A 57671-nucleotide genomic window follows, 5' to 3' on the forward strand; every position below is an offset into this window, starting at 1 on the left:
AAAAAACATACTAGTCCCGAAGGGTTGTGGCTAAAATTATCTCAGCCTTCGTTATGAAACTCGAAAATAGTCTCGCTATTCTCTTCGTTTCCTGCCTTGCCTGCTCAATTTTAACCTACAACGCAAGCCATTTATGAAATGCCTACAGACCCCATTCCTTGATGATGCATTAATATGAGTTGAATATTGATTCACAAATATTATTTTTATTTGTCCGTCATAAGAAAAACTGTAATCAAAGCTTAACTTCTTTGAAATTTCAGGCAAAATATGCCAATTATTTTATTGGACATGATTGTGGCTGAAGAAGCAAATGCATTGAGTACCGTTGCACAAGACACGACTCAATTGATCCATTCTGCAGGCGAAAAAACTGCACAAACAGTGATTCAACATACTGAAAAATATAAAGACGCATACTCAACCATCGATAAATTTGTCGATGGTTTTTGGGAGCGTATGCCATATTTATGTATTGCGCTGATCGTCATCACTATTTTTTGGTTGCTGTCTAAGCTTTTTAAATTCTTTGTCCGTAGAACACTCGAAAACCGTACCTATACGCGCCAAAATTTAGTTCTAGTACTGAATCGTGTCGGCAGTACCGCAATTATCTTTTTTGGGTTTTTAATTGCCATGGTTATCGCAATTCCCGGCTTTACTCCTGCTCAACTGATGAGTGCTTTGGGGATTGGTTCGGTCGCAATTGGTTTTGCATTTAAAGATATTTTCCAAAATCTACTTTCTGGAATTTTGATTCTTTTGGGTGAACCGTTCAAGATTGGTGATGACATCATTGTCAACAATATGGAAGGTACTGTCGAAGACATTCAAATTCGTGCAACTTTTTTACGTTCTCCTGATGGGCGACGTATCGTGATTCCAAACGCAACTGTGTATACCAGCGCCGTGACGGTAAATACTGCTTACCAACGCCGTCGTTGTGAGTTTGTGGTTGGGATTGGTTATGAAGACGATGTACAGAAAGCCAAAGACATTATTCTTAAATTGCTTGATAAAGATCAACGTATTTTAAGCCAGCCGGGCTTTACTGTGAATGTTTCTGCTTTGGCGGATTTCTCTGTCAATTTAACCGTTCGTTGGTGGGTAGATACCACGCAAGTGGTTACAGCGGCTTCGATCAGTGAAATTCAAGAACGTGTGCTAGAAGCCTTTGCGGATAATAATATTTCGATTCCTTATCCTGTTCAGGAAGTCAAAGTCTACCGCGGTGATCCATCAGCAGATGACATCGAATCAGCTCGTGCTAAATAAGCGCCCCAATACATAAGGGATCGCGGTTTCAGTACGCAAAATACGGTTGCCTAAGCTCACTGCTTGGCAGCCGTTTTTTATCAGTAAATCCACCTCATAAGGTATAAAACCCCCTTCGGGTCCAATAATCACAGTACATGAATGATCGATAGCAAATGGCATTTTCTGTTCAGTATACGGATGTGCCACATAAGCAGGATTTTGTGGCGTAATGAAGCTAGGTAAGACATCTTCAACAAAGGGTTTAAAGCGTTTGTAAAGTTCAATTTGGGGTGCGATCGTGTCTCCCGCCTGCTCTAATCCCAAGGTGATGTAATGATCAATTTGCTGTAAAAAAGGGCTTTGCCAATAACTTTTATCGACTCGATAACTATGAATCAAAATTAATTTTTCGACCCCCAGTGTCACTGCATCCATAATTAAGCGGCGTAACACTTTGGGACGTGGTAATGCCACAATTAAAGTTACAGGCAATTTTGCAGGAACAGGCTCTTCTTGAATCGGTCGAAGTAAAATCGTATGTTCTGAAATATCAACAATTTCAGTTAAATAACGACTGGCACCCCGAACGCCAACCTTAAGCGTATCTCCAACTTTGGCAGCAAGATGCGTGTGCAAATGTTCAACTTGCCTTTTTGAACTGATTGTCCAAGTTTCAGCTTGTGTTTGACGAGGATCAAGAAGGACGATATTCATAAAAAATTCTGGTTCGTTTTATTTTTAGCTGATGGTGTTTATTCATCAGCTATGTATAAATTATAAATACTGATCAATCACTGCAATATGTTTGTTTAAAGAACCCTGATTACGCTTTAAAACATCAATCGCATGCTGGCTTAATTGCTGGGCAAAAGCTTGATCTTCCAAACAGCGCACCAACAACTGAACCACCTCATCAACAGTTTGCCCTACTTTTAATGCATCTGCCTGTAAGAACTCATCCACAATGGCTTGAAAATTAAAATAATGCGGTCCAATCACAGTGGGTACATCTAAAACCATAGCTTCTAAAATATTATGCCCACCACCAGGTTCATTTAACGACCCGCCAACAAAACATGCTTGACTCAATGCATACCACAGCCACATTTCACCCATACTGTCTGCCAAATAGACTTGGGTATTCGACTCGATTGCTTGCTCTAAACTACGGCGCTGTGTTGTTAAATTTAAACTTTGTGCAGCAGCAAAAACCTCATCAAAACGTTCAGGATGGCGCGGGACAACGATCAACAACCAATCTGGATATTGTTCTAAATAGGTTTTAAATGCGAGAAATAATTTTTCTTCTTCAGGTGCATGTGTACTGGCGATAGTAATGATTTTTCGATTTGCTAAGTTCCAGTCCTGCTGCAACTGTTGTGCTTTATGGATAAATTGTTCAGGTGCAGAAATATCAAATTTAATACTTCCAAGTACTTGTGTTTTATCTTGTGGCATACCCAGATCAATAAAGCGTTGCTGCGTTGCAATATCTTGCGCCAATAACTGATCTAATTTCTGTAGCATTGGACGGGTCAGACTTGGAACTTTGGCATAGCCTTTGGCAGATTTTTCCGAAAGCCGTGCATTCACTAAAATACAAGGCACTTTAAACTGTTTAGCTTGGTCAATAAGATTTGGCCATAGTTCAGTTTCAACCAAAATCAATAATTTGGGTTGGTATTTCTGATAAAAATCAGCAACTAAATAGCACTGATCAGCAGGCAAATATACTGCTTGAAATAATGCTTGATAAGGTATTTTTAAGAATAATGATTTGGCTCGCGCTTGCCCTGTTTTTGTCGTATTGGTGACTAAAACAGTATGACCTGCTTTTAAATAATGTTCGATTAAAGGCTGAGCCGCATTGGTTTCTCCGACTGAAACACAATGAAACCAAATGGCATGCTGATTCTTTACATCTTGAAAGGGACCAAACCGCTCAAGACATTCTTGTTGATATTCTGCGCTATCTTTCGCACGTTTTTTGATACGCCATTGATACAAAGGCTTAACGATTTTAAGTGCTGTGTTATACCAAAAAGGAGTAGCCAAACAGAATGTCTCAATATAGATGAATGGGCAAATATAACAGAGCCATATTCAGTTGTTAATGAATAATATTTAACGATTTGTTGTCAGTATGGTAGTCGACTTCATGCTAGAGCAAATCTGATCCATCAACCAGCAACAACAGTACTGGCAAAGCTTGGCTTCACAAGGATGAAAAACGCTTATTGGTTAAGAGGTAGTGTTATACGCCTTAATCAATGGCGATATCCATGCCATCGTACAATAGATATGCCTTGTAAGATTCAACGATACAAAAAGAAAAATGGTTAAATTTATCTGAGTTGTGGATGTGAATGAGTATTCCATTCACATCCAGAGAAAATACAGTCTTTGTTTTATCCCAAAGCAGGATAATCAATATAGCCTTCCGCAGTTTGTGAACCAATCATATTTTCAAACACCAATTCATTTAAAGGTGCGTCTTGAATCAGACGTTCATACAAATCAGGATTAGCAATATAAGCCTTACCAAAAGACACCGCATCTGCTTGACCTGATGCCAAGAGTTTGATGGCATCTTCACGGCTTAAACGCATATTGGCAATATAAGGCACACCATTTGAACGTTGTTTCATATATTCACTGATACTGTCATCGGCTAAATATTCACGTGTAAAGAAGAACGCAATTTTACGTTTACCTAATTGTTCCAAGACATAACCAAAGGTTTCACGTGGATCAGCATCCCCCATATCATGCTCATCGCCACGAGGCGCTAAATGTATGCCCACACGGCCTGCGCCCCATACTTCAATTAAAGCATCCATGACTTCAAGTAAAAGACGTGCACGGTTTTCAACAGAACCACCATATTCGTCTTCACGATGATTGGTTGAGCTTTGTAAGAACTGATCAATCAGATAGCCATTGGCAGCATGTAATTCAACACCATCAAAACCAGCCGCCTTGGCTTTAATTGCAGCCTGTTTAAACTGTTCAGTGATGGTGTGAATTTCAGAAATTTCCAAAGGGCGTGGCACAACATAGTCACGTTTTGGACGTAATAAGCTGACTTGTCCTGCTTGTTGTATTGCACTTGCAGATACAGGTGTTTCACCATCGAGTAAATCTGGATGTGAGACACGTCCCACATGCCATAACTGCGCCACAATCAAGCCACCTTGATCATGAACCGCTTGGGTTACAGACTTCCAACCTTCAACTTGTGCATCAGTAAATAGCCCTGGTGTATTTAAATAACCATTGGCCTGTTCAGAAATCACTGTTGCTTCAGTAATGATTAAACCCGCACTGGCACGCTGTGCATAGTGCTCAGCCATGATCGCCGTGGGTACCCGATCAGCGGTAGCACGGCTACGGGTTAAAGGCGCCATCACGACACGATTTTTTAAATGTAAATCGCCAAGTACAAGGGGAGAGTTAAGTTCAGCCATATTTGCCTCATCACTCGCTTTCTGATTGAAATCAGGCGTTAAAGCGAGTTTTGTAGATAATCAATATATTGCTGAATTAAAGCTTCATTACGCGAGAAATATGACCATTGACCATACTTCTCGGCCTGAATTAATCCTGACTGTTGCAAAACAGACAAATGATTTGACATCGTAGATTGAGAGACATTACCGAGCTTCTCGATATTCCCTGCACAAACACCACGACCAAAGCCACCGCACTGCTCTTCCGACAAATATTGTTGTGGCTTTTTGAGCCATTCCAAAATCTGTCGGCGAGTCGGATTCGCTAATGCTTTAGAAATTAAATCAATATCCATCTTAGACACATTCAATTCAGAGCAAAGCTCCATTCAGCATCTTTGCATCCAATATATCGCATTTTTTCGATTTTAATATCGATTTTTTTAGATATATTGCAAAAATACGGATAAAGCTTTGCTTTTGTTAAAAATTTAAATTAAAGACCTTGTTTCAAGCTGGCTTCAATAAATTTATCTAGATCGCCATCCAATACTGCACCCGTGTTCGAGTTCTCAACACCAGTACGCAAATCTTTAATACGAGAGTCATCCAGTACATATGAACGAATCTGACTGCCCCAGCCGATATCCGATTTTGAATCTTCAAGTGCTTGAGCAGCTTCATTACGCTTACTCATTTCCAGTTCATACAATTTTGCACGTAATTGTTTCCAAGCATGATCACGGTTTGCATGTTGTGAACGCTGGTTCTGGCATGCCACCACAATCCCAGTTGGTGCGTGAGTCAAACGTACTGCTGAATCGGTTTTGTTAATATGCTGACCGCCTGCACCAGATGCACGATATGTATCTGTACGCACGTCAGCAGGATTAATATCAATTTCAATATTATCGTCCACTTCAGGTGATACAAATACTGCCGAGAATGAGGTATGACGGCGATTACCTGAGTCAAATGGTGACTTACGCACTAAACGGTGTACACCCGATTCAGTACGTAACCAACCATAAGCATACTCGCCTTCAACACGGATTGTTGCAGATTTAATCCCTGCAACATCACCATCTGATTCTTCCATCAATTCTGCTTTAAAGCCATGACGTTCGATCCAACGCATATACATACGTAACAGCATTGAAGCCCAATCTTGTGCTTCTGTACCGCCTGAACCAGCTTGAATTTCCACATAACATGGATTTGGGTCCATTGGATTACTAAACATACGACGGAATTCAAGTTTTGCTAACTCTTCTTCCGCTGCAGTCAATTCCGACTGAACATCTGCCAATAAGCTTTCATCATCTGCTTCAACAGCAAGATCAAGCATGGCTTGTGCATCATCAAGCTGTGTCGCCAAGCCTTCTAAAACGTTGATCACGTTTTCAAGCTCGCCTTTTTCTTTTGCCATCGCCTGTGCACGGCTTTGATCATTCCAGATCGCTGGATCTTCTAACTCGCGGAGAACCTCTTCTAAACGCTCTTTCTTTAGATCGTAGTCAAAGATACCCCCGTAGTGTTAGACCACGGTCATTTAAGTCTTTTAGCTGAACTAGATAAGGATTAATTTCCACGAGTTTTAATCTCACATTTGACGTCTTTTTAATTCGAACGCATTCTACCACAGAGTGGAAAAAGTTGAGATATGGCATTTTTTAGACAACACAATTGACTACAGTGTAGTTTTTGTGAACAATGTTGTTGTTTTGTAACAAAGCTCTGACCTTACAACACCACAAAAAAATTTAGGATACTTATGAAACAATCTCTTTTATTTTTCGCTTTAACCGCAATCAGCTGTTCTAGTTTTGCCTACAATGTGCAATTTGATGCTGGGTTTAGATCTTTTGATCATGATAACAATTACATTGATCAAGACTATCAAGCCGATATTAAAGGCAAATACTACTTTGATCCTGTACAAATCAAAAACAACCCATTGAATGAGGCAGCATTTTTAGGCCGTAATAGCAATGTCTATGGTGGTTACGCTTATCGTACTATCGAAAGTCAGGACTACTTAACCTATGATCCTCTATCTACCAGCACATTTTATGAGCTTGCTCGAGCAAAAGATGAAAAAGATCTTCATTACTTTACAGGTGGCTTAGAATATTTTCATGAACAATTCTATCTCAATGGTGAGATTGGGCTTGGCATAGTCAAAATAAAAAGCAACATAGATTCAAATTATGGTTCAGTTCGTTATAAAAATGATTATAACGTCACCACTTATCGCGCATTGGTGGGCTATATGCCGATCAGCAATTTGCTCATTGCAGCAGGTGTCGATGGTTTCAGTGGTGATAAATATCTTGATGATGAAACGGATTTTGCCGCTAAAATTAAATATGTAATGCCAATTGGTCAAAATGGACATTATTTAAATCTTGAAGCGAATGGCGTGTTTGGCGATGAAAACAATGTTATCTTCGCTGCAGATTACTATTTGACCCGTGCTTTCAGTATCGGCAGTGCATATAGTTTAAAAGATGACGATGAAAGCAATAATAATTTCCTCTGGTTCCGTAGCAAATACTTTGTGAATGAAAATGTTGCTATTGGTGCCGAAGCAGGTTTTAGCAGTGGCATGAATCTTTTTAATGTGAATGGAACTTTCCGTTTTTAAGCACTTAGAAAGCCAAAAAACTTTGAGGCATTTCATTTCTGAAATGCCTTTTTTATTACAAATTATGTCCGTGCCTTACTCAAAGCGTACTAATATCCACACTATCTACACAATTTTAATAAAACAAAACATAAGTTTTATATATTTATTTTCAATAACTTAATTTAATATTGTTACATAAACTCACTAATATTACATTCCAGTTACTATAGCGTGGTTGACGATTTTTATATTTGCCCTAGACTGAAAATTGTAACTAAACATGTATAAATCAATCAATTCTTCATAGGGGCGAATTCCATGAAAAAATTAGCAATCGCATCTGCAATCTTTTCCGTAGCCGCTTTAACTGGCACTGCACATGCTTACCAAGCCGAAGTTGGTGGTTCATATACATATAATGATCCAGATAATTTTGATGCAACTCATAGCTTTGGTGTAGATGGTACTTATTATTTCAAACCAGTACAAACTCGTAATTCACCGCTTAATGAGGCTGCGTTCTTAGATCGCGCAAGTAATGTAAAAGCCAATGTAAATTATGCCAAAAATGATGGTGTAAAAGACAGCCAATATGGTGCGGGTCTTGAATACTATGTACCTAACTCAGACTTCTATGTAAGTGGTCGTGTAGGTCGTGATGAACTTGAAGTTGATAACACTAACATCGACAATAAAGTAACGACTTATGGCGCTGAAGTGGGTTATTTACCAGCTCCTGGTTTATTACTTGCACTTGGTGTGACAGGTTATGATGTTAAAAATGGTGATGACGGCGCAGACCCAACTGTACGTGCTAAATATGTAACCAAAGTAGGGCAATATGACGCTAACTTTGAAGCTTTTGGTGCATTCGGCGACTTGGATGAGTACAAAGTACGTGGTGACTTGTATTTAGATAAGACCTTAAGTGTAGGTGCTGACTACTACAACAATGATTTAACTGATCGTGATGAATGGGGTATTTCTGCGAAGAAATTCTTTAATCAAAACGTTAGCTTAGAAGGTCGTGTAGGTTTTGGTGATGACTACAACACTTACGGCGTTCGTGCAGGATACCGTTTCTAAGTTTAAATCCAATTAGCAATCGCTCTTTTGGAGCAAAAAAAGCCAGTCAGTTGACTGGCTTTTTTATCGATTTTTTAAAGCGTCAAATTCAACACTATTTTTTGCTAACTGATAACTTGAAAGCCACTCACTCATTCTATTTTTAATCACTAAAGCATATTTAGATGCAGTTGCTTCTGATAATCTTTTTCCTACTATTAAGATAAAAATTCTTAACCATTTCTACTTATTCTATTTTTAGACTATGCATGAAAAAAAGGACGCTCATGCGTCCTTTAATTTAGTCATTAATTTTTTCTAAACTACTGCTGCCGCGAGCACAGCTCTTGGCGTAATTCAGGCAAGAAGCTTCGCTTCTTAAAACCCTGCTGCCGCGGGCATAGCTCTTGGCGTAAATTTGGCTAAAAGCTATCGCTTCTTCTGCTGCCGCGGGCATAGCCCTTGGCGTAATTCAGGCAAGAAGCTTCGCTTCTTGAAATCCCTGAATTACTCCCATTCAATTGTTGCTGGTGGTTTAGAAGAAACGTCATACACCACACGAGAAACATCTTTAATTTCATTCATGATACGTGTTGAGATTTTATCCACCAACTCATATGGAAGATGGGCAAAACGAGCTGTCATAAAGTCAACCGTTTCCACGGCACGAAGTGCAATGACCCATGCATAACGACGGCCATCACCCACGACACCCACCGATTTTACTGGTTGGAATACTGCAAATGCTTGTGCAGTTTTATCATACCAACCACTTGCACGAAGCTCTTGCATAAAGATGTCATCAGCAAGACGAAGAATATCAGCATATTCTTTTTTCACTTCACCCAAGATACGCACGCCCAAACCTGGACCAGGGAATGGATGACGATAAAGCATTTCATGTGGTAAACCTAAAGTTGTACCTAAACGACGCACTTCATCTTTAAATAGGTCACGAATTGGCTCAACCAATTCAAATGCTAAATCTTCAGGTAAACCACCCACGTTATGGTGTGATTTAATAACATGCGCTTTACCATTTTTAGTTGCCGCAGACTCAATCACGTCAGGGTAAATCGTACCTTGGGCAAGGAAGTTTACGCCATCAAGCTTACGCGCTTCTTCAGCAAAAACTTCGATAAATTCACGGCCAATGATTTTACGTTTTTTCTCAGGATCAACTTCGCCTGCAAGTGCAGATAAGAAACGTTCTTCTGCATCAGCACGAATCACACGGATCCCCATGTTTTTCGCAAACATGTCCATCACTTGCTCACCTTCGTTTAAACGAAGTAAGCCATTGTCTACAAATACACAAGTCAGTTGGTCACCAATTGCTTTATGCAACAATGCTGCAACTACAGATGAGTCAACACCACCTGAAAGACCTAAAAGAACTTTTTGATCACCAATTTGTTCACGTAATTGTTCAACACGTAAATCAATAATGTTTTCAGAATTCCAAAGATTACGGCAACCACAAATGCTGTGAACGAAGTTAGACAGTAACTCTGCGCCTTTGGCAGTATGTGTCACTTCTGGGTGGAATTGCACCCCGTAGAAACGGCGCGTTTCATCACTCACGGCAGCAAATGGGCAGCTTGGTGTGCTTGCAGTCACTTTAAAACCTGCTGGAATCGCAGAAACTTTGTCACCGTGGCTCATCCAAACATTGAGTTTGTCATCACCATCATTTAAATCACTAAGCAATTGATCACGTACTAAAACGTCAACTGCTGCATAACCAAATTCATGTACAGTACCTGGCTCTACTTTACCGCCAAGTTGTTCTGACATGGTTTGCAGACCATAGCAGATCCCCAATACAGGTACACCCAAGTTGAATACAACTTCTGGCGCACGTGGACTACCTTCCTCATGCACACTTTCAGGACCACCAGATAAGATGATACCGTTCGGATTAAACGCGCGAATGTCTTCTTCAGACATATCAAAAGCATACATTTCAGAATATACACCAGCTTCACGTACACGGCGTGCAATAAGCTGGCTATATTGAGAACCGAAATCCAAGATAAGGATACGATCTTCAGTAATTTGAGTATTGGTAGTCATGAGTCAACAACTATGCAGGCAAACGAATATAAGCGCCATATTCTATCATTTTTATAAGCCGTACGCACTCCATTCAATCAAGTTCCTTAGCTTTGTAAAAAATCATTTTAAATAATCAGCTTATAGGTTCATTTTGGCTTTAATGATGCTCATCAGTTCATTGGGGGTCATACAACGATTTAAAAAATCTTCTAAGGAGCCTTCATGGATCACCTCTGTAAAAAACACCTCATGATCTGTGCCAAATAATGTTGGATTTTCAGGGTCTGGATCAGACAAGCAGATATAGGGTCTGTTGACAATTCGTCTATGTTTGCGACTAAGTGTGTTTTTTAGGCGATACTAGGCGCGAAATACGAAATTTAGTTATTCTAAATGAGTAGTTCGTAACAACGTAGCGGCAAAAAACACGCTAGTCCCGAAGGGTTGTGGCTAAAATTATCTCAGCCTTCGTTATGAAACTCGAAAATAGTCTCGCTATTCTCTTCGTTTCATGCCTTGCCTGCTCAATTTTAACCTACAACGCAAGCCATTTATGAAATGTCTACAGACCCTAGTATCGATCAGGGAAGCTATAACGATAAAACAACTGTAGAAAATCAGGTTTTGGATTTTGGGTCAGTTGAATCACTGCTTTAAGATCAATATCATCCTCTAAAAAATCACGGTTCCATTCATCAAAATCAGCTGTACCTGCTTGATATGGAGTAAAGCGCACAGCTTGCCAAAAGGTTTGCCCACGCCCTTCTTCTGTTAACTGGTAATACTCTTGAATCAACTGATTAAAAAATGCATCTGGATTTAGATCTAGCTCGGCTTGATGTTGATCAATATAATCACCCAAGCCATAAATCGGTTCTTGATCATCGGCTGCCGCCCAAGGTGTATCCTGAGGCCGTTCATATAAAACGGTATTAAAGGTAATAGCGCACAGATCATCAACCCATGACACACCTTTGACTTGATCAATATTACCGCCCAGTGCTTTTATTCTGTCTAGAATTTCTTTTTTCATTGTTAAAACTGAATTGAATATTTTTAGATAGCATAAACCAATTGATCCATTTGAATAAGGCTAAATGAACACACAAAAAAGCCAGATACAGATCTGGCTTTTCAAAGCTTTCATTAATGTTTAAATTATTTTTCTATTAGATGATCAAGACTCAATTTCCCAGCACCATGCAACATCAAGAAAAACAAACCACCTGCCATTGCGAAGTTTTTCATAAAGTTAATTGCATCTGCTTCACCACCATGAAATAGGAATGCAGTAATCAAACTAAATACGCCCAAACCAAATGCTGCAAAGCGTGCCTGAAAACCAAATAGCAATGCCAGACCACCACCGAACTCAACCAGAATGGTTAAAGGTAACATGGCACCTGGTACACCCATTGATTCCATATAACCGACAGTTGCGCTGTAAGCCGTGATTTTGCCCCAACCTGCAACAAGAAAGATATATGCCATAAGAATACGTGCAATCAATGCTATGCTCGCATTGGCGGTGGGTTGATTCACAATATTTTTAACAACAACATTTGGATTAAACATGGTGTGACCTAATTTGTATTTCGTTCTGAAGATGTATACATATTAATCACTAAACATTTCAAGTTAAATACTTAAAAACTAAACTCATCGTTGCAAATTAAGAACAATAATAAGTTTTAAAAAATTACTTTTTAATACTGACTTTCATAACTCACACTGCTAGGATTTGTGCACCAATTCGCATAGTTTCTGCCTTATGGATCTGATTGACTTTATTTTGCACGTAGACGAACACCTGTTTGAATTTATTAGAAATTATGGTATCTGGGTATATGGAATTTTATTCCTGATTATTTTTGTTGAAACAGGTCTCGTGGTGATGCCATTCCTGCCTGGGGATAGCTTACTTTTTGCTGCCGGCGCTTTAGCTGCTTCGACGGGCGCAATGGATCCTGTGGTTTTAATCATTCTGCTATTTATTGCGGCAGTGCTCGGCGATACCCTCAATTATCATATCGGGAAATATGTCGGACCTCGTGTTTTTGAAATTGATTCTAAGTTTATCAACAAACAACACTTGTTAAAAACCTCACAGTTTTTTGAAAAGCATGGTGGAAAAACTATTATCTTTGCCCGTTTTATCCCTTTTGCCCGTACTTTTGCACCCTTTGTTGCAGGTGCAGGAAGCATGAATTATAAATATTTCTTAACCTATAATGCAGTCGGTGCAATTTGCTGGGTTGGCTCGTTTATTACCTTGGGTTATTTATTCGGGAATATGCCAATTGTGAAAGATAATTTCACCCATTTGGTTTTCGGTATCATTATTCTCAGCGTGTTACCTGGTGTGATTGGTTATATACGTCATAAATTTTTTAATAAAAATAAAATGCCAAACAGTTAATAAACAGCATGTTTAAAAATGATAAAAAAGCCGATTTCTAAAATCGGCTTTTTTATGGGTAAAACCCGTTATTTTTTGACTTCCTGACGTTTAGGAACATAAGGACAATTTTTAAATTGAGCCGCCTGAGACAAGGCATCTTGCTCACCATACAGTCGGGAAAGCTCAGTATTTTTGGTATTTGAAGATTGTCCTAAGTTTACAGAAATACTTGGACCAATCCCCCAACCCCAGCCACCGCTGCCCCAACCACCACCAACACCTAATCCAACACCCACGCCTGTACGTTTCGCAGGTTGTACACCATTATTAATGTATTGCTGAATACGATTAAATTCTGTCGTCAATTGCAAACAGTTCATCGCCTGATACTGCGTAGGCGACACATAAGTGGGTTTAACCGTCGTCGTACAAGCAGATACGACAAGCGCCGTTAAGGCAACGACTGATAATTTAACAGAAGTCATTTTCAATGATTTCATCACGATCTCGAAATTATTTTTTATCAATCTCATTGAACAATGATTGATAGGCTTGAGTCAATTTATGATCTGTAGCCAAATGAATTAATGGCAGATTTTTATGATGCGATTCTTTCATTAATACAGAAGGTGGCAACATATTTTCTAAAACTGGTAAACCTTCATCTTTAAGCTGTTGGACCACTTCGCGTGGTAATTTTGCCTGAGCTTGATATTGATTGACCACAATGCCTTCGATTTCAAGTCGATCATTATGATCATCTTGAGTTTCAATGACATTTTGAATAAGCGTCTGTAATGCACGTTTTGAAAATACATCACAATCAAACGGAATCAGAACACGATCCGCTGAGATCAGTGCCGATAAGGTAAAAAAGTTAAATGCTGGCGGTGTATCAATATAAATACGCTCATATTGACTGGTTAAGGTCTGAATCGCATCACGTAACTTATAAATTTTATGCTTTGATTCTAACGCATGCTCTAACTCGCCTAAGCTCGGGCTGGCGGGTAATACATCCAAATCTTTAAAAGGTGAACGATGAATATATTGCTCAAAACCTTTATTTTTTGTTTTTAAAAGGCTACCTATAGCATTGCCAATCAATCCTTTTTGTTGATGATTCCCAAGTACATCATTAAAAAAGTTTTCAATATTCGGCTCTAATGCCGTTTTTTCAGCAGAATAGGTGGCGTCATCACCCAAAAGATATTGGCTAGAATTTGCTTGAGGATCTAAATCAATCACCAATGTTTTAAAACCTTGATACGCACTAATCGCAGCAAGATTCACCGTAATACTTGATTTTCCTACACCGCCTTTTTGGTTAAATACCACACGAGTTAGCATACAAGTTCCCTAAGCTATCATTATTTTTAAACTTGTATCTAGTTTAACCTAGACGCTATACAAGTGTGAAATTCATGTCTAACAATCAACTAAAAACTGGTTTAAGCACGACCAAAACTAAAGTTGCAAACAAAGCAATTCCACCAATCACTAAACCTGCTCTGCGTTGTGTTAAAAGAACGGTATCATCCTTTTTATAGGCTTTTATTTGTGAGGAAAGGAAAACCATAAACAAAATAATTTTCGCATAGAACCAAGGCTGCACTTTAAACTCATTCATAATCAATAAAGTTAGCCCTGTAAATATAACCACCGTGAGGGAAAGATGTTGCAAGGCAACAAAAGCCACCCGCCCTTTAGGATTCGGCTGCTGGTTGTGTGTTCCAATAAATAATGTTGAAGCGCGTAAAACAAAGACCAGGATTAATAACCCAACACTGGTCATATGAATGATTTTGATCAGTAAATGTGTATCCATTTTAATTACTCTGCACTTTATACTTTAGGTGCATGAGCGCAGTCTGGACTTGCTGGGGCTTGACCTTGCCACTCACTAGGAAGATAAGCATGGATGGCTAAGGCATGAATTTTTCCAGGGCTGAGTAAGGCCTTGGCTTCTGCGTACACTTTTTGGTGGCGTTGTACCAACCGTAACCCTGCAAATTGTTCACTGACAATGATCACTTTAAAATGCGACTCTTTTCCAGGAAAATACCCGCCATGACCAGCAGACTCATTGATCACTTCTAAATGTGATGGCTCAAGTTGATTTAAACTTTCAATTAATTGTTGTTCTAAACTCATACTGATTCCTTAGAGATCGATCAATGGGTGAATGACATAGTATAGCGGATTCTTTGAGCATCGCTGTGTGTTCAGCAAAGCTTTTGCTGTTCGATTTGATTTTTTTAAATTGAATTTTGAATTTTTTTCATAAAAATGTCTTTATTTTATGCAATTAGTGTTTTCCTTTGCAGAAAAATCTTGACCCTACCATCTGTTGATGTATTATACACCGCATGCGGGAATAGCTCAGTTGGTAGAGCATAACCTTGCCAAGGTTGGGGTCGGGAGTTCGAGTCTCCTTTCCCGCTCAAATTTTTTTATTCAGTTTTTTATTTAAAAAATTGGACAGACTCCGCGGGAATAGCTCAGTTGGTAGAGCATAACCTTGCCAAGGTTGGGGTCGGGAGTTCGAGTCTCCTTTCCCGCTCCAAAATTTTTTTATTCAGTTTTTTATTTAAAAAATTGGACAGACTCCGCGGGAATAGCTCAGTTGGTAGAGCATAACCTTGCCAAGGTTGGGGTCGGGAGTTCGAGTCTCCTTTCCCGCTCCAAATTTAAAAAGCCCTGATCGAAAGATTGGGGCTTTTTTTGCATTATTGGTTTATAAATCATCAAAATATACTTACACACTTTATGCTGTATTCACTCAATCAGTGTGTTGATCACAAAACTGCAAAAGCACAAAAAAACCAATCCGAAGATTGGTTTTTAAAATAATCATCATATGATGCAATTATCGCTCTCTTAACGCTTCTTTGGCTTTATTAAACGGTTTCAACAAATATTCAATAATTGTTTTTTGACCGGTACGAATATCTACCGTTGCCACCATACCTGGCGTTATTGAGAAAGATTTCCCTGCCTTATTGGTCAGCTTATCTTTATCGGTCCGAATATAGACTCGATAGTAGAACTGGTCTTGTTTAACTTCATCGCGGATGGTATCAGGAGAAATCACCGTTACTTTCCCTTCCAAGCCACCATAAATTGAATAATCATATGCCGTGATTTTTACCAATGCAGGTTGACCCGGATGAATAAACGCAATATCTCGTGGCGAAATACGCGCTTCAATCAATAACTGCTCATCAATCGGTACAATGGTCATCAATTTACCATTTTGTGGAATAACCCCACCAATGGTTGTCACCGCAATTTCTTTTACCACACCACGTACAGGCGCTTTAAAAGTAGAGCGTTTCACCGAATCATTACGACCAGCAACAACTTGCTGTAATGATTGGATATCGGCATTGGCTTTTGCCAATTCTTCACGTGACTTTACATAGTAGTCATTACGCTTGTCATTAATTTGATTTTCAAAATTATTGATATCTCGTTTTAAACGCAACACTTCAACCTCAGAAGCAGCACCTTTCGCCACCAAAGGTTGTGTCATTTGTAATTCATTTTGGACCAAAGACAATGCATGTTTTAAACCAGTAATTGATTCATCCAAATTTGCGCGACGCGAAGTATATAATGCACTTTCTTCTCTTACCAAAGCAGGAACAGCCAAAACCTCTTTTGGAAACTTGATTGAGGTACCATTCACCTCAGCCTCTAAACGTGCTGCCGTAGCCAGTGTCGCAAGTAATTTCATTTGGCTTTCACCGACTTGTGACTCGAATCGAGTAGGGTCTATTTGCGCAAGCGTCTGCCCTTTCTGGATAATATCGCCCTCTTTAACATCTAAGCTGGTCAACACACCACCATCTAAAGATTGAATCGTCTGTTCTTTGGATGACGGAACAACTTTACCTGTTCCTGTAGAAACTTCTTCCAATTTGAATAAGCAGGCCCAAATCAAGAAAGCCAGCAGACCGATGGCAACAATCCAAATAATAAATGTAGATTTGGGTAACGGTGGTTCTGAGAACTTTAACGCAGAGGGGTTGGTTGGACGCTGTAAAACATTGGATGCATGATCAACTTGAGCAGGTTCAGCCTCTTGCACTGTGATATTTTGGTCATTTTTTTCTGGGCTCATGTTGAACTCCCTCCTGCATTTGCTTGCTGTGCAGGATTTAGAATGGCATCACGCGGCCCATCTTTGATAATCTTCCCTTCATGTACAACGATAATACGATCAACAAGTTGCAAAACAGCAGGACGATGCGTCGCCACCACTAAGGTCCGATGACCTAGCCATTCTTTTAAATGCTGTATCAATACTTTTTCAGAAACATCATCAATCGAAGCAGTCGGTTCATCCAACAACACAATATTTGGATTTCGGAGCAATAATCGTGTGAGTAACAGTGCTTGTTTCTGCCCTCCAGAGAATCCCACACCCCCTTCAAGAATAAGATGATCTAGACCTTCCTTTTTTTGTTCCACGATTTCTAAAGCATTGGTGATTTGCAATGCACGGATAATTTCATCATTACTTGCCAATGGTGCACCCAAAGTTAAATTTTCACGGATGGTCCCAAAAAACAGATGCGCATTTTGATTCAGCAATGCCATATCACGGCGAATATCATCGGGATCAAGCAAAGATTGATCGACACCATCCAAACTGATCTTGCCTTGTACGGGCAATTGCATTCCTGAAAGTAATTGTAATAAGCTAGATTTCCCTGCTCCATTACGCCCAAGAATTGCAACTTTTTCACCTGCATGGATTTTTAACTGCGGAATGACTAAAGTTGGGCGTGGATCATCTTCAGTATATTTAAATACCACACCTTTAAAATCATAATCACCGGAGAGGACTTTACGTTGAATCAATTGTGCCCGATCAGGACGGTCTACTGGCTTTTGCATCAGCTCATCTAAACCATTTTTAGCCACTTTGGCTTGCTGCCAACGACCGAGTACACCTGTAACTTGTGAAATCGGTGCAAGCATACGTGAAGATAAAATTGAACACGCCACTAAAGCTCCTGTGGTCATATCGCCTTTCATCACCGCAAAACAACCCACTAAAACCACAATTGCATAAGTCAGTCCTTGAATTTTTTGTGTCCAAGCATTTAACCAACCCACAATTTTACGTTGCCGCATACTGACATCTGCAGACACTTCATTCATGTGATTCCATTGATTTTGAAATCTGGCTTCAGCACGTAATAACTTAATATCCTCAATACCTTGAACCGCTTCGACCAAAATCGCGTTGCGAATCGCAGACTCTCGCATCCCTTCAGTGGCCAAGTGCGCTAATTTTTTCTGCACCAAGAAGCCAGGAATAATCATCAATGGTACAACCAGTAACATCACCCAAAAGATGTTGCCCCCAATAATCCAGAAGATCGCTAAAAACAGGAAGAAAAACGGTAAGTCTGCAATTGCACTGATCGTTGTTGAGGTCACCAATTCACGAACGCCTTCAAGTTCACGAATCTGTGAAATAAACGAACCTGTTGAACGGGCGCGATCTTTATTTCGGATACGCAAAGCATGACCAAAGACGCGGTCTGAAATCTTGAGATCTGCACGCTTACCAATAATGTCTGACAAATAAACCCGTGCGATGCGCAACACAAACTCAAAAACAGCTGCAATCAACACCCCTCCTGCGAGCACCCACAAGGTTGGAATAGACTGAGATGGCACAACTCGGTCATAGACTTGCATAGAGAAAATAATGGTCGCCAATGCCAGAATATTGGCAATCATTGAAGCAACCATGATGTCGGTATAACGTTTCCAATCTTTTAAAACGATGTCCCAGAACCAGCTTTTTTCATAAGGTTTGATATATTCATCAACACGTGCATCCGGAATCGATGTTTCTGGTCGAAAAATATAAACGCGACTGGCATTGGCTTGAAGTTCATGCAAATTAAAAGTTTGTGAAAGACCTTGATCACCACTTAACTGTAAGCTTGCATTGCCCTCATTGTCGACTTTCTCGATAACCGCAACTTGACCATTGTTAAATTCAACAACAACGGGCAATCGCCATGGATTCAATACATCCGTGCTAAAGTCTGCTTTGCGAACATTTAAACCCACTTGACGGGTAATAATGGACAACATGTCGTCAATATTTGTGTACTTATTCCAATCCAGTTGCAGACGAATTTGTTCTTCAGCAGGTTGCATTCGATAATGCTGCGCAACCGTAATGATCGCTTGTAACCAGGGTTGATAATTTAATGTTTTTGTATTCATGGTTGAACTTCAAACCCCTGAATTTGAATGTTATTTAAATGATAAGCATTTCTACTTTTACCGGTTACCTTGATATACACCGCGATCGTGTCATAGATATCAAAGCGTGCCGCTTCCCTTTCTATTCTTGAACTTTGATAGGACTGTTCTGAACTTAATAAATCTAAGATCGAACGCTTGCCTAATTTATATTGTTCTTCATACAGCTCACGGGTTTTTGCTGTTGAGCGCTCCCGATCCAATAGAACCCAAATTTGCTTATCCGTGTTTTCAATACTTTCTCTTGCAATTTGTGTTTGATCCATAATATCTAGATAAGTTGCATTCAACTTTGCCCGTGCAGCTTGTTCAGCAAAATTTGCAGCTTTGACTTGAGATCCTAGTGCACCACCTTGATAAAAATTACTGGACATCTGCACGCCAACAGAACCATCGGTATCATTTTCTAAACCGGTATTTGGATTTTGACCATTCAATGCTTTGCTGACTGATCCCACCAATGAAATCGTTGGATAAGCACTCAATTGGGTTTGTTTTTTCTGACTCTGTGCAACATCAATCTCTGCTTTTGCTGCAATCATCGTAGGAATGGTATTCATTTCAGGATCATCATAAAGACCTGATTGTTTTACAAACTCATCAGGAATATTAAAATCCATTTGACTCACATCAAAACCCAATAATGTGCGTAATTTTTGTTCTTGTTGTTTTAAAAAATTTTGCTGAGTAATTAAGTAGGAACGTGCGTACTCAACATAGCTTTGTGCTTGTACTGGATCGGCATTGCTGCTAATTCCTGCATCTGCTCTTAAGCGTGCAATCTCATGTAAACGACTGACCCCATTAAATTGATCTTGCGCTATTTTGATAATATTGCGATAGCGTAGTAAGGATAAAATATCTCGTGCGGTTTGGGTCGAGATATCATCAATACTGATTAATACATTGGCTTGCTCAACTGCCAATTTATTTTGTTGCGTGGTGACACTGGATTTTACTTTACCAAAGTCATAAAGCAGTTGATTGGCTTCAACTGAATACAATTGGCGACCTTTATCATTGGATGTAAAATCACCTGTATTCATACCCGCTTTTAACTGTGGGTAATATTGCGCTTTTGCCACATCAATATTGGCATTTTGTCCTGCCAATGTCGAAATCGTTTGAGCAATATTGGGGTTTCTTTTTACTGCAATTTGAATCGCATCTTCAAGACTTAAGATTTTTGCCTGGTTTGAATACGTATTGGTTGTTTGTTTTTGCGCTTGTTCTAAATATAAATTATTGAGCGAAGCCTTTTGTCCAGTATATGGCTTTACAACAGGGAGTTGATTCTGATTGCCTATATGGGCATCGGGTTGATATTTAAAATCGGTCAAATCCTTGAGTTGGACGGTTCTAAATGACTGATCATCCTTGGGTTTTATAAACCCTGTCACACCTTCTTTGATATTTTTTAAGTAGCTTGTTTCTTGTGTATAACCATTGTTCTGCAATAGAACCAATAAACTCACAGCACTCAAACTTTTTAACAATATAGTGGGCTTTTTTGCTATTAACATTCGCGAATGGCACCTAGAAAAGCTTTTAATTATCGGTATTGAATTATTTTGAATTATTTCCCTACCTCATTTCTATTCTACACATTATAAAACCTAATCAAATGCTTATTTTTACTTTTTAAAGTTAAATTTCTTTAATAAAATATTTTAAATTCAAATACTAACAGTGAAAAAATGTGACTATTATCACATGAATTATAAAATTATACATAGATCATCTCAAAAGCTGTAAATCCACAATGTGCAAATTATCATGGATGATCCAATACATTATTAAAAATAAGCTTGGTGTAATCGAAACGTATTCAATTTTATTCTTCAAACTAAATTTACATCTTCCAATATAATTTCTTATACACTTTAAGGTTAAAATGATGTTTCACTACCAGCCAACCTTAAACAATATAAAGATGAACATGAATAAACTGACTTGTTTCAAAGCCTATGATATTCGAGGCAAACTTGGCACAGAGCTAAATGAAGAAATCGCTTATAAAGTAGGCCGTGCTTATGGTCAAATCTATCAACCCAAAACTGTTGTCATTGGTTGTGATGTCCGTTTAACCAGCGAAGACTTAAAACAAGCAACGATTCGTGGTTTAAATGATGCTGGCGTAGATGTTCTTGATCTTGGCATGACTGGAACAGAAGAAGTTTACTTCGGCGCTTTTCATCTCGATGTTCAGGGCGGTATTGAAATCACAGCAAGCCATAATCCGATGGATTACAATGGTATGAAATTGGTTCGTGAAAATGCTCGACCAATCAGTGCAGATACGGGACTAAAAGATATCCAATCGTTGGCTGAATCTGAACAGTTCATTGAAGTTGAGAAAAAGGGTACAACTCAAAAATATAATATCCTCCCTGAATTTATTGAACACCTACTCACCTATATTGATCCAAGCAAAATCCGCCCACTTAAACTGGTGATGAATGCAGGCAATGGTGCAGCGGGTCATGTTGTTGATGCAATCGAAGAAAAATTCAAAGCGCTCAATATCCCAGTAGAATTTATTAAAATCCATAATCATCCAGATGGTACTTTCCCAAATGGTATTCCTAATCCAATCTTGGTGGAAAATCGAGATAGCACCCGCAATGCAGTTTTAATACATCATGCGGATATGGGAATTGCGTGGGATGGTGACTTTGACCGTTGTTTCTTATTCGACGAAAAAGGGCAATTTATTGAAGGCTATTATATTGTTGGATTATTAGCCCAAGCCTTCTTATTAAAACAAGCGGGTGAAAAAATCGTACATGATCCTCGCCTAGTCTGGAATACACTGGATATCATTGAGCAATATCAAGGGATTGCTGTTCAATCTAAATCTGGACATGCTTTTATTAAAGATGTGATGCGTGAACACAATGCAGCTTATGGCGGGGAAATGAGTGCACATCACTATTTCCGTGATTTTGCTTACTGTGACAGCGGGATGATCCCTTGGTTATTGGCGATTTTAGTGGTATCAGAAACCCAACAATCGTTATCCTGCTTGGTCGAAGGGATGATTGAACGTTTCCCGTGTAGTGGTGAAATCAACTTTAAAGTTGAAGATACGCAAAAAACCATTCAAAAAATCTTCGATCATTTTGCCGATTTAAACCCTGCAATTGATCAAACAGACGGTGTTAGCCTTGATTTTGGTGCATGGCGTTTAAATGTCCGCGCATCAAATACCGAGCCATTATTACGCTTAAATATTGAAAGCCGTGCGGATAAAAATCCAAAACCAATACAAGACTATGTGGATGAGTTAACTCAGTTGATTCAGGGTTAGTTTTAAATGGCGATAAAAAATAGGCGCTTAATGCGCCTATTTTTTACTGTTAAATTTATGCTTGATAGCCTGTTGGATTTTGTTTTTGCCAATTCCAACTGTCTGCCAACATATCTTCCAAAGTATATTTTGGCGTCCAACCTAATTCTATATTAGCTCGCAATGCATTAGCATAAAAACTCGGCAAATCACCAGCTCGTCGGCTTACAAATTCTGAATTTATACTGATATTATTTATTTTTTCAAAAGTACTCTTAATTTGTAGTACTGAAATAGGCTGACCAGTCCCAATATTCCAAGCACGACACCCTTGGCTTTTTATTCTATTTTCAACAGCTAAAACATGTGCTTTTGCTAAATCGACAACATGAATAAAATCTCTTTCACATGTTCCATCTTGAGTTGGGTAATCATTTCCAAAAATAGAAAGCTTTTCTCTACGACCTACAGCGACTTGAGTCAAATAAGGCATAAGATTATTTGGAATACCTAATGGATCTTCGCCAATACGACCGCTCTTATGCGCACCAACAGGATTAAAATAACGCAATAGTGCAATCGACCAGTGCTTATCCGCAATTGATAGTTTTTCCAATAATTGCTCAACGATTAGCTTGGTATGACCATAATTATTATTCGGTAGACCTAGTTGCATATCCTCCTGATAAGGGGAAGAATTGCTTTCTCCGTAAACTGTTGCAGATGAACTAAAAACTAAATTAAAAACACCCGCTCTTTGCATCGCTTGTGCCAACTGAACTGATCCTGCAATATTATGATCAAAGTAAGTCAGTGGAATTTGTTGGCTTTCCCCCACTGCTTTTAAACCAGCAAAATGAATCACAGCATCGATTTTATTGTTTGAAAAAACTTGATCTAAATCACTTTGATAACGAATGTCACCTTGAACAAATTTTAGTGTTTTTCCAGTCAATTCTTGGACACGTTTTAATGATTCTTCTGAGCTATTTGATAGATTATCTAGAACAATAACCTCATGCCCAGCCTCAAGTAACTCCACACAGGTATGCGATCCGATATAACCTGCACCACCTGTTACTAAAATATTTGCCATAAATTTTTCCAGTATATCTACTCTTTACCCAGCAAGATCTTAATTAAACCTTGTGTTGAAGCATCCAGTTGAGACACGTCTTTTTCTTTACCATTGAGGATCGGGAGTAATTGATTGGCAATTTCTTTGCCTTTTTCAACGCCCCATTGATCAAATGGATTAATATTCCAAATAACCGATTGTACAAACACTTTATGTTCATACAATGCAATCAGCATCCCTAAACTATAAGGGCTTAGTTCTTGCAACAATAGCGTTGAGCTTGGTTGATTGCCTTCATACTGTTTATATACAGGTAAGTCTGATAATTCATTGGCATTTAATGCTGTGTTACCAAAAGCCAATAATCGCGACTGCGCCAAGCAATTGGATAAAGCCAAATGATGTTGTTCAATTAAGGATTCTGCACTTTCTGCATAGGTAAATTGATTCGAATTATAACGCTGTACTGGCGCAATAAAATCACAACTGACTGCATGGGTTCCTTGATGCAAGAGCTGATAAAAAGCATGTTGCGCATTTGGCCCCACTTCGCCCCAGACGATTGGGCAGGTGTTTAAATCAACTTTTTGATTATTTCTTTGAATCGACTTTCCATTCGATTCCATCTCAAGTTGCTGTAAATAAGAAGCAAAATATTTTAGACGACCATCATAAGGCAATACTGCATGGGTCTGAATATTTAAAAAATTATTATTCCATACTCCCAGTAACCCCATCAATACGGGAATATTTTGTGCAAATGAAGCTTTTTGGAAATGCTGATCAATCGCATAAGCGCCTGCGAGCAATTGTTTAAAGCCATCAACACCAATCTGCAATGCAATCGGTAAGCCAATACATGACCACAACGAGTAACGACCACCGACCCAATCCCAAAGTAAGAACTGGTTTTCTGGTGCAATTCCCCATTCTGTCATTTTCTCAGGTTTGGTTGAAACCCCAATAAAATGATGTTGGATCACACTGTTTTGCGTACCCAAATCTTTTTCTAACCACTGACGAACTGTTTGAGCATTGGATAAAGTATCAATGGTTCCAAAAGACTTGGACGAAATAATAAATAAGGTGGTTTCAGGGCGTAATTGGTGTAGTAAATCAGAAAGCTGACTACCATCCATAGTTGAAACAAAATGTACTTTTAATGGTTTAGCAGTACTGACTTTATAATCTGATAAAGCATGACTTACCATCAATGGTCCTAAATCAGAACCACCCACACCAATATTGACCACATCTTGAATCACTTCACCTGTCGAACCACGGCATTGTCCCGCATGAACTTTGTCAACAAGCTGATACATGCGATCTAATTGTTGATGTACCAATTCAGCCAGTTCAGGGTAATCTTGATCTTGTTTCGGTAAACGCAGTGCCCAATGCATTGCTGCTCGGTCTTCCGTATAATTGATCGATTCTTCGGTAAATAAACGTTTGATCCATTGTGTTAATTGTTTTAAATCTGCAAATTTAAACAAGGCATCGCATGCATTTTGGTCAATACGATGTTTACTATAATCAAAACTCAGTTGATTAAAATGTACTGAGAATTTATCAAAGCGCTGTGGATCTTGTTCAAATAAATCGGTTAAACGCAATTGCTGTTGTTCTACAGAAAGATTTTGCAAACTTACTAGATGCTGCTCTCTTTGGTTATTGTCTAATATAGAATTTGTCATACTCGCCCTACACCCTGATAAGTAAAACCTTGTGCTTTGACGAAATCTGGATCTAACATATTACGACCATCGAGAATCAAAGGATGGGCCATTTTCTGTAAAAGTTGTGAATAATCAGGACTCCAATATTGCTTCCAAGCCGTCAATAAACACAATGCATGTGCATTTTCTACGGCTTGATATTGATCATGACATAAAATCAAATCAGCGCGTTCGCCATAGAAATTGGCTACCCGCTCTAAAGCCTGAGGATCATGCAACTGTACAATTGCGCCTTGTGCCCAAAGTGCTGCAAGCATGGCATGAATTGGTGAATTCTCAATACTCGAGGTATTTTCTTTAAAAGAAGCTCCCCAAATCGCCACAACTTTACCTGTTAACTGCCCTTGATAGTAATTCCAGAGTTTTCTAAATAAAATTTCTTTTTGTTGTTCATTGATATTCCAAACCTGATCCAGCAATTGGCTTTTGATCCCTGAACCTGCCACTGTACCGGTTAAAGTTAAAATATCATGCGAGAAATTTTCACCACCAAAACCCACACCTGCAGATAAATATGATGCGCCAATTCGACTATCAGATGCTAATCCCTGTTTAACATTATGAATATCAATATTTAATTTTTCAGCGACTTGCGCCATATCATTCATATAACTGATGCGTGTTGCCAACATGCCTGAAATACTCAGCTTGGTAAATTCAGCATCTAAAAATGGCATAAACAAATATTGATGTTTTAACTGAAAAAAAGGTCTTAATAATTCTTTGATAATCTGTTGTGTCGCAGGTTGATCTACACCAACAATCACCTGCTTTAGATCGATAAAACTTTGAATCGCATTACCTTCTTGAATGGTGTCTGGCAAATATGCCCAATGATCAGCCACTAAAATTTGTTTTAGTTCTTCAGTACCTTGTAAACCGAATGTAGAACCATTGATCATCAGTCTTGGATGAATAATAGGAGAACGCTTTAATTCTTCAGCCAAGTGTTTGGCTTGATCAAATTCAGAAGGATTAAAACTAAATAAAAACACTTCACTTTGCAATTGAAGCTGTTTTAACCCAACCAATTGAATTGATTTATGCTTAATCTGTTTTTGAATGAGTTGATTTAAATCTTCATCTTGATAATGTACTGAGGATTGATGATCAGCGCCTACTTGGGGACACCAATACACGTGGTGCCCATATTCAGCAAACAAGCCAGCGAGTACGCCAGCTTGGAGTGTTGTGCCAAATACACAAATATTCATATCAGATCCAATTATTATAAATTCAATTCTTTAATAAGCTGTTTAAATTCTTCACCCAACTTAGGATGCTCCACAGCATAGTGTAATACTGCTTTTAAATAACCAATTTTGCTCCCACAGTCGAAAGTCTGACCTTTCATACGATAAGCTTCGACATTTTCTAATTTTTGTAATGCAGCAATGGCATCAGTTAATTGGATTTCATTGCCCGCACCTTTGGGCGTTTGTTCTAATAACTGCATAATCTTAGCAGGCAGTACATAACGCCCCACCACAGATAAATTTGAAGGTGCACTACCAACTGCAGGCTTTTCGACAATCCCTTTCATCACGATACTTTCACCCTCAACAGGTAAAGATGCTACATCGACAATACCATACTGATCCACAAGATGATCAGGCACAGCCTCTACCATAATTTGCGATGTTTTAGATATATTAAAACGATGAATCATTCGTGCCAGATCATTTTCTGTACTATTTTCTTTTACCAAAACATCTGGCAATAACACAGCAAAATCATCATTTCCAATCACAGATTTCGCACATAAAACAGCATGCCCTAAGCCCAATGGTTGAGGTTGACGGACACTAACCACGCTGACATGTTTAGGTAAAATTTCAGTAATTTCTTTCAGTAGATCAATTTTTTTCTTATTTTCTAAAGTTGTTTCCAGTTCAAAATTACGATCAAAATAATTTTCTATGGATGCTTTTGAAGAATGTGTCACTAAAATGATTTGTTCAATTCCAGCAGCCACAGCTTCTTTGACAACATACTCAATTGCTGGACGGTCAACCACTGTGACCATTTCTTTAGGAATTGATTTACTTGCAGGTAGAAAACGAGTACCTAACCCAGCAACAGGTAAAATGGCTTTTTTGATCATGATTTACTTTAACACTATTAATGATTGGTCGATTTAGTATCAGTTGTATCTGAACCTGAAAAACGGCTTGCTCCAACAGCTTGGTCTGGTGAATCTATGCCTTCTTTTTTAAACATAACTTTAACGGTTTTAAACATGATTTTAAAATCGAGAAAAGTTGACTGTCTTTCAACATACTGTACATCTAAGTCAAATTTTTCTTCCCAAGATAAATTATTACGTCCACTCACTTGAGCCAGACCAGTCATTCCTGGTTTAACATTGTGTCGGCGCAATTGATGGGCCGTATAGTGTTCTACAAATTCAGGAAGCTGCGGTCGTGGTCCAACAATACTCATATCACCTTTTAAGACATTAAGTAATTGTGGCATTTCATCTAAACTGGTTGAGCGCAGTTTTTTCCCAAATGGCGTAATACGCTGATCATCTGGTAAGGGTTGACCATCTTTATCAAAAGCATTTTTCATAGAACGAAACTTCATCATTCTAAAATGTTTACAATCTTTTCCTGGGCGCTCTTGATAAAAGAAGATAGGGGAACCTAAATTTTTACGTACCTTGTATGCGACTAAAAGAAAAATAGGCGACAGTAATAAAAGTGCTATTGACGCAATAATAATATCAACAAGTCTTTTCATTACTATAAAACCTCAATTTCTTATTTAATATTAGAGACATATTGCAAGACCTCTACTATTTTTTTCATTGCTACTGGCTCAGAATAATTATTAATTAAAACTTCTCTAGACGATTGTATATTATCTTTTGAAGTGTTTTCTATGATCTCTAGTATCGCTTTTGCTAAAAGCATAGGGTTTTCAGGTGGAACAATCCAACCAATTTGATGCGCTTTAATCATACAAGCAACTTCAGAGTATTCATCCATAATCGCCAATAAAGGCTTATCAGCAGCCATTGAAAAATAAGCTTTACTCGGCACTCCTAAACCCAACATTCCATCAGCTAGAGTCACAATAGCAATATCTCCAGCATTTAATCCCTTAGATTTCGCATTCTGTTTCACAGGTCCAATATATTGTATATTTGGATCATTTAATGTTTCTATTGCGTGATTAAGTTGTTCGACATATGCCCCATCCCCCATAAATAAAAATTTAGGTCTCTTAGACGGTTCTATCAGCTTAATCGCTTCAATAATATTATCTACACCTTGTACACGACCAATATTACCAAAAAATTGAAATACTGGTGACTCATTTTCCCAATTTAATTTTTTCAATATCTCATTTGAGCTTTTTTCTTCTACTTCAATATCATTTTCATCAATCCAATTTTGGATCACAACACTATTACTTTGATTTGTTTTGGTGTCGACTAAATCTTTCATATCTTGGCCAATCACAATCAACTTTTCAGGAGTTGCATAGAAAACATCAAAAACTTTTTTTAAAATTTTATAAAGAAAATTTTCCTTTTTCAAAACCTTAGCAGACACTAAGTTTTCAGGAAATACATCATGAACAAGCAATACCCATTTAAAACCTATCATTTTTTTAGCAAAGTAAATGACAATCAACAGAAAAATAGGAGTGGTTCCAGTAAACACGAGATCTTGTTTTTTAACATTTTTTAATACTTTAATAAAAAAACGAAAAGAAATGATCAATTCAAAAAACAACCTTTGAATCAAACTCTTCTTATTCAAATTCAAATCTTTAACAATGATGCTTTCAGGATCGATAACATCATTGTTTTTGTCTTCTTTGATAATCAAGCATAGCTCAGAACCATATACCTTTTTCAAATGGATATATAACTTATGAAATAGATATCCTGTCGTATTTTGATTTGAATGATAATATTCCGTTACTAAGTATGTCTTTTTCATCATCTAATTGCCTTAATATTTTTTCCAAATTACACGATTAACATAGTCTGTATAACTTAAGATAATGCGTGCTACTTTTTCTGAAACATTTGGCATACTGTAATCTTCGACTAATCGGAGCGTTCTTTCATCCCCTCTCGCTTGGTATTCTAAAATCTGCAACCCTTGCAAAATACGTTCAGAAGTTAAGCCAACCATCATGACTGCTGCTTCCTCCATACCTTCTGGACGCTCATGCGCCTGTCGTAAATTCAGAGCTGGAAAGTTTAGAATAGAAGACTCTTCATTAATCGTTCCACTATCAGATAAAGCTACTTTGGCACAAAGTTGTAATTTATTGTAATCACTAAAACCTAGGGGTTTTAACAATTGTACTAACGGATGAAATGTTACGCCCATTTGTTCGATACGTTTACGTGTTCTAGGATGAGTGGAAACAATCACAGGATAATTATATTTTTCCGCCACGGCATTTAACATTTCAACCAAATCCAAGAAATTTTGATCTGAGTTAATATTTTCTTCACGATGTGCACTCACAATAAAATATTCGTGCTCTTTCAACTTCAATTGTTCTAATACATTTGAAGCTAGAATTTTCTCTTTATAATAGGTTAATACTTCAAACATTGGGCTACCTGTTTTGATCACAAGATCAGCGGGCAAACCCTCAGTAAGCAAATAATCACGGGCAATCGTGCTATAAGTCAAATTAATATCAGCAGTATGATCTACAATACGTCTATTAATCTCTTCAGGCACTCGCATATCAAAACAACGATTCCCCGCTTCCATATGGAATGTCGGAATTTTACGTCTCTTTGCTGGAATAACGGCTGTACAACTATTGGTATCACCTAATACTAATAATGCATCAGGTTGAGCTTCCTCTAGAACCCTGTCTACTGCAATGATAACATTACCAATTGTTTCTGCCCCAGTAGCACCTGCTGAATTTAAAAAATAATCTGGCTTACGTATACCTAAGTCCGTAAAGAAAATTTCATTTAATTCATAATCATAATTTTGACCAGTATGTACAATAACGTGATCAAAATATTTATCGCATACGGCCATCACACGAGATAAACGAATAATTTCTGGGCGAGTCCCCACGACTGTCATTAATTTTAATTTTTTCACAAAATAACTCTTTAATTAGATAATGGCATTGCATATGTATCTGGTTTTGAACGGTCAAATATTTCATTTGCCCATAACATCACCACCATTTCATCATCACCAATATTAGTAATGTCATGCGTCCAACCAGGTACTGTTTCAACAATTCTAGGCTCTTCACCAGAAGTTTCCAATTGATAAAACTCACCAGTGATCACATTTTTAAACTTAAATAAAGCCTTACCTTTAATGACCAAAAACTTTTCTGTCTTGGTATGATGATAGTGCCCACCACGTGTAATACCTGGATAAGCTGTAAAATAAGAAAATTGTCCCGCATCAGGGGTTTTCAACATTTCTACAAATACGCCACGATTATCACCATATTTTGTTACGCTATAATCAAACTGCTTAGGGCTAAAAAAACTTAAATATGTTGAATACAAGGCACGTATTAAACCGGTACCTACTCGATCTGTAATCAAAGACTCTCTTGAATCTTTAAATCCATAAATCGTTTCAGCAAGTTGCCCTACGGAAATTTGATATTCAGGTTTAATTTCAAATGACTCATTTGCTGGATATTTTTGATTTAAAATATCCCAAATCGTTTCAACGACATCATCAATATAAACCAATCGAATCAGTGCATTTGGATCGTTGATTTGTATAGGTAAATCATTTGCGATGTTATAACAGAAGGTTGCAACTGCTGAGTTATAGTTCGGTTTTGACCATTTACCAAAAATATTGACCATTCTAGAAATGTAAATTGGATTTCCATTTTCTTGATTCAATTTAGTTAATGCTTGTTCTCCACCGAGTTTACTTTGACCATAGATATTATCTCTTTCTGCCTGAATAGAAGAAGATAATATAATTGATGTTTTTTTCTTATTGATCAGCAGAATGTCACAAATTTTTTCAGTAAGTGAAACATTCCCTTCTACAAATTCATCATCATTTTTAGGGCGATTTATACCAGCTAAATGTACAATCCATTCAGCCTCTAAAACTAATTGCTCTAACTCTTGCTCAGTTGAATTGCGATAATATTTCAATACTTCAATATTTTCTTTCTCAGATAAATACTGTATTAAATTTTTAGCAACAAAACCATTTGCACCAGTAACCAAAACTTTCATTTTAAACCTCAGGTGATTTGTAAATGCCATTGGTTAAATCACGGATAAATTCAAGTTTAAGCAATAATTCTTTCATCCCATCTACATCTAAGCGTGTTGTATTATGTGAATTATAATCTTCATATTCAACAACTTTGGTATTACCATCTTCAATGTATTTTTCATAGTTTAAATCACGCTGATCTGCTGGAACTCGGAAATAATCACCAAGATCTTCAGCACAAGCTTTCTCTTCACGACTAAGAAGTGCCTCAAATGCTTTTTCACCATGACGGGTACCAATCACATTGATTTGGTGGTCTTTCTTATTAAGCATTTGTGTAATTGCGCGTGCTAGTGTATCAATGGTTGCCGCAGGCGCTTTTTGTACAAAGATATCTCCATTTTGACCATGATTAAATGCATACAGTACAAGATCAACCGCATCTTCAAGCGTCATCATAAAGCGAGTCATATGTGGATCTGTTATTGTAATAGCTTTACCAGCGCGAATTTGATCAACGAATAATGGAATAACTGAACCACGAGAAGCCATAACATTGCCATAACGAGTACCACAAATAACAGTGTTAGTACCTTCAAGATTACGTGATTTTGCTACCATAACCTTTTCCATCATTGCTTTAGAAATCCCCATAGCATTGATTGGATAAACAGCTTTATCAGTACTTAAGCAAACAACTCGTGTAACTTTATTTTGAATTGCGGCTTCCAGTAAATTTTCTGTACCTAAAACATTTGTTTTAACTGCTTCTAAAGGATAGAACTCACATGAGGGGACTTGCTTCAGCGCTGCAGCATGAAAAATATAATCCACTCCACGTGTTACATTTAATACTGAGTTAAAATCACGGACATCTCCGATATAAAATTTAAGTTTAGATGATTGATACTTTTTACGCATATCATCTTGTTTTTTCTCATCACGACTAAAGATACGGATTTCTTTAAAATCGCTGTCTAAAAAACGGTTTAGTACAGCATTACCGAATGATCCTGTACCACCAGTAATTAATAATGTTTTTCCATTGAACATTATGTTCTCCTATTTACTATCATCTTGGAAAGATAAAATTAAATCTAAATATCGTTGAGCCCGTTGTTTGGGATTTGAAAAATTAAGTACATATTGTTTAGCCGATTCTAATTTTTCAACATCTTTGAATCCATTATCATTTACAAATTTATAAATCATATCTGCAGTAGATTTAGGATCTAAAGGATTAAAATAATTAGCGTAATCTTTGCACACATCTCTAACAAAATGTCTATCTGATGCAAATAAAGGCTTGCCCATAACCATAGCTTCTAGAGGGGTGGCCGAAAAACATTCTAATAGACTCGGAAAAATAATTGCATCCATTTCCTTATAAAACCTAGGGCATTGGTCAATAGTCAATGCACCAACATTATTAACTAGTCCTCTAAATTTCTCACTTTTATTTTTCCACTCTAAGTCATTGAAAGTAACATAAAAATCAATATTGAGGTTATACTCAGAGGCAAGTATAAGCTTCAAATCTGCAAGAAAATCAGTATTTTTATGTGGGTAATCTCTTCCAACGAATCCAAATTTCAAATTATTATTACAAGCAACTACTTTTTCTTTTGCCCATCTCTCTGGTGAAAAATAGATAGAATTTAAACAATTGTAAACTATTTCAATTTTATTCTCGGTAAAACCTTTTTCAATTAAAGCTATTTTAACATGTTCAAGTTCAGTAATTAACTTATCATTTCTTTTAAAGAATAAATATTGAAAGAAATATTTAACATTAATTTTTATTTTATTAAATAAAGAATATTTTGAGTAAATTTCATTTTTAGTATAAATAATCCATGGTTGTGCAAAACCTGTAATCATTTTTTTTGGTTTAAAAATAGAATATAGAGGACCAAAAACAGTTAAAACTAAATCATATTTTTTAATAATAAAATCAATGCCTTTCCATACCGCGGATAAACCATAAGTATTTAGAATAGTATAATCATAAAATTTAGAAAAATCGGTATTAAGTTGCATTAAGGATTCATTGACTTCGTCTGAAACAAGAACGGAAATTTCTAAGCCATTGAGATCAAGTAGTGACAATTCAAATATAACCGAAATGGCAACTTGCACTCCTCCTCCACTATGCAAATTTGAAGCATTAAGTAAGATATTCATCAGTATAACCTTTATTCATTACCAAATTATAAATTAACTCGCACTGTGCAATTGGGTTCTTTTTTGTAAGAATAAAAGTCTTTGCTGAATTACCTATTTTCCAACGTTTAATTTTATCCATACTACAAACATCAATTATTTTATCCTTCAGATCAGTAATCACAGAATTGTCTGAGGATGAGTAATCAAGATGAAAACAAAAATTAAAATACTCATCTGGAACTCCTTCTAAACGGTACATTAATGTAGGTGTACCTGAAGCGAAATACTCCATAGTTTTTGACGGAAAAGAATATTTTGTAAAATCTTGTCCAGGTAACCGTGGATTAATGAGTAAAGTAGCATTTATTTGTAACTTTAAAACTTCAGCACGAGGAATTTGACCTAAATAATTTATTCGGCTATCTTTTTTTGCATAATTGATCACTTCCGAGTACAAAGGTCCAGCCCCGCACACTATCAGACGATAATTAGGATTATCGATCGCTGAGAATGCTTGCAAAAGATTTAAAATACCATTTCTCTCATCAATAGCCCCAGAATAAAATAAAACTACTTCTTCTGAACTTAATTTTGGGTTTTGATCTACAAATTCATTATTAAAAATGCCTTCAACAACAACCCAAGGCTTTGTTCCAACAGGTATTTCATCAGCCATATATTTACTTAAAAATACAAAAGCATCTACTTCTTTATAAGATTTAGAAATAACTCTTGCATCTTGATTTAATACAATACTGCCTATCAAACTCTTTTTGCTCCCTGTCATTCCATGCAAATCAGGTACAATAAGACATAATGTTATCTCAATTTCAGAATATTTAGATTTATATATACTAAGCGCTTTTAAAAAGGGTGGATATAAATCATAAATAAAGAAAATAATTTTTTCATTTTCTTTATTTATTTTTATAATCTCATCAAGAATTTTCATAATTTTTATAAATTTCAAATAATGTTTAACATAAACAATATTTAAAAAAGAAAAACTTTCACCTATTTCTTTCCCATCTCGATAAATCTTGCTACCAGACATAGAAATTTTTTTGTATTTTAGAGGATAAGCTCCTACATTTGGAAAATTCAACAAATATAAAGTCGGTAGAAAATGATGTAATCCTGTATAAATACTCCATTGCAATGCATTATTTGCATTAGCAATTTGACCATTACTTAAGTTTACTATTTCCGAAGTTAGTTCATCCGGAAATAAGCTGGATAAAAAAAACGATTTAACAGTCATATCAATCCTACTTATCAAAAGATATTAAAGAATATAATATCTTGATTTATGAAGTACTTTAACATCACTTCACACTTTTCATGTCATTATATGTAAATATGGAAAAAACAGCTAATAACAACACCGTATTACTTACCTCATTTGAATAAAAATTCATACCTTTTAAATAATATAAAAATAAAGAGCATATAAAAATTAAAAAGAAAAAAGTTCCAAATGTTTTTGAAATATTCTTAAATAAAGGGTTTAAAAAGTATAATAAAATAAAGCCAAGAAAAACTGTTGGAACAAGACCGAACATGAATATATCTTGAATCAAGCCTATATCTGAACCTACTGGATACGCTCCAACTATTATTTTCCCTTCCCCCCATAAGAAATGCATTATATCTTCTGGAAAAAACCACATATAGGATAAAGTTTCAAAAGTTCCTGTCGATTTTCCTTCTGATAGTTTTTTTAACTCTTCCACACCCTGCATTAACCTGAAAAAATAATCAGTCTGCAAATAATCAATACCAATAAAAATAAAACCTAAACTAAACATTAAAACTAGTAAAATAAATAGTTTTACTTTCCTTTTGTATAAAAGATATAATGGAGATACGATCAACCAAAGTGCAATTGGAACGAGACCAATTCTTGCATTAAGTATTACGCTTAAAATCATGCCGAGAAAAAGAAATAGATATGTAATCTTTTCTGATATTTTTTTTGAAAAAATAAAATAATAAACACTTAATAAAGAACATAAACCCATCAACATAGGAAATGTTGACGTATAACCTGTAGCAAGGCCAAACGATCTTAGCCCACTCCCAAAATCATTTGATATATCTTGTATTGAATTCTGTCTCGCTGTTGCTAATGTCCAGTCTCTAAATGCTGGAACAGTTAGTGCTAATATTACAAAAAAAAGTTGAATAGCTCCAACCTTTATAATAAAATCACAAAAATCTTTAAAATTACATGAATATATTTTACTATAAATAGATAATATTGTTAATGCACATAGAAGACTAAGTATAATTAATAAAAAAGAATACCCTCTTAATAAGGCATCATCAGCACCAAATAAATATAAAACAAACAAGTACATAAAAAATAACAAACAAATTGATATAAATATCAAAACTCTTTTACTTGATAAATATGTCAAAGTTTGACTAATATTTATAAAAAAATATCCAATTGCAAAAACACCCAGTAGGTACATTAAATTAAAACTAAAAAAATTCCCTGGATTAAATATATATAAAAAAGCATATAAATAGAGAAATGTTTTTGAAAAAAAACTATTAGCCAACACTTACCCTCTCCAAATGAAAATAAGCTTTATTAATGATTTATAAAAATTTAATTCTTTAAATTTATTAAAAGATTTAATCATCCCTTTAAAAGCATATATTTTACTAAATCTATATGCAGAGAAAAAAACAAACCTTCTGTAATTCCACATATTAATCGCATCATTATACAATGGATGATTCTTATATTTATTTATAGTTAACAAATGTGAATCAGAAACATCCATTCTCATTGGCATACGCTTTCTTTCAGAACCGATAGCTTCTGGCGAACGATAATAATATAGTTTATCATCAATAACACCGATATCTGTAACTAGTGCTATTTTTAAATATATATCATAATCCTCTGCAGTAACATTCGGATCAAAGCCATTTATAATATTTTTTATTAAATAAGTTTCATACATTCCAGTAACGGGTAGATGAATCTTAAATGTAAATATATCATCAAAAATTATTTTATGAATCAAGCCTAAATTATAATTTCCGGTTTGACTTGTTAATACTTCATTCAAATCATTAATAACATATGCATTAGTCACACAAAACTTTTGTTTCATATTAGATAGCAGATATTCAACTTGAATAGAAACTTTATTTTCATGATAGAAATCATCAGAAGAACAAATACTCCAGTAATCTCCTTCACACCACTCTAATGCTTCATTTAATGTTGTACTTAAACCTTTATTCGATCTATGCCTAAATTCAAAACGAATAAAGCGATTCCTACATTTTGTTATCATTTCTTGTATTTTTATAATTGAATCATCTTTTGATCCATCATCAATAATAATAAGTTCTATATTCTTATAAGTTTGGTTTACCAAACCTTGAATGCAGTCTTGTACAAAGTTTTCATGATTATAGCAAGGTATGACAATTGAAACCAAAGGCTGACTTTTTTCACTCATATTTTCACACACATTCTTTTAAAGATTTAAAAACAAAAAAACTCATAATAATCCAATATAATGCATAATTAATTAAATGAGCAATTGAGACACCTTCAAAACCAAAACTTTGAGTACACACATAAGTTAATCCAATTGAAATCATTGCAAAAATAATTTCTGTAGTTATAAAAAGCCTTGTCATAGCTTTACTTAACATCAAATATGCAAGTATCCAGCTACCGATTTTTAGAGAATCACCTATTATTTGCCATAAAAATAAATCTCTCATTGGCAGAAAGGCTTTGCTAAACAGCAATACAATTATCCAATCTCTTAATAAATAAACAAAGAAACCACTAACAACAGCTAGAGGAAATATAAATTTATAGCCAAGATAAATTTCAGATTTTATTTCCTGTATTTTTGATAGCTCCGAAAGCCTAGGTAAGTAATATACACCTAAAGTAGTTGTTACAAGCATTAAGTAAGCTGCGCTCAAACGAATCATGGCTTCCCAGTAGCCTGCATATGTTAGTCCATATTCATATGTCAAGTAACTTCGAATAACTATTTGTGAAAGAGGAACACATATAGCGCTAACCAAAGCCATCAATGCAAATGCTGCAAATTTTTTTGCGATACTTGTGTCTATTTTACCAAATAAATATGCCAGTCTAAACCAATCGGATTTATAACATAAAAGTAAAGTAATAAAAAAAGCTAAAGATTGATAAATTGAAAGTGCAACTAATGCTCCATATAAATTATACTTGATTGCCAAGATACTTGTAACTGCAAGAGAAAACAAACTGCCGAGTACATTTGCAACAACAAGCTTTAATATTTCTTTTTTTCCATTAAGTATTGCCAAAAATAGTGAGTTAAAAGTAAAAAAAAGTAAAAAAATTGCAAACCATACAAATACCAATTGATATGTATCGGTATGAAAAATATAAATAGAAAGTTTTTTTTGAAAAATTAAAATAAATAATGAAGAAATTAAACTAAAAAATAAAACAATACTTCCAGCTGTTTTCCATATTTTTTCTTGCTTACTTTTATCGTCATTGTATTCCGCTGTATATTTAATAACAGCTGTATTGATAGCACTTCCTGCAAAAGTTGTTATCATTTGTATGAAATTTTGAAATTGCCCAATTGCTGCATAACCTGTGGGGCCAACATAAACAGCCAAAATTTTATTCAGTATAAACATTGTTGCTGTTTTAATTAAAACAGCAACTCCATTGAGTATACTCGTTTTGAGTAAATTCATTTTTATACTTTAAAATCATTGCAAAGTTGAATTACCACTTCAGCTTCTTCAAAACTTAAAGTCGGTCCAATTGGTATGCTTATTACTTCCGCATGAATTTGCTCTGAGATTGGATAGCTTAAATCATTCCACTCTTTGTAAGCTTGCTGTTTATGTGGAGGAATAGGGTAATGAATTAAAGTTTGAATGTTATGGTCTGCTAAATATTTCTGTAAAGTATCTCTATACTCTGTTCTAATTACAAATAAGTGCCAAACATGCTGTTGGTATTTTTCAGCATTTATATTACTTAATGGCAACTCAATTAGAGGGTTATTAATCTTCTCAAGATATAAACTGGCAATTTTACGACGATGTTCAACCTCTTGATCCAAGAATTTTAATTTAACATCTAACATTGCAGCTTGAATTTCATCTAGTCTACTATTTACTCCTGGTACCAAGTTCTTATATTTTTCATGGGATCCATAATTACGAAGCGCACGTAACATTTGAGCAAGTTCTTCATTATTGGTAGTTACAGCACCTGCGTCACCGAGGGCACCTAAATTTTTCCCAGGATAAAAACTGAAGCCTGAGGCATCACCCCAATTTCCAGCCTTTTTCCCATTTATTGTAGCACCATGCGATTGTGCTGAATCCTCTAAAACAAGTAGATTATGCTTATTTGCAATTTCTATAATTGCAGGCATATCAGCTAATTGACCATATAAATGAACAGGTAAAATAACTTTTGTTCGCGAAGTAATTGCTTCTTCAATTTTTGAAATATCGATATTATATGTTCTAATATCTGGCTCAACTAAGACTGGTTCTAAATTATTTGCTGTAATTGCTAAAATACTTGCGATATAAGTATTTGACGGAACAATAACCTCATCACCATCTTTTAACCTACCAAGCTCTTTCCAAGCACGCAGTGTTAAGATAAGTGCATCTAAACCATTTGCAACCCCAATTGCAAATTTTGTTCCACAATATTCAGCAAAATTTTGTTCAAATTTTTCCAGTTCATTCCCACCAATATACCAACCAGAGTCAATTATTCGTGTACAAGCCTCTATTAGCTCTGTTCTATATTGTTGATTAATATTTTTTAAATCTAAAAAAGGAATCATTCTTCTATATATCCTTTGATTATTGCTGGATTTCCAACTACGATTGCATTTGCAGGAACATCTTTGGTTACAACTGCGCCAGCGCCAATGAGTGCCTTTTCACCTATTCGTATACCAGGTAATATCGTTGCGTTTGCTCCGATAGTTGCTCCTTTCTCAACAATAGTTTTTGGAAACTCATCAGGATATTGCTTTGAACGTGGTTTCTTGTCATTAGTAAAAGCAACGCATGGGCCAATAAAAACATTATCTTCTAATGTAATGCCATCCCATACATAAACACCCGATTTAATTGTGACGTTATCACCAATCTGTACGTCATTTTCAATCATGGTATGCGCACAAATATTACAATTTTCACCAATGACTGCTTGTGAAAAAATCACACTATATTGCCAAACTTTTGTTTTTTGACCAATATTTTTAGACTTTACGTCAGACAAGGGATGAATATAAGGTTTATTCACGACCTTGAGAAACTCATCATAGTTTCGAATATAATCTTGTTCTGAAAAATGCTCACTTGCAAGAACAAGTAAAACACAATCTTCAGAAAAATCATGCATTTCACGCCATATTAAACTTTCTATTACCAAGCCCTTGGTAGCTGAGTCCAAAATGACTTCTTCTTTCTTATAACCATTATCTAAAATGAAACGACAACTTCCTTTAAGGCAAATTGCAACCTGTTTCAAATCTATATGAGCATGAAATCCACGAGGTTTATTAGTGGTATTAAAAATATAATATAAACGCTTTACTTCAAAAGGAATGGAATGATTTGATTCAATTGCAACCAATCCACCTCTTTCATCGCCAAAATTTGGCAAATCGATTAATTTAACTAGGCTCATTTTAGTCATTTACCAAAGAAATCAAATATTGACCATAGTCATTCTTACTCATGCTTTGACCGATTTGTAAAACTTGTTCTTTAGTTAACCAACCATTATGTAGCGCAATTTCCTCTAAACAAGCAACTTTATAACCTTGTCTTTTTTCTATCGTTTCGACAAACTGAGCTGCTTCGAGTAAACTTTCATGCGTACCTGTATCTAACCAAGCAAAACCACGACCTAATAACTCCACGTTTAAATCGCCACGCTCTAAATACATTTGATTTACTGTGGTAATTTCAAGTTCACCACGATCTGAAGGCTTCACACTTTTGGCAATTTGAATAACATCATTGTCATAAAAGTACAAACCAGTCACTGCAAAATTTGATTTGGGATGTTTTGGTTTTTCTTCTAAGGAAACAGCACGTTTCTGATCATCAAACTCAACCACACCAAAACGCTCAGGATCTTTAACTTGATAACCAAAAACCGTTGCACCTTTTTGACGTGCTACTGCTTGACGTAGCATAGGTGTAAAGCCTTGACCATAAAAGATATTATCGCCAAGCACTAAACAAACATTACTATCACCAATAAAATCTTCACCAATAATAAAGGCCTGTGCTAAACCATCTGGACTTGGTTGAACTGCATAGCTAAGTTCTACACCAAACTGTGCCCCATCACCCAATAATCGTTTAAAACCATCAATATCGTCAGGTGTGCTTATAATTAAAACTTCTCGGATTCCAGAAAGCATAAGTACAGATAATGGATAATAAACCATCGGTTTATCATAAATAGGAAGGAGTTGCTTAGATACGCCTTTAGTAATCGGATACAAACGCGTACCTGAACCACCTGCTAAAATAATACCTTTTGTTGTTGTCATTACGCAGTTACACCTAATCGTTCACGTTGATAGCTACCATCTTGTACTCGACGGCACCATTCTAAATTATTTAAATACCATTCCACAGTTTTACGAATACCTGTATCAAATGTTTCTTCAGGCTTCCAAGCTAAATCTTGAGCAATTTTACTTGCATCAATTGCATAGCGTAAATCATGCCCTGGACGATCTTTAACAAAAGTAATCAATGTTTCATATGATTGATTATTTATCTGGGGTTTTAATTCATCCAAAATTTTACAGATGGTTTTTACCACTTCAATATTTTGTTTTTCGTTATGTCCACCAATATTATAAGTCTCACCAACTGCGCCTTCTGAAACAACCTTATAGAGTGCACATGCATGATCTTCGACAAATAACCAATCACGGATTTGATCACCTTTACCATAGATTGGTAAAGGCTTAGCATCCAATGCATTTAAAATCACCAATGGAATTAATTTTTCAGGAAAATGATAAGGGCCATAATTATTGGAGCAATTGGTCACAATTGTGGGTAAACCATAAGTTCTTTGCCATGCACGAACCAAATGATCTGAACTGGCTTTACTTGCAGAATAAGGAGAACTTGGCGCATACGCTGTTGTTTCAGTAAACAGATCCGTAGTCCCTTCTAAATCACCATACACTTCGTCGGTTGAAATATGGTGAAATCTAAACTGTTGCTTTTGGTGTTCACTAAGCGCTAACCAATATTTTCGGGTAACTTCCAACAAAGTATATGTACCCACAATATTAGTGGTAATAAATTCAGCAGGCCCATCAATTGAGCGATCTACATGTGACTCAGCAGCTAAATGCATCACTACGTCAGGCTTAAATTCAGCAAATGCTTGAGTTAATTTTTCGACATCACAAATGTCAATTTGCTTAAATTGGTAACGTGAGTCTGAATCAACTTCTTTTAAAGACTCTAGGTTGCCAGCATAAGTCAGCTTATCAATATTTAATACTTCATCCTTTGTATTTTTTATAATATATCGTACCACTGCTGATCCAATGAACCCTGCACCACCAGTCACCAAAACTCTCATACCCTAATCCTGCAAATCATTTTTTAATAAATCTAATAGTTAAAATGTTCCAATAATAAGCTCATCAAAACATCAGAATCTTTTTACATAAGGATGATTTCTATCCATTTTCATACTAAAAGATTATATCCAAACTCAAGTTAAAATTATATATTAAACGGTATCAAACAAAGCCAAATAATTTTGACTTTCATCACCTTTCAAATTTCTAATGAATTACTTTATTCTTTTTAAATTACAAAATCATTGAATAGATACAAGTCAACACACTTCTTTTTCGGTTTTAATACAATTACCCCTTAACAATAAGATACCCAACCTGACTTTTTTAGCTTACAATTCGCTTTCAAGATTAGATTCTAAGCAACAACGCAATATAAAATAAGGGTTTTGAATGTGAAGTATCCGTACACATCACTGTTTACAATTTTAGCGATTTCGATTTCGTTTTCTGGTTGTGCGATCACTTCAGGACTTCAAACCTATGATCTGCCTGAACAAGGTCAATATAGAACTGATCAAGGTGCTGAACTTTCCGTTGTACAACTGAATCAAAATAATATTCCAAATCTAAATACAACTAGCCAATTAAGTTCAAATAATCTTGTATCGTTATTCAATAGCTCACAAAATATTTATCGTTTAAGCGCTGGTGATGTTCTTTCAATTCAGCTTTGGGCGTATCCTGAAATTACCCCACCAATCCAAGATGCAACCAATATTAAAGCTGTTGGTTACCCCATTGATCCAAATGGTAATGTTCAATTACCTTTAGTGGGTTCAGTGCATATTGCAGGTAAAACTTTAGCCGAAACTAATCGTTTTTTACATAATCAATTTGCTAAATATCTAAAGCATCCTGATGTTGTTGTCCGTGTATTGTCTTATGAAGGTCGCCGCTATTTTGTCAATGGCCAAGTCATACGTAGTGGACAATATACATTAAACGACCAACCTATTAGTATTTATACTGCACTAGGTCAGGCGGGTGGTGTAGACACTAAAACTGGTGATACCACCAATATTCAGCTGATCAGAAACGGACAAACCTATAACCTGAATACCATTCAGTTAGAAAAACAAGGATTGTCCCTGCATCAATTATTAATCCAACCCAATGACACCATTTTCGTCAATACTAAACAAGATCAAAAACTCTATGTCATGGGTGAATCCAGTCGCAGTCAAGCCCTGACATTACGAGATCAAGGTATGACTCTGAGTGATGTACTTGGTGAAAGTGAAGGAATTAACCCTACTTCAGCAAGTGCTGCACGTATTTATGTGATGCGTACTGACCTTAGCACCAAACAGTCTACAATTTATCATCTTAACTTAAGTAGTTTAGGAAATTTGGCTTTAGCCAATCAATTTGCGATGCAAAAAAATGATATCGTCTATATTGATGCAACAGGTTTAACCCGCTGGCAACGTATTATGAATCAAGTAATTCCGTTCTCAAGTGCTCTATATAGCTTTGATCAATTGGGTAAATAGGATGCAGATTCAAAACATATTAGTGGTTTGTGTTGGCAATATTTGTCGTAGTCCAATGGCAGAATTTTTTTTAAAACAAAGCCATCCTGATCTAAAAATAGAATCCGCAGGGCTTGCTGCGATGGTCGGTCATTCAGCTGATAATAAAGCCATTGCTTGTATGGATGCCCTAAATATTGATATGCGTTCCCATATTGCACGACAAATAAATGCAGAGTTGATCAAAAAGGCCGATCTTGTTCTAGTGATGAGCAAAAACCAATCACAACATATTGAGCAGAAATGGCCCTTTGCCAAAGGCAAGGTTTTCCGTTTAGGACACTGGCAAGATCAAAATGTGCCTGACCCATACAAACATGATCAAGCTTTTTTTGATGAAACATGTAAAAATATCCAAACTTATGCCAATGACTGGCAATCACATCTATAAATTTTAATTAGTTGTTTACCTATGAACCAAAATTCAAAAACTAATGATGATACGATTGACTTAAAAGAGTTATTTTTCTCTTTAATCGCTCAATGGAAAGTGATTGCGCTTTGTGTCATTTTAACTTTAATCTGTGCCTTACTTTATTTACGTGTAACATCACCCCTCTATTCTACAGATGCAATGGTTCAGGTTGAAGATGGTAAAAGTGCTGCCTCTGCGGCCCTTATGGGGGAACTCAAAGATGTTGCAGGAGGTTTGGGGCAAAAATCACCAGCTGATGCTGAAATAGAAATCTTAAATTCGCGACTTGTACTTGGTAAAGTGATTCAGAATTTGAACTTAAATATTCAGATTCAAGACAATGTAGATACTTTCTTTCATAAATTAGTGTCCAAAGAAAAATCTAAACTTATTTATAGCGCCCAAGCAGTTGATTTTAAAAAAAATCAGTTTAATTTTTCTATTTTAAAGCTAGATATTCCAGAATATTATTATGATAAAAAACTCACTTTAAAATTTATAGATAAGAAGCAATTTAGTTTAGCTTATAAAGACCAAGTTGTATTTCAAGGCACGCTCAATCGGCTCAACCAATCTCAAGACAACAAGGGATTATGGTCGATTCAAATTAATAGTCTCAATCCATTTCAACAAGACTTTACCATCACTAAACTTTCTCTCCCTTCAGCTGTTAAATTAATTCAAACAAATTATTCTGTGGCTGAAAAAGGAAAAATGACAGGTGTCATAGGCCTCAGTTATAACGGAAATGATCAGCAGCATATTACTCAGGTTCTCAACAATATTCTGAGTGTTTATCATGAACAGAATATTGAACGTAAAAGCTTAGAGTCTAAACAAACCTTAAGTTTTCTCGACCAACAGTTACCAGAACTAAAACAGCAGCTTGAAGAATCAGAAATTAAATTCAATAAATTCCGTGAGCAATACAATACTGTGGACGTCACTCAAGAATCAGAGTTGATGTTAAAGCAAAATGTTGAATTGGAAAAAATGCGGATCGAGTTAAAACAAAAACAAGCTGAGTACTCTGCTAAATATACCCCTGATCATCCATTGATGACGGAGATTAATGCACAGCTTGCTGCGATTGATAAAAAATCAACTGAGCTGAATCAGGCCATTAAACGTTTACCTGAAACACAACGTTTATATTTACAACTCTATCGTGATGTTAAAGTCAATACCGAACTCTATACATCACTATTAAACAGCTACCAGCAATTAAAGATTGTTAAAGCGGGTGAAATTGGTAATGTTCGTATCATTGATACTGCAGTAGAACCTGTGAAACCAATTAAGCCAAGAAAATTGATTGTGCTACTTCTTTCCATTTTTGTCGGTGGCTTTATTGGCGTTATGATTGCATTACTGCGTAATATGCTTTCGTCAGGGATTAAAGATTCAAGTCGTATTGAAAATGAACTTGATCTCCCGGTGTATGCCACTGTACCCCGCTCTCCGATTCAAGAAAGCCGAGTACAATTGCTGAAAAAGAAAAAGTCGATTCCTATTCTTGCGGCAAAAAATAGTGAAGATATTGCCATTGAAAGCTTGCGTAGTATTCGTACCACGATTCACTTTGCTTTAAATAAAGCAAAAAATAATATTATTGCCATTTCAGGACCCGCTCCAGAAATTGGTAAATCATTTATTTCGACCAACCTCGCTGCTATTTTTGCACAAGGGAATAAGAAAGTCTTATTGATTGATGCCGATATACGCAGAGGTTATTTACATAAATATTTTAGTCATGACACTTCACCAGGTTTAACTGAGTATTTAGCAGGTCAAAGTTCGCTTGAGCAATGCATTGTTCATTCAAATACTGTAAATCATTTAGATTTTCTGCCACGCGGTAAAAACCATAGTCATGCTGCTGAAATGCTTAGTTCAGATCGTCTTAGCGAATTATTGGAACAGCTTTCCCAGCAATATGATCATATTATTATCGATACACCGCCTATCTTAGCAGTAACTGATGGCATCATCATTTCTCAATTTGCAGGTGTAAATCTTGTGGTTGCACGATATGCAAAAACACAGATGAAAGAACTCGAATTAACCATCAATCGCTTTGAACAGGCGGGAAGCAAAGTGAATGGTATTATTCTCAATGATGTTCAAGCAACTGCTGGAGGTAATTATGGCTATAATTATGCTTATGCCTACACCGCATCCAAAGATGACTGATATCGAATGAGTAGCAAAAAAGCCAGATTCAATCTGGCTTTTTTGTGCCAATTTTTTGATCAATATAACTGTATATTTTTAGTTGTCTTCATCAGATAACTATATCGTTTATGATGAAGAAGTTATATGCTTGAGCAGATTATGCTAATGATCAAATTAGCCTCTTAAAAGATTAAAATTTGGAAATTTTTATGAGTAAAGCCTTACCCATCGCAATTGCTGTAATCTTAGGTGGTGCTGCACTTGTACCTGTTTATTATGCATCTCAACATCCTGCTGATGTAAACAGTCACTCTATGTCAAAAAATGCTAAACCTGTAGAAAAAATTAGTTATGCACTTGGTTATGAAGTTGCGAGCCAAACGCCACCTGAAGTCGATGTGAATACATTTATCAGTGGTATTCGTGACGGCCATGCTAAAAAACAACGTGCCTATACAGATGAAGAATTACAAGCTGCGTATGTTGACTTCCAAAAAGAAATGCAACAAAAGCAATTACAACAAAGCAAAGAAACAGCCTCATCAAATGACTCATTCTTAGCTGAAAATGCGAAAAAAGAAGGTGTTAAAACAACAGCTTCAGGATTGCAATATAAAATCACCAAAGAAGGTACAGGTAAACAGCCTGCTGCTACTTCTCAAGTCACGGTACATTACAAAGGTCAGTTGTTAGATGGCAAAGTATTCGACAGTTCATATGATCGTGGTCAACCAGTTGAGTTTCCTTTAAATCAAGTGATTCCAGGTTGGACTGAAGGTTTACAACTCATGAAGGAAGGCGGTAAAGCAACCTTATATATCCCTGCAAAATTGGCTTATGGTGAACAAGGTGTTCCTGGCACAATTCCTCCAAACAGCACTTTAATTTTTGATGTTGAACTTGTTAAAGTTAAATAACATTTAAGAAAAGGAGAGATTTACTCTCCTTTTTTGGATTTTAATTATGAAAAAAACACTTATTGTGCTTAGTCTTAGTCTGCTGAGTAGTGCAGCTTTCTCAGCACCGATTAACAATAAAAGCTCCCAACAAGATCAACTGGGTTATAGCTATGGTTATGTCATGGGACGTACCAATGCCGATACCTTAAAACAAATTAATTTAAACGCCTTTATCCAAGGCATCAAAGAAGGTTCCACAGGCCAGAAAGCAAGCTTAACTGATGAAGAAATGGCAAAAGCTCTTGCACAATATAAACAGCAAACCGAAGCAAAACAAATGCTAGAGTTTAAACAAGCTGCAGATGTAAATGCCAAACAAGGTGAAGCTTTTCTTGTAGAAAATGCGAAGAAAACAGGCGTAATTACTCGCCCAAGTGGTTTGCAGTATAGTGTTTTACAACAAGGTACTGGAAAATCACCATCAGCCAAGTCTAAAGTCTCTGTAAACTATGAAGGTCGTTTGCTTGATGGCACCGTATTTGACAGTTCTTTTGCACGAAATGAAGCTGTAGAATTTCAAGTTAGCCAAGTGATTCAAGGTTGGACTGAAGGTTTGCAACTGATGAAAGAAGGCGCGAAATATCGTTTCTTTATTCCAGCAAAACTTGCCTACGGCGAGATTGGTGCGGGTGATGCGATTGGTCCAAACAGCACCTTAATTTTTGATGTAGAACTATTAAAAGTTTTACCTTAGTTTCAATGCGAAATAGTTTTAAAAATAAAAAGCATCGCTCAATTGCGATGTTTTTTATGCTCTAATAAAAAATCTTATCGTATTTCATAGATGCAAATTCATCCCTTGGTCAAACTTACAGTACTGTATCTATATTTAGAATTTAAATTCCCCAAACGCTATGGTGACATCCTTGTCACCATGCACTAGATACATCACTTATGATTGAATGATGCTCAAAGTAAAAGCTATCTCATTTATATTCTATTGATTGGTCTTAATTTTAGTGCTTTAAATGTCTTGGTCTAAATCCTGCAGCAAGCAGTGCAATACCATAAGCCACAATACCGACCAAACATAATCCTATAACTTCAAGAATTCGAAGCCATTGTGAGGCTGTGCCATCATACCAAGTTAAAGCAAACCATAGCGCGCCAATCATCACAATATTGGCAATGGCAAATTGAACAAATAATTTTTTCCAATGCGCACCAAAACGGAAAATATTTTTCTTATGTAAATAAAAATATAACATCCCAGCATTGACCAAGGCTGAGCCTGAAGAAGCAATGGCTAAGGCCATATGCTCGGCTTGCCAATCAATCAATTTAAAAATACCAATAAAGATAATGTTTAAAATCGCATTGGCTGCAACTGCCATTAAGCCGACACGTACAGGGGTTTTGGTGTCCTGAATGGCATAAAAACCTGGTGCAAAGACTTTAATCAACATAAATGCCAGTACACCACCACTCATACATTGCAACGCCATAGCGGTCATTTGCGTATCACGTGCATCAAAAGCCCCATGCTGGAAAAGTGCTTGAATGATTGGTGTAGATAACATGAACAAAGCAATACTGGCTGGCACCCCCACCAAGACAATCACGCGAGCAGCCCAATCCAACATTCTACGGAACTTGGCCTGATCTTGCTCTGCTTTACTCACGGAAAGAGACGGAAGAATCACTGTACCGATTGCAACACCAATCAATCCAAGTGGTAACTCAGTCATGCGTTCGGCACTATATAACCATGACACTGAACCATCTTGCATGAATGACGCCCAAATTGTATTTAGTAATAAATTAATCTGAGTGACTGATACACCAAATAAAGCGGGCAACATCAGTTTTAGAATTCGGTCTACACCCTCATGTTTAAAATCAACTTTAGGTGGAATCAGTAATTTTTTATTCCATAATTCAGGGATTTGAATCGCAAGTTGCAAAACCCCTGCTGCAACCACAGCCCATCCTAAAGCCATGATCGGTTGAGCCATATGCGGGGCTAACCACCAAGCACCAGCAATCATTGCCACGTTGAGTAATACAGGCGAAAACGCTGGCGAAGCAAAAGAACCATAACTATTCAAAATACTGCTGGCAAATGCAGTCAATGACATAAACATCAGATATGGAATCGTTAAACGAAACATATCTACAGCCAGATCAAATTTTGCAGGATCGTTATGAAAACCGGGTGCATAGACATACAAGATCACAGGTGCAATGATCATACTGATCAAGGTTAACAGCGACATCACCATTAACAAACAGCCAAACACACGACTAATAAGAATCTGTACTTCTGCATGCAGTTTTGTAGTTTTATATTCGGTGAGTACGGGAATAAAGGCTTGCGAAAAAGCCCCTTCTGCAAATAAACGCCTGAAAAAATTGGGAATACGAAAAGCAACCACAAAGGTGTCAAAATCCTTACCTGCCCCAAACACATTGAGCAAAACCATATCTCTGACTAAGCCCAAGACTCGTGACAACATGGTCATTGCACTGACAATAAAGGTGGATCGCCACAGCGCCATCGTATTCACCTAGTTAAAATAAAGTCGCTATTGTAATTAAATATTCTTAAAATTGCGTTGTTAAATCATAAACAGACGCTTATTTACTTCGGTTGTTCTACTCTTAATTTTTTCTGATTCAAACTTTCTCTAAACTGCTGCCATTGAAAATGTGGTCCAGGATCAGTTTTTCGTCCTGAGGCAATATCAGAATGCCCTGTTAAATGATGATCAGTTTTTGGATAAGCGTGTTGCAAAGTGGCAACCACATCAACCAGTTGTTGATATTGGATCGCTTCAAAATCGCGATCATCACTTCCCTCAAGCTCAATGCCAATTGAATAGTCATTACACTCAACTTTACCCAGATAAGCTGAACGTCCTGCATGCCAAGCCCGATCATTAAAATTAACAAACTGGATAATTTCACCAGTTCTTAAAATCAATAAATGTGCAGAAACCTGCATACCCTCGATGGTTTGAAAATAAGGATGGACTGACCAATCCAGTTGATTTTGAAAAAACTGTTCAATATAACCTCCACCAAATTGTGAAGGTGGCAAACTAATATTGTGAATCACAATCAGCTGAATCTCTGTATTTTCAGGGCGTTGATTATAGTTAGGAGATGGGACTTGTCTTGCGCCAATCAATTGACCATTCACGACCTGAAACTGTGGTGCAGATTGCATATCTTATTCCTACAGAATTTTTCTATTTTCAATAAAGCTGATTTTCAATATTTTAGTGTACTCTCGGGTCTGTTGACAATTCGTCTATGTTTGCGACGACGAGTATTTTTTAGGCGATACAAGGCACGAAATACGAAATTTAGTCATTCTAAATGATGAGAAACATCGTTTCGCAAGGTAACATGTAGCGGCAAAAAATACTCTAGTCCTCAGCTTCGACTTTCACTGCGAATAAAGTAATGCTTTGTTCTTGTTCAAGTTACGACTAAAATCATTTCAGTTTGCGTTATGAAACTTAAAAATAGTCTCACTATTCTCATTCATGTTTTACGATGTATACGTCTCGTGCTTAATTTGGACCGACAACGCAAACTATTTATGAAATGTTAACAGATCCTTATCTGTATAAAATAAAAACTTCTTCAAACTTGCAACGACAGTGCTAATATATCGCTCAGTTTTTAAGGGTGACTAAAATAGGGATATCCATGAGCATACCTGAATCTTTGCTTGAACAATCTATTCAAATTAATATTCAACAAGCACTCCAAGAAGATATTGGCGATGCTGATATTACTGCCCTACTCACACCAGAAGATGAGCAAGCGACAGCCACGATCATTTCGCGTGAAGATATGGTCTTGGCGGGACAACCTTGGGTCGATGCGCTGATCAAAGCGTATGATCCAAGCGTACAGATTACTTGGCTTAAAAATGATGGTGACTGGGTCAAAGCCAATGAAACCATTTATAAATTGGCAGGTTCTGCGCGTAGTTTGCTAACTGTTGAGCGTCCTGCATTAAACTTTGTGCAAACTTTATCTGCAGTCGCAACCAAAACGGCTGAATATGTAAAATATCTAGAAGGTACGCCAACCAAATTATTAGATACGCGTAAAACTTTGCCGGGTTTAAGGATTGCACAAAAATACGCAGTTGCTGTAGGCGGCGGTCAAAACCATCGCCTAGGTTTATTCGATGCGTTCTTAATTAAAGAAAATCACATCATGGCTGCCGGTGGTATTGCTCAAGCAATTGCCAAAGCGCATCAAATCGCACCAGGTAAGCCTGTTGAAGTCGAAGTTGAAACATGGGATGAACTGAATCAAGCACTTGAAGCCAAAGCAGATATCGTCATGCTAGATAATTTTAGCCAACAACAAATGATTGATGCGGTTAAACATGTTGCAGGGCGTTGTAAATTAGAAGCGTCTGGGAATATAACCCTTGAGAATTTAAGTCAAGTTGCACAAACAGGTGTTGACTATATTTCGATGGGTGTATTGACCAAAGATGTTAAAGCGATTGATTTATCTATGCGTTTTAATGCCTAATCACTCAATCATATGAGCCATAAAGCAGTATCTATATACTGCTTTTTTTATTACAAAATATAACGATGAGTCAATAAATAATCAGCTAATTTTATGCAAAAGATCTTCTAAATAACAATCAAATTACGTGCACCAACAAAAGAGATAAACAATGAAAAAACATATTTTATATTCATCACTATTCACATTATCTATTCCGATCCTGAGCCATGCAGACACAGTCGATGTGCATGTGTTAAGTGCAACAGTCAAAGATCAAAATATTGCCAATGCGGAAGTGATTTTGCAAAAAAATGGTGAGCGCTCTGCCTCAAGTTCTACCAATACAAGCGGCCGAGCATCAGTCAATAGTAATACTATAGACAGTTCAGATAATTTACTGATTATCAAAAAATCAGGTTATTCAACACTGGTTGCAAAATGTCCATGTGATGGCATGACCTACGCCTTAAGTCCTGTACTCAAAGATCTCAACAGTATGCGAATTGTACTGAATTGGGGGCAAAACCCTTTAGATCTCGATTCACACTTAAGTTATAAAAATCAGCATGTATATTGGGACAGTAAACAAGGCTTGGCAGCAAATCTGGATGTGGATGACACCGACTCTTATGGCCCTGAAACCGTCACGATTGATAAACGTTTAGACGGTCAATATTATGTGTATTCAGTACATGACTTTTCTGATCGGACTCAACCAACTACGACCAATTTATCCAATAGCCAAGCCAAAGTCATGGTCTATGCAGGTGAATCACTGATCCGCTCTTATTATATTCCAACTGGTCAAACGGGTAATTTATGGACGGTATTCCGCATTAGCCCTGAAGGTGAAATTCAAGATATCAATCGTATTTCAGGAACCACGGTTAACGCAAGCCAAGTGGGTTCAACAGTATCAAATTATCAAAATCAAACCACTCGGGTAAATATTGTTCCTGTCTCAGCTGATGCGCAAAAACGAGCCAAGACACTTAATTTAAGTGCAGATAAAGCCTATCAAAACAACCAGATTGAACAAGCTGCAATGCTCTATCAACAGTCTATCGACTACAATCCAAATGTTGGCCAGACCTATAGTAATCTTGCTGTTGCTTATCAAAAGCTCAATCGTTCCTCAGAAGCTTTATGGGCAAATCAAAAAGCCATTGCTTTAGCGACCAATAACAATACCAAAGCTTATTCTCACTATAATATGGGTAAAATCTATGAAAATAATCAAGATTATGCCCAAGCTAAGCAACATTACCAATTGGCCAATCAATACAAACCAAGCGCGACTTATGATGAAGCGATACAACGTGTAAGCCAGTAAAAAAATTGCCCAAAGGATATCTACATTCTTTGGGCAACGTTGATGCTTTAGTTTGCTATTTTTTATTGATTAGTTTTAATTTTGCTTACAAAACAAGCAGTTTTTACATAGAAAAGCCGTCTGAATAAGCCTATAATCTTTGGCTTCCAATACATTCCTGTAATTAGGCCAATGAAGACTTTGAAACAACAAGTTTTGTTTTTACTTGTCGCTTTTTTATCTGTATTTGCTTTTTTCTTATACCAAGAAGATATCACGCGTTTCTTTCAATTACGTGACATCTATCTAAAACCACGTCTGTATAAATATGGCTTTTCAATTCTCTTAAACTACGCCTTTATTAGTTTATTTTATTTAATCTTAAGAAAAACCTTTGCGACCATTCTACTTAGTCAATTTATTATTTTTTTACTGAGCTTTATCAATATCAAGAAAGAGCAATATCTTTCTGCAAGTTTGGTTCCTAGTGATTTTTTATTATTTAAAGAAACCTTTATCGCCTCTCCAATCATGCTCAAAATTGCAGTCTTTGCAGCAATTGCAGTGTTTATTGGACTATTTGTATTTCTCTATAAAAAAGAGAAATTAGGGACGAAGCCTCTCCTCCTGACAAACAGCATTTTATCTTTTGCCATCCTTGGTTTCTTTATCACCGCGAATTTTAAAAATAATTTTAGTGAAGCTTGTGCCAATGCAGCAAAAAATTCAATTTGCCAATATGCAAAATATCTACCCAATACCCGTGGTGACTGGATTGGTGATCATTTAACCATTAAATATTTAGGTTTTTCGACCTTCTTTTTTTCCAAAACGGTCGATGGCTTAAACAATAAAATTTTTCAAACACAAGTTATTCCTGAAGAAAAAGTTGCTGCTTTTTATCAACCGATGGCAGTTGAACATGATGAAGAATCTCCATCGAATCTAGCATCAGATGATCCGTCACAACAAAAACAATTGCCAAATATCGTTTTTGTGATGAGCGAGTCTCATTGGGATGCCAGAAAATTAGACAAAAGCATTCCACCTAACATCACCCCAACAATTGCTAAAAATCAGGTCTCTAGCTTATTGTCTCCAAGCTTTGGTGGAGGAACTGCTAACGTTGAGTTTGAAGTATTAACCAGTCTAAATACCTATTTAAATCATAATGAACTGGCTTATGTCTCAAAATTAAAACGTCCAACTTATTCATTACCGATGTATTTAAATACATTGGGTTATGAAACAACTGCAATGCATAACAACGGCAAATATTTTTATAACCGTAGCGCAGTTTATCAAAACCTAGGTTTTAACCGTTTTACTTCAATTGAAAATATGATCAACATGGCTGACCGTGCTAAATATATTAATGCTGCGGGTTGGGCTACTGATGATTTAATTTATAACAGCATTGAAAATCAGCTTAAAAATACGGATAAACCTCAATTTATCTATGCGATCAGTGTTGAGAATCATCCAATGTACAGTGATGATCGCTTTGGTAAAGATCATTTTAAAATCACCAAAGATGGTGTGAGTGAGAACAGTAAACGTGCACTGAATACTTATTTAACGGGTATGCAACGTGCTGACGATAAATTTAAAACCCTGATTGAGCATGTTAAACAGCTTGATCGCCCAACAATTGTGATTTTCTTTGGTGACCATTTACCCAACTTACAAAGCGTTTACGATGAGTATGGCTTCTTTAAATCAGAGCAAGAAAAAGCTGAGAAAAAAGATGTGCGCTTCTTTGAAACACCGCTTGCAGTTTGGGCAAACTTCCCGATTGATCAAAAGCAATTTAAAGGGCCTTTTGTGGCAGCACATTTCTTAGCACCCAAAGTATTAGAAGCTGCACATATTCCTCTTTCACCTTACTATGCTTTTGTAAATAAGGTAAGCGCTTGTTATACGACCGTGCATCAGACAGGCACGCAAATGCAAAAATCTTGTGAATTTAATCAAGCTGAGATTCTACAACAGTATAAAGACATGAATATGGATGTGTTAAATGGTAAGAATTTCACTTATCAGATGTTAAAATCTAAAGCTGAAAGCTAGTCCTGTCCAAATGATCAAGAAGGTTCTCCAGAGTCTTCTTGATCATGCTGTTGTTCAGCCTGTTGTTGCGGTTCATTGTTTTTTGCGTCAAATTCTTTGCTTTCGAAATCTTCACGGCGTGGATCTCCAGCCATCAATACAAAGGTAATCACGGCGAATAGAACAATGAGTATTTTCATAAGCCTGCCATTTGCTAAAATTTTAAATATTCTAAATATCGGTCGATGAAAAGATTTGTAGAGTCTGTATACGAAACAAGGGATTTCAGCTGATTTATGTATCTATTGACGTAAATAGATGATTGGAATCTTAATCATGTAAGTTTGCGCAAATTATGTGCTCTTTTATCAACTCAAAAATAAGGTGCAAAGCGCACCTTATTTAAATCATAAAAATTCAGCTATTTAAAATTAAGATTCTATGAAGCCCATATAAGGGTCAGAAAATGAGTCTTTACCCGTTTCAATACGCCCAGCAAAACGACGTTTAAAGGTGCTATCACCCTCTATTGTTACAGTAAAATCATACCAACCACCGAAATCAGACATATTCCAATTCAACTCCTTTTCTGTAGAAGCCGTTTCGATATTCCATGTCTTATTGGGTAGATAAGCATTGGCTTTCACGGTCAATTTTGCTGTTTTCGCAGCGTCATTACGAACTTTTAAATAGAGTTTAGGATCACACTCTTCAACACATACACGCACTTCTGGCAATGCATCTATTTGTGCAGACTTGACTAAATCTCCTGCAAAGCCACGATGGAAGCCATTTGGACCCAATACCCATAAATCATAGAGTCCATTTGAAGCGTTCCATACATCGTCCAATTGCTTGCCTGCTTCAACCATATAACGACGAGGAATCGCATCTAAATTCAATTTGTCATAAACATGGAAAACTGCGGCGTGTGTTCCTGTATTGGAGAACATTAACTTCACTGTTTTTGTTGCCACATCAACTTTCGCACTACTATGTAAAATATAAGGCAATGCCCGAGACAATCGTGTTCCTAACTCTTGAACAGGATAGACCTGACTTAAAGGACGGGAAACTGGCGGCAATAACGCTTGCGCATTACGAATTGCATCTGCATCATTCTTGGTTTTTTTACCCATCAAGTCTGAAATAGCGGTGGTATTTGGATTTTTAAAGTCAAAAGCTGTGGTTAAATCACCGCATACAGCACGGCGATATGGACTAATATTCGGTTCTTGCACGCCAAAACGTTGCTCTAAGAAACGAATAACAGACGAATGATCAAAAACCTGTGAATTTACCCAACCACCACGGCTCCACGGAGAAATCACATACATGGGTACGCGTATTCCTGGACCATAGACTCCCACACCATTGCTGACTTTTGGATCAGTAAAGTTAGGTTGCCCTGCTGAAGCTTTAGGATGCGTAGCGTATTCATATGAGATTTGTTCATCACTCAAGGTAGTTTTACCTTGCATCACATCTGAAGCGTCTTTTGAAGGTGCACTTGGTGATGGAACGTGGTCAAAAAAGCCATCATTTTCATCAAAGTTGACCAATAAAACCGTTTGACTCCAAATTGCAGGGTTTTCCGTTAAAGCATTTAAAACTTCCTGAATGTACCAAGCACCTTGTACAGGGCTTGATGGTCCTGGATGCTCACTATAGGCTGCAGGTGCAACCATCCAGCTGACTTGAGGTAATTGACCTTTGGCAATATCATCTTTAAATGAAGCGAGAAATCCGCCATCAGGCATCGTATTGGCAATCCCTTTATACAACGGTTGTATTGCATCAATGGCAGGATCATAAGCAGGACACGTGCTGTCATTGTTTACAGGTTTACCTGATAATTCATTGGCACGGCGATATTGTTTAAAGCCAGCCAAAGGATTGTCGGTAAAGTTATCGGGCATATTTTGATAAACTTTCCACGTCACACCCGCTTGTTGTAGGCGCTCAGGATAGGTTGTCCAATCATAGCCTGTGCTTGATGCACCAATACTGTCCAAGTCATTTACAACACTGGCAACACCGGCAGCTTTAGGACCGTTTGAACCTGTCCATAAGAACATACGATTCGAATTGGTTCCTGTATGCATTGCACAATGATATGCATCACACAGGGTAAAGGCGTTGGCAAGTGAGAACTGAAATTCAACTTCTTTTTGTTTGTAATATCCCATAGATTGGGGTTGCTTATATTGTACCCAATTGCCCATACGGCCATGATTCCAAGCAAATTGTCCATCTGTCCATGAGTGTGGCGTACCACTAACACGTTGCGCATTACCGCGAGTACTGTCTAAATGATAGGGAAAGATTTTATTCTTATCTTTATCGTATTGTTCCCAAATCTTACGGTTGTCGGATAGCGGAATCGTAAAACGATCACCAAAGCCACGAACACCTTTTAACGTTCCAAAATAATTATCAAACGAGCGATTTTCTTGCGT

Annotated in this window: 50 protein-coding genes and 3 tRNA genes (1 of these 53 cut by a window edge); 16 read left to right on the top strand and 37 right to left on the bottom strand. The window is 36.7% G+C overall.

Going from position 1 to position 57671, the window contains the following annotated elements; all coding sequences use genetic code 11:
* Nucleotides 1–291: 291 nt before the first annotated feature.
* Nucleotides 292–1275, top strand: coding sequence for a mechanosensitive ion channel family protein (locus M2R48_RS20450; RefSeq protein ID WP_373868811.1), 984 nt, complete (start codon nucleotides 292–294; stop codon nucleotides 1273–1275).
* On the opposite strand, the gene M2R48_RS20455 is transcribed toward M2R48_RS20450, so the two are convergent.
* From M2R48_RS20455 to prfB, 5 genes are all read right to left on the bottom strand, one after another.
* Nucleotides 1258–1971 carry a 16S rRNA (uracil(1498)-N(3))-methyltransferase gene (locus M2R48_RS20455; RefSeq protein WP_056518309.1) on the bottom strand — a complete coding sequence of 238 codons (714 nt, stop codon included), beginning with the start codon at nucleotides 1969–1971 and terminating at the stop codon, nucleotides 1258–1260. The two genes, M2R48_RS20450 and M2R48_RS20455, sit on opposite strands and share 18 nt — an antisense overlap.
* A 60-nt stretch (nucleotides 1972–2031) precedes the next feature.
* Nucleotides 2032–3312, bottom strand: coding sequence for a 3-deoxy-D-manno-octulosonic acid transferase (locus M2R48_RS20460; RefSeq protein ID WP_262087328.1), 1281 nt, complete (start codon nucleotides 3310–3312; stop codon nucleotides 2032–2034).
* Between the two features lie 353 nt (nucleotides 3313–3665).
* Nucleotides 3666–4724 (bottom strand): alkene reductase, encoded by a 1059-nt coding sequence (locus tag M2R48_RS20465; protein WP_096735379.1) that lies wholly within the window; start codon nucleotides 4722–4724, stop codon nucleotides 3666–3668.
* 38 nt (nucleotides 4725–4762) lie between these two features.
* Nucleotides 4763–5062 carry an ArsR/SmtB family transcription factor gene (locus M2R48_RS20470; RefSeq protein WP_034614967.1) on the bottom strand — a complete coding sequence of 100 codons (300 nt, stop codon included), beginning with the start codon at nucleotides 5060–5062 and terminating at the stop codon, nucleotides 4763–4765.
* A 140-nt stretch (nucleotides 5063–5202) separates the two neighbouring features.
* A protein-coding gene (gene prfB, locus M2R48_RS20475; protein WP_096735380.1) for a peptide chain release factor 2 occupies nucleotides 5203–6298 on the bottom strand; the annotation gives its coding sequence in 2 pieces (ribosomal slippage) (nucleotides 5203–6225 and nucleotides 6227–6298; 1095 coding nt in all).
* A gap of 176 nt (nucleotides 6299–6474) precedes the next feature.
* Here prfB and M2R48_RS20480 point away from each other — a divergent pair.
* Both M2R48_RS20480 and M2R48_RS20485 read left to right on the top strand, forming a co-directional pair.
* Nucleotides 6475–7353 (top strand): putative porin, encoded by an 879-nt coding sequence (locus M2R48_RS20480; RefSeq protein WP_410004185.1) that lies wholly within the window; start codon nucleotides 6475–6477, stop codon nucleotides 7351–7353.
* Between the two features lie 300 nt (nucleotides 7354–7653).
* The gene (locus M2R48_RS20485) at nucleotides 7654–8421 is read left to right on the top strand and encodes a putative porin (RefSeq protein WP_004723476.1); all 768 of its coding nucleotides are present in this window, start codon (nucleotides 7654–7656) and stop codon (nucleotides 8419–8421) included.
* Between the two features lie 486 nt (nucleotides 8422–8907).
* Here M2R48_RS20485 and guaA read toward each other — a convergent pair whose 3' ends face one another.
* The 3 genes from guaA to M2R48_RS20500 form a co-directional block, all read right to left on the bottom strand.
* Nucleotides 8908–10476 (bottom strand): glutamine-hydrolyzing GMP synthase, encoded by a 1569-nt coding sequence (guaA, locus tag M2R48_RS20490; RefSeq protein WP_262087330.1) that lies wholly within the window; start codon nucleotides 10474–10476, stop codon nucleotides 8908–8910.
* A gap of 553 nt (nucleotides 10477–11029) precedes the next feature.
* Nucleotides 11030–11491: a hypothetical protein gene (locus M2R48_RS20495; protein ID WP_262087331.1), complete on the bottom strand. Its 462-nt coding sequence runs from the start codon at nucleotides 11489–11491 to the stop codon at nucleotides 11030–11032.
* Nucleotides 11492–11616: 125 nt separating this feature from the next.
* A complete protein-coding gene (locus tag M2R48_RS20500; RefSeq protein WP_004723480.1) occupies nucleotides 11617–12033 on the bottom strand; it encodes a DoxX family protein in 417 nt (138 codons plus the stop codon).
* A gap of 196 nt (nucleotides 12034–12229) precedes the next feature.
* Between M2R48_RS20500 and M2R48_RS20505 the strand changes: the two genes are divergently transcribed.
* Nucleotides 12230–12877 carry a DedA family protein gene (locus M2R48_RS20505; protein WP_262087332.1) on the top strand — a complete coding sequence of 216 codons (648 nt, stop codon included), beginning with the start codon at nucleotides 12230–12232 and terminating at the stop codon, nucleotides 12875–12877.
* A gap of 68 nt (nucleotides 12878–12945) precedes the next feature.
* Here the strand turns inward: M2R48_RS20505 and M2R48_RS20510 are convergent, their stop codons facing one another.
* The 4 genes from M2R48_RS20510 to M2R48_RS20525 all read right to left on the bottom strand — a co-directional run bounded on the left by M2R48_RS20510 (nucleotide 12946) and on the right by M2R48_RS20525 (nucleotide 15013).
* Nucleotides 12946–13359 (bottom strand): hypothetical protein, encoded by a 414-nt coding sequence (locus tag M2R48_RS20510; RefSeq protein WP_004823650.1) that lies wholly within the window; start codon nucleotides 13357–13359, stop codon nucleotides 12946–12948.
* 13 nt (nucleotides 13360–13372) lie between these two features.
* On the bottom strand, nucleotides 13373–14209 hold the full coding sequence (locus tag M2R48_RS20515; RefSeq protein ID WP_004723483.1) for a ParA family protein: 837 nt from the start codon (nucleotides 14207–14209) through the stop codon (nucleotides 13373–13375).
* An 85-nt stretch (nucleotides 14210–14294) separates the two neighbouring features.
* The gene (locus M2R48_RS20520) at nucleotides 14295–14687 is read right to left on the bottom strand and encodes a SirB2 family protein (RefSeq protein WP_004823649.1); all 393 of its coding nucleotides are present in this window, start codon (nucleotides 14685–14687) and stop codon (nucleotides 14295–14297) included.
* A 17-nt stretch (nucleotides 14688–14704) separates the two neighbouring features.
* Nucleotides 14705–15013 (bottom strand): BolA family protein, encoded by a 309-nt coding sequence (locus M2R48_RS20525; protein ID WP_004723487.1) that lies wholly within the window; start codon nucleotides 15011–15013, stop codon nucleotides 14705–14707.
* Nucleotides 15014–15230: 217 nt separating this feature from the next.
* Here M2R48_RS20525 and M2R48_RS20530 point away from each other — a divergent pair.
* The 3 genes from M2R48_RS20530 to M2R48_RS20540 all read left to right on the top strand — a co-directional run bounded on the left by M2R48_RS20530 (nucleotide 15231) and on the right by M2R48_RS20540 (nucleotide 15546).
* Nucleotides 15231–15303: transfer RNA gene (locus M2R48_RS20530), tRNA-Gly, on the top strand.
* Between the two features lie 46 nt (nucleotides 15304–15349).
* Nucleotides 15350–15425, top strand: a tRNA-Gly gene (locus M2R48_RS20535).
* 45 nt (nucleotides 15426–15470) lie between these two features.
* Nucleotides 15471–15546 (top strand) — tRNA-Gly (locus M2R48_RS20540).
* Nucleotides 15547–15728: 182 nt separating this feature from the next.
* Here M2R48_RS20540 and M2R48_RS20545 read toward each other — a convergent pair.
* The 3 genes from M2R48_RS20545 to M2R48_RS20555 are packed head-to-tail and all read right to left on the bottom strand — an operon-like array spanning nucleotide 15729 to nucleotide 20679.
* The gene (locus M2R48_RS20545) at nucleotides 15729–16985 is read right to left on the bottom strand and encodes an HlyD family type I secretion periplasmic adaptor subunit (RefSeq protein WP_262087333.1); all 1257 of its coding nucleotides are present in this window, start codon (nucleotides 16983–16985) and stop codon (nucleotides 15729–15731) included.
* The gene (locus M2R48_RS20550) at nucleotides 16982–19117 is read right to left on the bottom strand and encodes a type I secretion system permease/ATPase (protein WP_262087334.1); all 2136 of its coding nucleotides are present in this window, start codon (nucleotides 19115–19117) and stop codon (nucleotides 16982–16984) included. The genes M2R48_RS20545 and M2R48_RS20550 overlap by 4 nt, the downstream gene beginning before the upstream one ends.
* Nucleotides 19114–20679, bottom strand: coding sequence for a TolC family protein (locus M2R48_RS20555; RefSeq protein WP_262087335.1), 1566 nt, complete (start codon nucleotides 20677–20679; stop codon nucleotides 19114–19116). The genes M2R48_RS20550 and M2R48_RS20555 overlap by 4 nt, the downstream gene beginning before the upstream one ends.
* A gap of 416 nt (nucleotides 20680–21095) precedes the next feature.
* Here M2R48_RS20555 and M2R48_RS20560 point away from each other — a divergent pair, with 416 nt between their 5' ends.
* Nucleotides 21096–22466, top strand: a complete 1371-nt coding sequence (locus tag M2R48_RS20560) for a phosphomannomutase CpsG (RefSeq protein WP_262087336.1) — start codon at nucleotides 21096–21098, stop codon at nucleotides 22464–22466.
* 55 nt (nucleotides 22467–22521) lie between these two features.
* On the opposite strand, the gene galE is transcribed toward M2R48_RS20560, so the two are convergent.
* The 18 genes from galE to rfbB form a co-directional block, all read right to left on the bottom strand.
* Nucleotides 22522–23541, bottom strand: coding sequence for a UDP-glucose 4-epimerase GalE (gene galE / locus M2R48_RS20565; RefSeq protein WP_262087338.1), 1020 nt, complete (start codon nucleotides 23539–23541; stop codon nucleotides 22522–22524).
* 17 nt (nucleotides 23542–23558) lie between these two features.
* Nucleotides 23559–25220, bottom strand: a complete 1662-nt coding sequence (gene pgi, locus M2R48_RS20570) for a glucose-6-phosphate isomerase (protein WP_262087340.1) — start codon at nucleotides 25218–25220, stop codon at nucleotides 23559–23561.
* The gene (locus tag M2R48_RS20575) at nucleotides 25217–26476 is read right to left on the bottom strand and encodes a nucleotide sugar dehydrogenase (protein ID WP_262087341.1); all 1260 of its coding nucleotides are present in this window, start codon (nucleotides 26474–26476) and stop codon (nucleotides 25217–25219) included. Before M2R48_RS20575 ends, pgi begins: the two co-directional genes overlap by 4 nt.
* A 14-nt stretch (nucleotides 26477–26490) precedes the next feature.
* Nucleotides 26491–27366: a UTP--glucose-1-phosphate uridylyltransferase GalU gene (gene galU / locus M2R48_RS20580; protein WP_262087342.1), complete on the bottom strand. Its 876-nt coding sequence runs from the start codon at nucleotides 27364–27366 to the stop codon at nucleotides 26491–26493.
* 17 nt (nucleotides 27367–27383) lie between these two features.
* Nucleotides 27384–28004 carry a sugar transferase gene (locus M2R48_RS20585; protein WP_262087344.1) on the bottom strand — a complete coding sequence of 207 codons (621 nt, stop codon included), beginning with the start codon at nucleotides 28002–28004 and terminating at the stop codon, nucleotides 27384–27386.
* Between the two features lie 20 nt (nucleotides 28005–28024).
* On the bottom strand, nucleotides 28025–29218 hold the full coding sequence (locus tag M2R48_RS20590; RefSeq protein ID WP_262087345.1) for a glycosyltransferase family 4 protein: 1194 nt from the start codon (nucleotides 29216–29218) through the stop codon (nucleotides 28025–28027).
* 9 nt (nucleotides 29219–29227) lie between these two features.
* Nucleotides 29228–30358, bottom strand: coding sequence for a non-hydrolyzing UDP-N-acetylglucosamine 2-epimerase (wecB, locus tag M2R48_RS20595; RefSeq protein ID WP_262087347.1), 1131 nt, complete (start codon nucleotides 30356–30358; stop codon nucleotides 29228–29230).
* 11 nt (nucleotides 30359–30369) lie between these two features.
* Nucleotides 30370–31482: a UDP-2-acetamido-2,6-beta-L-arabino-hexul-4-ose reductase gene (wbjC, locus tag M2R48_RS20600; RefSeq protein WP_262087348.1), complete on the bottom strand. Its 1113-nt coding sequence runs from the start codon at nucleotides 31480–31482 to the stop codon at nucleotides 30370–30372.
* 1 nt (nucleotide 31483) lies between these two features.
* The gene (locus tag M2R48_RS20605; protein ID WP_262087349.1) at nucleotides 31484–32518 is read right to left on the bottom strand and encodes a polysaccharide biosynthesis protein; all 1035 of its coding nucleotides are present in this window, start codon (nucleotides 32516–32518) and stop codon (nucleotides 31484–31486) included.
* A gap of 9 nt (nucleotides 32519–32527) precedes the next feature.
* A complete protein-coding gene (locus M2R48_RS20610; RefSeq protein ID WP_262087350.1) occupies nucleotides 32528–33649 on the bottom strand; it encodes a glycosyltransferase in 1122 nt (373 codons plus the stop codon).
* The gene (locus M2R48_RS20615; RefSeq protein WP_262087351.1) at nucleotides 33633–34892 is read right to left on the bottom strand and encodes a glycosyltransferase family 4 protein; all 1260 of its coding nucleotides are present in this window, start codon (nucleotides 34890–34892) and stop codon (nucleotides 33633–33635) included. Before M2R48_RS20615 ends, M2R48_RS20610 begins: the two co-directional genes overlap by 17 nt.
* A 64-nt stretch (nucleotides 34893–34956) precedes the next feature.
* Complete coding sequence (locus M2R48_RS20620; protein WP_262087352.1) at nucleotides 34957–36201, bottom strand: hypothetical protein; 1245 nt, start codon at nucleotides 36199–36201, stop codon at nucleotides 34957–34959.
* A complete protein-coding gene (locus M2R48_RS20625) occupies nucleotides 36202–37116 on the bottom strand; it encodes a glycosyltransferase family 2 protein (RefSeq protein ID WP_262087353.1) in 915 nt (304 codons plus the stop codon).
* Nucleotides 37117–37120: 4 nt separating this feature from the next.
* Nucleotides 37121–38374: an O-antigen translocase gene (locus tag M2R48_RS20630; RefSeq protein WP_262087354.1), complete on the bottom strand. Its 1254-nt coding sequence runs from the start codon at nucleotides 38372–38374 to the stop codon at nucleotides 37121–37123.
* Nucleotides 38375–38376: 2 nt separating this feature from the next.
* A complete protein-coding gene (locus tag M2R48_RS20635; protein ID WP_262087355.1) occupies nucleotides 38377–39492 on the bottom strand; it encodes a DegT/DnrJ/EryC1/StrS family aminotransferase in 1116 nt (371 codons plus the stop codon).
* Nucleotides 39489–40346 (bottom strand): WxcM-like domain-containing protein, encoded by an 858-nt coding sequence (locus M2R48_RS20640; protein ID WP_262087357.1) that lies wholly within the window; start codon nucleotides 40344–40346, stop codon nucleotides 39489–39491. The genes M2R48_RS20635 and M2R48_RS20640 overlap by 4 nt, the downstream gene beginning before the upstream one ends.
* A gap of 1 nt (nucleotide 40347) precedes the next feature.
* Entirely contained in the window at nucleotides 40348–41223 is an 876-nt protein-coding gene (rfbA, locus tag M2R48_RS20645) for a glucose-1-phosphate thymidylyltransferase RfbA (RefSeq protein WP_262087358.1), read from the bottom strand.
* The gene (gene rfbB / locus M2R48_RS20650; RefSeq protein WP_262087359.1) at nucleotides 41223–42281 is read right to left on the bottom strand and encodes a dTDP-glucose 4,6-dehydratase; all 1059 of its coding nucleotides are present in this window, start codon (nucleotides 42279–42281) and stop codon (nucleotides 41223–41225) included. The genes rfbA and rfbB overlap by 1 nt, the downstream gene beginning before the upstream one ends.
* Nucleotides 42282–42677: 396 nt before the next feature.
* On the opposite strand from rfbB, the gene M2R48_RS20655 reads away from it, so the two are divergent.
* From M2R48_RS20655 to M2R48_RS20675, 5 genes are all read left to right on the top strand, one after another.
* On the top strand, nucleotides 42678–43778 hold the full coding sequence (locus tag M2R48_RS20655) for a polysaccharide biosynthesis/export family protein (protein WP_262087360.1): 1101 nt from the start codon (nucleotides 42678–42680) through the stop codon (nucleotides 43776–43778).
* Nucleotide 43779: 1 nt separating this feature from the next.
* A complete protein-coding gene (locus tag M2R48_RS20660; protein WP_262087363.1) occupies nucleotides 43780–44208 on the top strand; it encodes a low molecular weight protein-tyrosine-phosphatase in 429 nt (142 codons plus the stop codon).
* Between the two features lie 21 nt (nucleotides 44209–44229).
* Complete coding sequence (locus M2R48_RS20665; RefSeq protein ID WP_262087365.1) at nucleotides 44230–46425, top strand: polysaccharide biosynthesis tyrosine autokinase; 2196 nt, start codon at nucleotides 44230–44232, stop codon at nucleotides 46423–46425.
* A gap of 191 nt (nucleotides 46426–46616) precedes the next feature.
* Nucleotides 46617–47324, top strand: a complete 708-nt coding sequence (locus M2R48_RS20670; protein ID WP_004723516.1) for an FKBP-type peptidyl-prolyl cis-trans isomerase — start codon at nucleotides 46617–46619, stop codon at nucleotides 47322–47324.
* 46 nt (nucleotides 47325–47370) lie between these two features.
* The gene (locus tag M2R48_RS20675) at nucleotides 47371–48060 is read left to right on the top strand and encodes an FKBP-type peptidyl-prolyl cis-trans isomerase (protein ID WP_004723517.1); all 690 of its coding nucleotides are present in this window, start codon (nucleotides 47371–47373) and stop codon (nucleotides 48058–48060) included.
* A 262-nt stretch (nucleotides 48061–48322) separates the two neighbouring features.
* Here the strand turns inward: M2R48_RS20675 and murJ are convergent, their stop codons facing one another.
* Both murJ and ampD read right to left on the bottom strand, forming a co-directional pair.
* On the bottom strand, nucleotides 48323–49873 hold the full coding sequence (murJ, locus tag M2R48_RS20680; protein ID WP_262087367.1) for a murein biosynthesis integral membrane protein MurJ: 1551 nt from the start codon (nucleotides 49871–49873) through the stop codon (nucleotides 48323–48325).
* Between the two features lie 74 nt (nucleotides 49874–49947).
* A complete protein-coding gene (ampD, locus tag M2R48_RS20685; protein ID WP_262087369.1) occupies nucleotides 49948–50535 on the bottom strand; it encodes a 1,6-anhydro-N-acetylmuramyl-L-alanine amidase AmpD in 588 nt (195 codons plus the stop codon).
* Between the two features lie 488 nt (nucleotides 50536–51023).
* On the opposite strand from ampD, the gene nadC reads away from it, so the two are divergent.
* The 3 genes from nadC (at nucleotide 51024) to M2R48_RS20700 (ending at nucleotide 55233) form a co-directional block, all read left to right on the top strand.
* The gene (gene nadC, locus M2R48_RS20690) at nucleotides 51024–51869 is read left to right on the top strand and encodes a carboxylating nicotinate-nucleotide diphosphorylase (RefSeq protein WP_004823617.1); all 846 of its coding nucleotides are present in this window, start codon (nucleotides 51024–51026) and stop codon (nucleotides 51867–51869) included.
* A 151-nt stretch (nucleotides 51870–52020) separates the two neighbouring features.
* Nucleotides 52021–53184 (top strand): tetratricopeptide repeat protein, encoded by a 1164-nt coding sequence (locus M2R48_RS20695; protein WP_262087371.1) that lies wholly within the window; start codon nucleotides 52021–52023, stop codon nucleotides 53182–53184.
* A 171-nt stretch (nucleotides 53185–53355) separates the two neighbouring features.
* Nucleotides 53356–55233: an LTA synthase family protein gene (locus M2R48_RS20700; protein WP_262087373.1), complete on the top strand. Its 1878-nt coding sequence runs from the start codon at nucleotides 53356–53358 to the stop codon at nucleotides 55231–55233.
* Between the two features lie 14 nt (nucleotides 55234–55247).
* Here the strand turns inward: M2R48_RS20700 and M2R48_RS20705 are convergent, their stop codons facing one another.
* Both M2R48_RS20705 and M2R48_RS20710 read right to left on the bottom strand, forming a co-directional pair.
* A complete protein-coding gene (locus M2R48_RS20705; protein ID WP_262087374.1) occupies nucleotides 55248–55412 on the bottom strand; it encodes a hypothetical protein in 165 nt (54 codons plus the stop codon).
* Nucleotides 55413–55643: 231 nt separating this feature from the next.
* Nucleotides 55644–57671, bottom strand: the 3' portion of a protein-coding gene (locus tag M2R48_RS20710; RefSeq protein ID WP_262087375.1) for a phosphocholine-specific phospholipase C. Its footprint extends 153 nt past the window's final position; only the last 2028 of its 2181 coding nucleotides appear in the window; its start codon lies beyond the right edge, outside the window — the gene reads right to left on this strand; it ends in the stop codon at nucleotides 55644–55646.

Origin of the sequence: Acinetobacter sp. I-MWF, assembly GCF_025433935.1 — a bacterium.
Classification (GTDB): Bacteria; Pseudomonadota; Gammaproteobacteria; order Pseudomonadales; family Moraxellaceae; genus Acinetobacter; species Acinetobacter guillouiae.

Bases quoted from the DNA above. Each gene is read 5' to 3' on its own strand.
- M2R48_RS20450 (WP_373868811.1), top strand. From the start codon at position 292: ATGATTGTGGCTGAAGAAGCAAATGCATTGAGTACCGTTGCACAAGAC.
- M2R48_RS20455 (WP_056518309.1), bottom strand. From the start codon at position 1,971: ATGAATATCGTCCTTCTTGATCCTCGTCAAACACAAGCTGAAACTTGG.
- M2R48_RS20465 (WP_096735379.1), bottom strand. From the start codon at position 4,724: ATGGCTGAACTTAACTCTCCCCTTGTACTTGGCGATTTACATTTAAAA.
- M2R48_RS20470 (WP_034614967.1), bottom strand. From the start codon at position 5,062: ATGGATATTGATTTAATTTCTAAAGCATTAGCGAATCCGACTCGCCGA.
- M2R48_RS20485 (WP_004723476.1), top strand. From the start codon at position 7,654: ATGAAAAAATTAGCAATCGCATCTGCAATCTTTTCCGTAGCCGCTTTA.
- guaA (WP_262087330.1), bottom strand. From the start codon at position 10,476: ATGACTACCAATACTCAAATTACTGAAGATCGTATCCTTATCTTGGAT.
- M2R48_RS20495 (WP_262087331.1), bottom strand. From the start codon at position 11,491: ATGAAAAAAGAAATTCTAGACAGAATAAAAGCACTGGGCGGTAATATT.
- M2R48_RS20500 (WP_004723480.1), bottom strand. From the start codon at position 12,033: ATGTTTAATCCAAATGTTGTTGTTAAAAATATTGTGAATCAACCCACC.
- M2R48_RS20505 (WP_262087332.1), top strand. From the start codon at position 12,230: ATGGATCTGATTGACTTTATTTTGCACGTAGACGAACACCTGTTTGAA.
- M2R48_RS20510 (WP_004823650.1), bottom strand. From the start codon at position 13,359: ATGAAATCATTGAAAATGACTTCTGTTAAATTATCAGTCGTTGCCTTA.
- M2R48_RS20515 (WP_004723483.1), bottom strand. From the start codon at position 14,209: ATGCTAACTCGTGTGGTATTTAACCAAAAAGGCGGTGTAGGAAAATCA.
- M2R48_RS20520 (WP_004823649.1), bottom strand. From the start codon at position 14,687: ATGGATACACATTTACTGATCAAAATCATTCATATGACCAGTGTTGGG.
- M2R48_RS20525 (WP_004723487.1), bottom strand. From the start codon at position 15,013: ATGAGTTTAGAACAACAATTAATTGAAAGTTTAAATCAACTTGAGCCA.
- M2R48_RS20545 (WP_262087333.1), bottom strand. From the start codon at position 16,985: ATGAGCCCAGAAAAAAATGACCAAAATATCACAGTGCAAGAGGCTGAA.
- M2R48_RS20550 (WP_262087334.1), bottom strand. From the start codon at position 19,117: ATGAATACAAAAACATTAAATTATCAACCCTGGTTACAAGCGATCATT.
- M2R48_RS20555 (WP_262087335.1), bottom strand. From the start codon at position 20,679: ATGTTAATAGCAAAAAAGCCCACTATATTGTTAAAAAGTTTGAGTGCT.
- M2R48_RS20560 (WP_262087336.1), top strand. From the start codon at position 21,096: ATGAATAAACTGACTTGTTTCAAAGCCTATGATATTCGAGGCAAACTT.
- galE (WP_262087338.1), bottom strand. From the start codon at position 23,541: ATGGCAAATATTTTAGTAACAGGTGGTGCAGGTTATATCGGATCGCAT.
- pgi (WP_262087340.1), bottom strand. From the start codon at position 25,220: ATGACAAATTCTATATTAGACAATAACCAAAGAGAGCAGCATCTAGTA.
- M2R48_RS20575 (WP_262087341.1), bottom strand. From the start codon at position 26,476: ATGAATATTTGTGTATTTGGCACAACACTCCAAGCTGGCGTACTCGCT.
- galU (WP_262087342.1), bottom strand. From the start codon at position 27,366: ATGATCAAAAAAGCCATTTTACCTGTTGCTGGGTTAGGTACTCGTTTT.
- M2R48_RS20585 (WP_262087344.1), bottom strand. From the start codon at position 28,004: ATGAAAAGACTTGTTGATATTATTATTGCGTCAATAGCACTTTTATTA.
- M2R48_RS20590 (WP_262087345.1), bottom strand. From the start codon at position 29,218: ATGATGAAAAAGACATACTTAGTAACGGAATATTATCATTCAAATCAA.
- wbjC (WP_262087348.1), bottom strand. From the start codon at position 31,482: ATGAAAGTTTTGGTTACTGGTGCAAATGGTTTTGTTGCTAAAAATTTA.
- M2R48_RS20605 (WP_262087349.1), bottom strand. From the start codon at position 32,518: ATGTTCAATGGAAAAACATTATTAATTACTGGTGGTACAGGATCATTC.
- M2R48_RS20610 (WP_262087350.1), bottom strand. From the start codon at position 33,649: ATGAATATCTTACTTAATGCTTCAAATTTGCATAGTGGAGGAGGAGTG.
- M2R48_RS20615 (WP_262087351.1), bottom strand. From the start codon at position 34,892: ATGACTGTTAAATCGTTTTTTTTATCCAGCTTATTTCCGGATGAACTA.
- M2R48_RS20625 (WP_262087353.1), bottom strand. From the start codon at position 37,116: ATGAGTGAAAAAAGTCAGCCTTTGGTTTCAATTGTCATACCTTGCTAT.
- M2R48_RS20630 (WP_262087354.1), bottom strand. From the start codon at position 38,374: ATGAATTTACTCAAAACGAGTATACTCAATGGAGTTGCTGTTTTAATT.
- M2R48_RS20635 (WP_262087355.1), bottom strand. From the start codon at position 39,492: ATGATTCCTTTTTTAGATTTAAAAAATATTAATCAACAATATAGAACA.
- M2R48_RS20640 (WP_262087357.1), bottom strand. From the start codon at position 40,346: ATGAGCCTAGTTAAATTAATCGATTTGCCAAATTTTGGCGATGAAAGA.
- rfbA (WP_262087358.1), bottom strand. From the start codon at position 41,223: ATGACAACAACAAAAGGTATTATTTTAGCAGGTGGTTCAGGTACGCGT.
- rfbB (WP_262087359.1), bottom strand. From the start codon at position 42,281: ATGAGAGTTTTGGTGACTGGTGGTGCAGGGTTCATTGGATCAGCAGTG.
- M2R48_RS20660 (WP_262087363.1), top strand. From the start codon at position 43,780: ATGCAGATTCAAAACATATTAGTGGTTTGTGTTGGCAATATTTGTCGT.
- M2R48_RS20665 (WP_262087365.1), top strand. From the start codon at position 44,230: ATGAACCAAAATTCAAAAACTAATGATGATACGATTGACTTAAAAGAG.
- M2R48_RS20670 (WP_004723516.1), top strand. From the start codon at position 46,617: ATGAGTAAAGCCTTACCCATCGCAATTGCTGTAATCTTAGGTGGTGCT.
- M2R48_RS20675 (WP_004723517.1), top strand. From the start codon at position 47,371: ATGAAAAAAACACTTATTGTGCTTAGTCTTAGTCTGCTGAGTAGTGCA.
- ampD (WP_262087369.1), bottom strand. From the start codon at position 50,535: ATGCAATCTGCACCACAGTTTCAGGTCGTGAATGGTCAATTGATTGGC.
- nadC (WP_004823617.1), top strand. From the start codon at position 51,024: ATGAGCATACCTGAATCTTTGCTTGAACAATCTATTCAAATTAATATT.
- M2R48_RS20695 (WP_262087371.1), top strand. From the start codon at position 52,021: ATGAAAAAACATATTTTATATTCATCACTATTCACATTATCTATTCCG.
- M2R48_RS20700 (WP_262087373.1), top strand. From the start codon at position 53,356: ATGAAGACTTTGAAACAACAAGTTTTGTTTTTACTTGTCGCTTTTTTA.
- M2R48_RS20705 (WP_262087374.1), bottom strand. From the start codon at position 55,412: ATGAAAATACTCATTGTTCTATTCGCCGTGATTACCTTTGTATTGATG.